This is a genomic window from Mycolicibacter heraklionensis, from assembly GCF_001021505.1.
GTDB classification, from domain to species: domain Bacteria; phylum Actinomycetota; class Actinomycetes; order Mycobacteriales; family Mycobacteriaceae; genus Mycobacterium; species Mycobacterium heraklionense.
On record NZ_LDPO01000023.1, the window covers coordinates 1 to 57,255 of the forward strand.

Annotated in this window: 48 protein-coding genes and 1 rRNA gene (1 of these 49 only partly in view); 20 read left to right on the forward strand and 29 right to left on the reverse strand. The window is 69.3% G+C overall.

Annotated elements, in window-relative coordinates; all coding sequences use genetic code 11:
• From ABW16_RS20120 to ABW16_RS20130, 3 genes are all read right to left on the reverse strand, one after another.
• Positions 1–74 (reverse strand): 16S ribosomal RNA (locus ABW16_RS20120); the annotation flags it as partial.
• Positions 75–476: 402 nt separating this feature from the next.
• Complete coding sequence (gene tyrS / locus ABW16_RS20125) at positions 477–1,745, reverse strand: tyrosine--tRNA ligase (RefSeq protein ID WP_047320969.1); 1,269 nt, start codon at positions 1,743–1,745, stop codon at positions 477–479.
• 17 nt (positions 1,746–1,762) lie between these two features.
• On the reverse strand, positions 1,763–2,374 hold the full coding sequence (locus ABW16_RS20130; RefSeq protein ID WP_047320970.1) for a DNA-3-methyladenine glycosylase: 612 nt from the start codon (positions 2,372–2,374) through the stop codon (positions 1,763–1,765).
• Positions 2,375–2,443: 69 nt separating this feature from the next.
• Here ABW16_RS20130 and ABW16_RS20135 point away from each other — a divergent pair, with 69 nt between their 5' ends.
• The 3 genes from ABW16_RS20135 to ABW16_RS20145 are packed head-to-tail and all read left to right on the forward strand — an operon-like array spanning position 2,444 to position 4,586.
• Positions 2,444–3,202, forward strand: a complete 759-nt coding sequence (locus ABW16_RS20135) for an ABC transporter ATP-binding protein (protein WP_047320971.1) — start codon at positions 2,444–2,446, stop codon at positions 3,200–3,202.
• Positions 3,136–3,966 carry an ABC transporter permease gene (locus tag ABW16_RS20140; protein ID WP_047320972.1) on the forward strand — a complete coding sequence of 277 codons (831 nt, stop codon included), beginning with the start codon at positions 3,136–3,138 and terminating at the stop codon, positions 3,964–3,966. The genes ABW16_RS20135 and ABW16_RS20140 overlap by 67 nt, the downstream gene beginning before the upstream one ends.
• Entirely contained in the window at positions 3,966–4,586 is a 621-nt protein-coding gene (locus ABW16_RS20145; protein ID WP_047320973.1) for a TetR/AcrR family transcriptional regulator, read from the forward strand. The genes ABW16_RS20140 and ABW16_RS20145 overlap by 1 nt, the downstream gene beginning before the upstream one ends.
• Here ABW16_RS20145 and ABW16_RS20150 read toward each other — a convergent pair.
• Complete coding sequence (locus ABW16_RS20150) at positions 4,552–4,776, reverse strand: Trm112 family protein (protein ID WP_047320974.1); 225 nt, start codon at positions 4,774–4,776, stop codon at positions 4,552–4,554. The genes ABW16_RS20145 and ABW16_RS20150 overlap by 35 nt on opposite strands.
• Positions 4,773–7,802 carry an acyl-CoA synthetase gene (locus ABW16_RS20155; protein WP_109519693.1) on the reverse strand — a complete coding sequence of 1,010 codons (3,030 nt, stop codon included), beginning with the start codon at positions 7,800–7,802 and terminating at the stop codon, positions 4,773–4,775. The genes ABW16_RS20150 and ABW16_RS20155 overlap by 4 nt, the downstream gene beginning before the upstream one ends.
• Positions 7,803–7,872: 70 nt before the next feature.
• Between ABW16_RS20155 and ABW16_RS20160 the strand changes: the two genes are divergently transcribed.
• Positions 7,873–9,654 carry an ABC-F family ATP-binding cassette domain-containing protein gene (locus ABW16_RS20160; RefSeq protein ID WP_047320976.1) on the forward strand — a complete coding sequence of 594 codons (1,782 nt, stop codon included), beginning with the start codon at positions 7,873–7,875 and terminating at the stop codon, positions 9,652–9,654.
• A gap of 3 nt (positions 9,655–9,657) precedes the next feature.
• Here the strand turns inward: ABW16_RS20160 and ABW16_RS20165 are convergent, their stop codons facing one another.
• Positions 9,658–10,311, reverse strand: a complete 654-nt coding sequence (locus tag ABW16_RS20165; protein ID WP_052957021.1) for a M15 family metallopeptidase — start codon at positions 10,309–10,311, stop codon at positions 9,658–9,660.
• Between the two features lie 126 nt (positions 10,312–10,437).
• Here ABW16_RS20165 and ABW16_RS20170 point away from each other — a divergent pair, with 126 nt between their 5' ends.
• From ABW16_RS20170 to ABW16_RS20180, 3 genes are read left to right on the forward strand one after another with little or no spacing between them, the layout of a single operon-like run.
• Positions 10,438–11,205 carry a siderophore-interacting protein gene (locus ABW16_RS20170; RefSeq protein ID WP_047320978.1) on the forward strand — a complete coding sequence of 256 codons (768 nt, stop codon included), beginning with the start codon at positions 10,438–10,440 and terminating at the stop codon, positions 11,203–11,205.
• A gap of 10 nt (positions 11,206–11,215) precedes the next feature.
• Entirely contained in the window at positions 11,216–12,721 is a 1,506-nt protein-coding gene (locus ABW16_RS20175; RefSeq protein ID WP_047320979.1) for a PPE domain-containing protein, read from the forward strand.
• A complete protein-coding gene (locus ABW16_RS20180; RefSeq protein ID WP_047320980.1) occupies positions 12,699–13,361 on the forward strand; it encodes a biliverdin-producing heme oxygenase in 663 nt (220 codons plus the stop codon). Before ABW16_RS20175 ends, ABW16_RS20180 begins: the two co-directional genes overlap by 23 nt.
• 61 nt (positions 13,362–13,422) lie before the next feature.
• Here ABW16_RS20180 and ABW16_RS27895 read toward each other — a convergent pair whose 3' ends face one another.
• Entirely contained in the window at positions 13,423–16,029 is a 2,607-nt protein-coding gene (locus ABW16_RS27895; RefSeq protein WP_052957022.1) for a PGRS repeat-containing protein, read from the reverse strand.
• Between the two features lie 148 nt (positions 16,030–16,177).
• Here ABW16_RS27895 and ABW16_RS24000 point away from each other — a divergent pair, with 148 nt between their 5' ends.
• Entirely contained in the window at positions 16,178–16,861 is a 684-nt protein-coding gene (locus ABW16_RS24000) for a helix-turn-helix domain-containing protein (RefSeq protein WP_268768050.1), read from the forward strand.
• Here ABW16_RS24000 and argH read toward each other — a convergent pair.
• The 13 genes from argH to ABW16_RS20255 form a co-directional block, all read right to left on the reverse strand.
• Entirely contained in the window at positions 16,858–18,270 is a 1,413-nt protein-coding gene (gene argH, locus ABW16_RS20195; protein ID WP_047320981.1) for an argininosuccinate lyase, read from the reverse strand. The genes ABW16_RS24000 and argH overlap by 4 nt on opposite strands.
• Positions 18,271–18,355: 85 nt before the next feature.
• Entirely contained in the window at positions 18,356–19,552 is a 1,197-nt protein-coding gene (locus tag ABW16_RS20200; protein ID WP_047320982.1) for an argininosuccinate synthase, read from the reverse strand.
• A gap of 33 nt (positions 19,553–19,585) precedes the next feature.
• Entirely contained in the window at positions 19,586–20,074 is a 489-nt protein-coding gene (locus tag ABW16_RS20205) for an arginine repressor (RefSeq protein WP_047320983.1), read from the reverse strand.
• Entirely contained in the window at positions 20,071–20,997 is a 927-nt protein-coding gene (gene argF, locus ABW16_RS20210; protein ID WP_047320984.1) for an ornithine carbamoyltransferase, read from the reverse strand. Before argF ends, ABW16_RS20205 begins: the two co-directional genes overlap by 4 nt.
• On the reverse strand, positions 20,994–22,169 hold the full coding sequence (locus ABW16_RS20215) for an acetylornithine transaminase (RefSeq protein WP_047320985.1): 1,176 nt from the start codon (positions 22,167–22,169) through the stop codon (positions 20,994–20,996). The genes argF and ABW16_RS20215 overlap by 4 nt, the downstream gene beginning before the upstream one ends.
• Positions 22,166–23,044 (reverse strand): acetylglutamate kinase, encoded by an 879-nt coding sequence (gene argB, locus ABW16_RS20220; protein WP_047320986.1) that lies wholly within the window; start codon positions 23,042–23,044, stop codon positions 22,166–22,168. The genes ABW16_RS20215 and argB overlap by 4 nt, the downstream gene beginning before the upstream one ends.
• Positions 23,041–24,243: a bifunctional glutamate N-acetyltransferase/amino-acid acetyltransferase ArgJ gene (gene argJ, locus ABW16_RS20225; RefSeq protein WP_047320987.1), complete on the reverse strand. Its 1,203-nt coding sequence runs from the start codon at positions 24,241–24,243 to the stop codon at positions 23,041–23,043. Before argJ ends, argB begins: the two co-directional genes overlap by 4 nt.
• Positions 24,240–25,298 carry an N-acetyl-gamma-glutamyl-phosphate reductase gene (argC, locus tag ABW16_RS20230; protein ID WP_047320988.1) on the reverse strand — a complete coding sequence of 353 codons (1,059 nt, stop codon included), beginning with the start codon at positions 25,296–25,298 and terminating at the stop codon, positions 24,240–24,242. The genes argJ and argC overlap by 4 nt, the downstream gene beginning before the upstream one ends.
• A gap of 125 nt (positions 25,299–25,423) precedes the next feature.
• Positions 25,424–26,866 carry a dihydrolipoyl dehydrogenase family protein gene (locus ABW16_RS20235; protein WP_047320989.1) on the reverse strand — a complete coding sequence of 481 codons (1,443 nt, stop codon included), beginning with the start codon at positions 26,864–26,866 and terminating at the stop codon, positions 25,424–25,426.
• A 136-nt stretch (positions 26,867–27,002) separates the two neighbouring features.
• On the reverse strand, positions 27,003–29,486 hold the full coding sequence (gene pheT, locus ABW16_RS20240) for a phenylalanine--tRNA ligase subunit beta (protein ID WP_047320990.1): 2,484 nt from the start codon (positions 29,484–29,486) through the stop codon (positions 27,003–27,005).
• Positions 29,486–30,538: a phenylalanine--tRNA ligase subunit alpha gene (gene pheS / locus ABW16_RS20245; RefSeq protein WP_047320991.1), complete on the reverse strand. Its 1,053-nt coding sequence runs from the start codon at positions 30,536–30,538 to the stop codon at positions 29,486–29,488. Before pheS ends, pheT begins: the two co-directional genes overlap by 1 nt.
• A gap of 118 nt (positions 30,539–30,656) precedes the next feature.
• Entirely contained in the window at positions 30,657–34,772 is a 4,116-nt protein-coding gene (locus ABW16_RS26945) for a PGRS repeat-containing protein (RefSeq protein ID WP_052957024.1), read from the reverse strand.
• Positions 34,773–34,914: 142 nt separating this feature from the next.
• Positions 34,915–35,820 carry an adenylate/guanylate cyclase domain-containing protein gene (locus ABW16_RS20255; protein ID WP_082134232.1) on the reverse strand — a complete coding sequence of 302 codons (906 nt, stop codon included), beginning with the start codon at positions 35,818–35,820 and terminating at the stop codon, positions 34,915–34,917.
• A gap of 155 nt (positions 35,821–35,975) precedes the next feature.
• Here ABW16_RS20255 and ABW16_RS20260 point away from each other — a divergent pair, with 155 nt between their 5' ends.
• Positions 35,976–37,094 carry an oxygenase MpaB family protein gene (locus ABW16_RS20260; RefSeq protein WP_082134233.1) on the forward strand — a complete coding sequence of 373 codons (1,119 nt, stop codon included), beginning with the start codon at positions 35,976–35,978 and terminating at the stop codon, positions 37,092–37,094.
• Here ABW16_RS20260 and ABW16_RS20265 read toward each other — a convergent pair.
• Genes ABW16_RS20265 through infC form a run of 4 tightly spaced genes read right to left on the reverse strand, consistent with a single transcriptional unit; the run spans position 37,091 to position 39,203 of the window.
• Positions 37,091–37,873, reverse strand: coding sequence for a TrmH family RNA methyltransferase (locus tag ABW16_RS20265; protein WP_047320992.1), 783 nt, complete (start codon positions 37,871–37,873; stop codon positions 37,091–37,093). The two genes, ABW16_RS20260 and ABW16_RS20265, sit on opposite strands and share 4 nt — an antisense overlap.
• A gap of 14 nt (positions 37,874–37,887) precedes the next feature.
• Positions 37,888–38,277 carry a 50S ribosomal protein L20 gene (gene rplT, locus ABW16_RS20270; protein ID WP_024442881.1) on the reverse strand — a complete coding sequence of 130 codons (390 nt, stop codon included), beginning with the start codon at positions 38,275–38,277 and terminating at the stop codon, positions 37,888–37,890.
• Positions 38,278–38,331: 54 nt separating this feature from the next.
• Complete coding sequence (rpmI, locus tag ABW16_RS20275) at positions 38,332–38,526, reverse strand: 50S ribosomal protein L35 (RefSeq protein ID WP_047320993.1); 195 nt, start codon at positions 38,524–38,526, stop codon at positions 38,332–38,334.
• 26 nt (positions 38,527–38,552) lie between these two features.
• Positions 38,553–39,203, reverse strand: a complete 651-nt coding sequence (gene infC, locus ABW16_RS20280; protein ID WP_109519695.1) for a translation initiation factor IF-3 — start codon at positions 39,201–39,203, stop codon at positions 38,553–38,555.
• 335 nt (positions 39,204–39,538) lie between these two features.
• Between infC and lysX the strand changes: the two genes are divergently transcribed.
• Genes lysX through ABW16_RS20315 form a run of 7 tightly spaced genes read left to right on the forward strand, consistent with a single transcriptional unit; the run spans position 39,539 to position 46,815 of the window.
• Positions 39,539–42,883 (forward strand): bifunctional lysylphosphatidylglycerol synthetase/lysine--tRNA ligase LysX, encoded by a 3,345-nt coding sequence (gene lysX / locus ABW16_RS20285; protein ID WP_047320994.1) that lies wholly within the window; start codon positions 39,539–39,541, stop codon positions 42,881–42,883.
• 59 nt (positions 42,884–42,942) lie between these two features.
• The gene (locus ABW16_RS20290; protein ID WP_047321017.1) at positions 42,943–44,265 is read left to right on the forward strand and encodes an alpha/beta hydrolase; all 1,323 of its coding nucleotides are present in this window, start codon (positions 42,943–42,945) and stop codon (positions 44,263–44,265) included.
• An 8-nt stretch (positions 44,266–44,273) separates the two neighbouring features.
• Positions 44,274–44,690: a DUF6653 family protein gene (locus ABW16_RS20295; RefSeq protein ID WP_233424823.1), complete on the forward strand. Its 417-nt coding sequence runs from the start codon at positions 44,274–44,276 to the stop codon at positions 44,688–44,690.
• 10 nt (positions 44,691–44,700) lie between these two features.
• A complete protein-coding gene (locus tag ABW16_RS20300) occupies positions 44,701–44,940 on the forward strand; it encodes a hypothetical protein (protein ID WP_047321019.1) in 240 nt (79 codons plus the stop codon).
• Positions 44,941–44,943: 3 nt separating this feature from the next.
• Positions 44,944–46,116 carry a winged helix DNA-binding domain-containing protein gene (locus tag ABW16_RS20305; RefSeq protein ID WP_047320995.1) on the forward strand — a complete coding sequence of 391 codons (1,173 nt, stop codon included), beginning with the start codon at positions 44,944–44,946 and terminating at the stop codon, positions 46,114–46,116.
• Positions 46,117–46,141: 25 nt separating this feature from the next.
• A complete protein-coding gene (locus ABW16_RS20310; protein ID WP_047320996.1) occupies positions 46,142–46,384 on the forward strand; it encodes a ribbon-helix-helix protein, CopG family in 243 nt (80 codons plus the stop codon).
• The gene (locus ABW16_RS20315) at positions 46,381–46,815 is read left to right on the forward strand and encodes a type II toxin-antitoxin system VapC family toxin (protein WP_047320997.1); all 435 of its coding nucleotides are present in this window, start codon (positions 46,381–46,383) and stop codon (positions 46,813–46,815) included. The genes ABW16_RS20310 and ABW16_RS20315 overlap by 4 nt, the downstream gene beginning before the upstream one ends.
• On the opposite strand, the gene uvrA is transcribed toward ABW16_RS20315, so the two are convergent.
• Positions 46,812–49,718, reverse strand: coding sequence for an excinuclease ABC subunit UvrA (gene uvrA, locus ABW16_RS20320; RefSeq protein ID WP_047320998.1), 2,907 nt, complete (start codon positions 49,716–49,718; stop codon positions 46,812–46,814). The genes ABW16_RS20315 and uvrA overlap by 4 nt on opposite strands.
• A 57-nt stretch (positions 49,719–49,775) precedes the next feature.
• Here uvrA and ABW16_RS20325 point away from each other — a divergent pair, with 57 nt between their 5' ends.
• Complete coding sequence (locus ABW16_RS20325; protein ID WP_047320999.1) at positions 49,776–50,462, forward strand: MBL fold metallo-hydrolase; 687 nt, start codon at positions 49,776–49,778, stop codon at positions 50,460–50,462.
• A 10-nt stretch (positions 50,463–50,472) separates the two neighbouring features.
• On the opposite strand, the gene ABW16_RS20330 is transcribed toward ABW16_RS20325, so the two are convergent.
• Positions 50,473–50,919: a universal stress protein gene (locus ABW16_RS20330; protein WP_047321000.1), complete on the reverse strand. Its 447-nt coding sequence runs from the start codon at positions 50,917–50,919 to the stop codon at positions 50,473–50,475.
• 346 nt (positions 50,920–51,265) lie between these two features.
• Between ABW16_RS20330 and ABW16_RS20335 the strand changes: the two genes are divergently transcribed.
• Positions 51,266–52,714 (forward strand): glycosyltransferase family 39 protein, encoded by a 1,449-nt coding sequence (locus ABW16_RS20335; RefSeq protein ID WP_233424824.1) that lies wholly within the window; start codon positions 51,266–51,268, stop codon positions 52,712–52,714.
• Positions 52,715–52,717: 3 nt separating this feature from the next.
• On the opposite strand, the gene ABW16_RS20340 is transcribed toward ABW16_RS20335, so the two are convergent.
• Positions 52,718–53,077 carry an Rv2640c family ArsR-like transcriptional regulator gene (locus ABW16_RS20340; RefSeq protein WP_047321001.1) on the reverse strand — a complete coding sequence of 120 codons (360 nt, stop codon included), beginning with the start codon at positions 53,075–53,077 and terminating at the stop codon, positions 52,718–52,720.
• Positions 53,078–53,179: 102 nt separating this feature from the next.
• Here ABW16_RS20340 and ABW16_RS20345 point away from each other — a divergent pair, with 102 nt between their 5' ends.
• Together ABW16_RS20345 and arsB are read left to right on the forward strand one after the other, a co-directional pair.
• Positions 53,180–53,575 carry an ArsI/CadI family heavy metal resistance metalloenzyme gene (locus tag ABW16_RS20345; RefSeq protein ID WP_047321021.1) on the forward strand — a complete coding sequence of 132 codons (396 nt, stop codon included), beginning with the start codon at positions 53,180–53,182 and terminating at the stop codon, positions 53,573–53,575.
• The gene (gene arsB, locus ABW16_RS20350) at positions 53,575–55,095 is read left to right on the forward strand and encodes an ACR3 family arsenite efflux transporter (RefSeq protein ID WP_200900696.1); all 1,521 of its coding nucleotides are present in this window, start codon (positions 53,575–53,577) and stop codon (positions 55,093–55,095) included. The genes ABW16_RS20345 and arsB overlap by 1 nt, the downstream gene beginning before the upstream one ends.
• Here the strand turns inward: arsB and ABW16_RS20355 are convergent.
• Together ABW16_RS20355 and uvrB are read right to left on the reverse strand one after the other, a co-directional pair.
• Entirely contained in the window at positions 55,047–56,486 is a 1,440-nt protein-coding gene (locus tag ABW16_RS20355; protein WP_082134234.1) for an MFS transporter, read from the reverse strand. The genes arsB and ABW16_RS20355 overlap by 49 nt on opposite strands.
• A gap of 59 nt (positions 56,487–56,545) precedes the next feature.
• Positions 56,546–57,255: the 3' portion of an excinuclease ABC subunit UvrB gene (gene uvrB, locus ABW16_RS20360; RefSeq protein WP_047321002.1), read on the reverse strand. Its footprint extends 1,471 nt past the window's final position; only the last 710 of its 2,181 coding nucleotides appear in the window; the start codon falls outside the window, past its right edge; the stop codon is at positions 56,546–56,548.

Sequence of the window (57,255 nt, forward strand, 5' to 3'; positions counted from 1 at the left end):
CCTTTCCGTTCGACTTGCATGTGTTAAGCACGCCGCCAGCGTTCGTCCTGAGCCAGGATCAAACTCTCCAAACAAAAACCAATTTGGAAACAATCCCAAAACATCAGTTCCGAAAAACCGACAAAAACAACACCACACCCCCAACACGGGGCGCCAGAGGCATGGCAAAAACAACAACAAACAAAAACCACCAAACACACTATTGAGTTCTCAAACAACACGCCCATCTGAACGCGCAGACAACCCGCGGCTAAAAGCCGCGTATTGGCAGTGCGGGCAGATGAAAACCCCCGGAATCGCATCTGAATCTCTGTCGATTCCGCGGGCTTGTCGCGCTCCCCCGGCTTGGCCGTGTCGCGGCGACGTCGATAAAGTTACGCGAGGTGAAACTGGGAGTCAAATCCGCTGCTAGCAGGCCCTTTTCAAGCGATTCAAGATCAACTCGCACAGCCCACCGGCCTGCCTCCCGGCCTGGTCTAGACCCGTTCGACCCCCGCCACGTTGCGCTTGCCGCGGCGCAGCACCAGCCACCGGCCGTGCAGGAAATGCTCCGGCTGCGGCGTCCATTCCTCGCTGTCGACGCGGACGTTGTTCACTGAGACGCCGCCCTCACCGATAGTGCGCCGGGCCGCGCCCCGACTCGCCGACAGACCGGTCGCGACCAACAGGTCGACAATTCCGTCGGCAGCTCCGGGCTCCAACTGCGCCACCGAGGTCTCCCGTAGTGCCGCGGTCAGGGTGGACTCGTCCAAGCGGGTCAGCTCACCGCGGCCGAACAGCGCCTGGCTGGCCAACTCGACCGCCTCGGTGGCTGCTTCCCCATGCACCAGCGTGGTGAACTCCCGGGCCAACGTGCGCTGGGCGGCACGCTCGTGCGGGCGCTCCGCCGTCGCCTCCTCCAGCGCGGCCAGCTCCTCGGCCGACAGGAAGGTGAACCAGCGCAGGTAGCGGATCACGTCGGCGTCGGCGGTGTTGAAGAAGTACTGGTACCAGGCGTACGGGCTGGTCATCTCCGGATCCAGCCACAGGCTGCCGCCTCCGGTGGACTTGCCGAACTTGGTGCCGTCGGCGGCGGTGACCAGGGGCACGGTCAACGCGTGCACGGTCGCGCCCAGTTTCTGGCGAACCAGCCGGACCCCGGCGATGATGTTGCCCCACTGATCCGAGCCGCCGATCTGCAGCGAACAGCCGTACCGCTGATACAGCTGCACGTAGTCGTTCGCCTGCAACAGCATGTAGCTGAACTCGGTGTAGGAGATGCCCTCCTCGAGTCGGCGCCGGATGGTGTCGCGGTCCAGCATCACGTTGACCGAGAAGTGTTTGCCCACGTCACGCAGGAATTCCACCGCCGACAGCGGCGCGGTCCAGTCCAGGTTGTTCACCACCACCGCGCCGGTCGGGCCGTCGTCGAAGTCGACGAACCGCTCCAGCTGACCGCGGATCCGCTCGGACCACTCGGCCACGGTGTCGGCGGTGTTCAGGGTGCGTTCGCCGCTGTCCCGGGGGTCGCCGATGAGCCCGGTGGCGCCGCCGGCCAGCACGATGGGCCGGTGTCCGGCCCGCTGGAATCGGCGCAACGCCAGCAGCGGCACCAGGTTTCCGGCGTGCAGGCTGGGCGCGGTCGGGTCGAATCCGGCGTACACCGTGATCGGCCCGTTCGTCACGTCGGCGGTCAGGGCGTCCAGGTCAGTCGACTGGGCGATCAGCCCGCGCCAGGTCAGCTCGTCGAGAATCGTCGTCGGCATGGGTCGATTTTCCCGGATCAGTCCGAGGCGCCCGGCGCCGGTGCCCGCGGGCTGCGTCGGTAGACCGAAACCTCGGGCGTCCCGGGCGCCCACAGCCGCCATGGCCGGTCGGCGGCCTGGCTGACGCCCACCCGCGGTCCGGTCAGCGCCGTGAGCGGCCCGCCGAGCCGCAGCCGCACCGGACTGCACGGGTCGAACAAGTCGATCCCGTTGTCTTCCATAGTGATTCCCAACGCGGAACACAGATTCCCCGGACCGCGAGCCAAGGCCACGCCCGGCACGGCGTCGCCGCGGCGAACCCGCGCCAGCGACTCCCCCTCGTCCACCACCGCGGCCCGCAGCAGCACCGCGGCGGCCGTCCCGTCCGGGCCGCAGACCACATTGGCGCAGATGTGCATGCCGTAGCTGCGGTAGGTGTAAAGATGCCCGGGCGGGCCGAACATCACCGTGTTGCGCGCGGTGGGACCGCGGTAGGAATGCGCCGCCGGGTCGGGCCACGGCCCGTCGGGCACACCGCCGTAGGCCTCCACTTCGACGATGGTGGCATTGACGCCGCGACAGGTGAGGGTGGCGCCGAGCAACCGCCGGGCAGCCGCGAGCGGGTCGACGGCAAGCCCGGCAGCACTCACGCTGGAGATTCTGCCGTGAGTCCCCGACCGCCCTTGACAGGGCGTCGTACCGGGCAGAGTATTCATCACATGATGATTTCATCGCGTGATGAATTCTCGGGTTCGGGTCCGGCCGTCGCGATCGATCATCTGCGGGTGGTGCGGGGCAAAAGGCCGGTACTGCACGATCTCTCCGTGCAGATCGCCCCGGGCACCATCACCGGCCTGCTCGGGCCATCTGGCTGCGGAAAGACCACGCTGATGCGCTGCATCGTGGGCACTCAACTCATCACCGCCGGCCGGGTCGAGGTGCTGGGCAGCCCGGCCGGCTCCCCCGTGCTGCGCCATCGGGTCGGCTACATGCCGCAGCGGGCCACGATCTACGACGACCTGCGGGTGATCGACAACGTGCGGTACTTCGCCGCACTCGCCGGGGTCGACGCCCGCGACGCGGACGACGCGATCGAATCGGTGGACCTGCAGAAGCACCGCGGCGACTACTGCGCCAACCTGTCCGGTGGGCAGCGCGCCCGCGTCTCGCTGGCCTGCGCATTGGTCGGCCGGCCGGACCTGCTGGTGCTCGACGAGCCGACGATCGGCCTGGACCCGGTGCTGCGCGCCGAGCTCTGGCAGCAGTTCGCGGCGCTGGCCCGGCGCGGCGCCACGTTGCTGGTGTCCAGTCATGTGATGGACGAGGCCGAGCACTGCGGCGATCTGCTGCTGATGCGCGAGGGCTGGCTGCTGGCGCGCACCACCCCGAGGCGACTGCGAGAGGAGACCGGATGTCGAGCGATGGAGGAAGCGTTCCTGTCCATCATCCGGCGCACCACCGCGCCCCGAGCCGGCTGACCGGATTACTGCAGTTGCGGCCCTTCGTGGCCACGACACTGCGAATCCTGCGCCAGCTCGCCGGTGACCGGCGCAGTGTCGCGATGATCCTGCTGGTGCCCAGCCTGGTCATCACGCTGATGTACTTCATGTTCGCCCAAGCCGCGCACCCGCCGGGAACGCCGTCGCCATTCAATGCGGCGTGCCTGGTCATGCTGGGCCTGTTTCCGCTGTTCTTGATGTTCGTCATCACCGCAATCACCATGCAGCGCGAACGCGCCTCGGGAACCCTGGAGCGCATCTTGACCACCCCGCTGCGCCGGGGCGACCTGCTCGCCGCCTACGGAACGGCGTTCTCGGTCGCCGCGGCCGCCCAGGCCAGTCTGGCGTGTGTTGTCGCGTTCTGGCTGCTCGGTTTCCACACCGTGGGCAGCCCGGCCTGGGTGTTCGCGATCGCGATCATCAACGCGGTGCTCGGTGTCGGGCTGGGCCTGCTGTGCAGTGCGTTCGCCCGCACCGAATTTCAGGCCGTGCAGTTCATTCCGCTGGTGATGGTGCCGCAACTGTTGCTGGCCGGGATCATCGTGCCGCGCGCGGCGATGCCCGGGTGGCTGCAGTGGTTGAGCAACGCGATGCCGGCCAGCTATGCACTCGAAGCACTGCAGCAGGTGGGCGCCCACCCGGAACTGACCGGTGTCGCGGTGCGCGACATCGTCATCGTGCTGGCGTTCGCAGTCGCGGCACTGGGACTGGCCGCGGTCACGCTACGGCGACGGACGCCGTGATGGCCGCGGCGCCGCACAGCCGTAAACCGGGTCGCCCGTCGGGTGCCTCCGACACCCGCGACAGGATCCTGGCTGCGGCCCGAGAGCTATTCGCCCGCAACGGTTTCGCGAACACCTCCATCCGGGCGGTGGCCGCTCAAGCGGGCGTCGACGCGGCGCTGGTGCACCACTACCACGGCACCAAGCAACAGCTGTTCGCCGCCGCGGTCGCGCTGCCGATCGATCCGATGGTGGTGCTGGGGCCGCTGCGGGAGACACCGGTCGAGCAACTCGGGCGCACCCTGCCCGAACTGCTGCTGCCACTGTGGGATTCGCAGGCCGGCACCGGTCTGATCGCGGCAATGCGGTCGATGCTCACCGGGACCGAGGTGCCGCTGGCCCGATCGTTCTTTCGCGACATCGTGATCGCCGAACTCTCCCCGCGCATCGACGAACCGGCCGGAACCGGAGTACTGCGGGCCGAGTTCGCCGCAAGCCAGTTGATGGGCGTCGTGGTAGCCCGCTACATCGTCGGGCTGGAGCCGATCGCCTCGTTACCGGCGCAGGAGGTCGTGGCGATGATCGCCCCCACCCTGCAGCGTTATCTCACCGGGGATCTGCCGGGCCCGCTTGGGCAATGAGCAGGGCGTGCTCGTCGTCGCCGACGTCCTCGGCCTCGTCGACCAGCAGCACCGGAATGCCGTCGTCGATGCGGTAGGCCCGGTGCAGGCGCGGGTTGTAGAGCACCTGGGCGCCGGAACGCTCCACCGCCATCAGCGGGCCGCGGTCGGCCGGGCAGACCAGGATGTCCAACAGGTCGTGGGCGATCATCGCCGGCCACCGGCCAGTTCGGCACGCACCGCGGCCGTCAGCCGCTTGAACTGTCGACTGGTGGCATCGAAGTACCAGGCGTTGCGTCCGGCCTTGGGCATTCCGGCCTCGCGCAGCGCGCCCACGACCGGGCGGTACACCGTGCTCAGCTGCAGGTCCGGCACCACGTGGATGACGTCAGGACCGACGCCGGAGGGAAGAGCTGCCACCGCCTCGCTGAGGTCGGCGGCGGTGATGGTGGCGCCCGGCTGCACCGTCACCGCCGACACCACAAGGTCCGCCCCCTCGGTCGGCACCCGATAGGTCACCGCCAGGTCGACGCCGGTGACGGCACCGAGCGCATCGGTGATGACCACCGGGAACGCGATGCCCCGGTCGGTACGGACGCTGGACGCGCGGCCGCCGACCAGCCAATAGTCACCGTCGGCGTCGCGCCGGAACAAGAACTCCGTGGAGATCCAGGTGTCGGCCGGCGCGAACACCCCCCGCTTGACCGAGGCCGACGGGTCGATCGGTCCGCGGGGTTTGGCCAGCAGCACACCGACTTCGTCGGTCTCGGCGACCCGCACGAAACCCCGGTCGTCCTCGAGGATCAGGTCGTGGTCGCAGTCGTAGGCGGCCAGCTCCACATCCACCGCACCGGGCAGCGGGCGTCCCTTGCTGCCGACCTTGGCGCCGGACACGTTGGCCAGCACGGCCTGACCGTCCTTGGTGGCGAAGAACTCGACGACGTGGGCCGGCGCGAACGCCTCGGTGACCCGGTTCCACAGGCCGACGGGCATACCGGAACCGATGAACAGCCGGACCGGGTGGTTGCCCTGCAAGACGAAGTTCGGGTCGTCGATGACCTCGCCCAGCATCGCCCAGGTGTAGGACACCACGCTGACGCCGTACTGGCGAATTTCGGCGACGAACCGGTCCGGGTTCAGGCCACGTGACAGCGCGATGCGGGCGCCGCCGACCACCGCACCGCCGAGACTGACCAGCAGCCCGGATTCGTGGTGCAGCGGCGTGAGGCAGTACACCGTGTCGCCTGCGCCCAGGGCCGCCGTCGACGCGGTGCCGAACGCCGAGAGCGCCCAGCGGAAGTTGGTGATCTGCTTGGCCACCAGCTCGCCGGCCGCGTTGCCGAAAGCCACGAATGCCAGGTCGCGGGCGAAGCCCGGGTTCGGCCGGTACCAGCCGGGCAGTTCGACGGCATCCGGGTCGATCTGCTCCATGTCGACGACGTCGATGTCGGTGGGCAGGTCCAGGTCGCGGGCTTCACCACCGCCGAGCACCAGCACCTGGCAGTCCAGTTCGCGGGCGGCCGCGCCGGCCAGCTCGAGAGTGTCCGGGTCGACGATGATGTCGGAGATGCCGCCCAGACGAGCCGCGGGCAGCAGGTCCCCGTCGGTGGGCATCAGCACGGCCACCGCGCCCAGCCGGGACAACGCCGCGATCGCGACCAGGGCGCTGGGCCGGGTGGCCATCAGCACGCCGACGTGGACGCCTTGGCGCACCCCGACGTCGATCAGGCCGCGGACGACGTTGTCGATGCGCTTGTTGACCGCCTCGTAGGTGTGTACCCGACCGTCGAACAACAGGAATTCGCCGTTGGGTGAGTCGGCGGCCTGCTCATCGATGATGCGGCCCAGCGAGATTCGGGTGTGGTCGTTGATCTGTCCCAGCCGGGCCAGCCGGGGCAGCGTGCGGGCGGTCTCAACCGCCATGGTGCGCACCGATTTCTGCGCCGCCACCATGGCGTCCGCGGCGCCGCGCGCCAGTGTCAGCGCGACCTCGGAGGCCTCCCCCAGCCCGTGCGCGATCCGTGACGTCATCGCGACGCCGCGCTTGGCGCCCTCGGATGGCTGCGCGGACATCAGTGCCACTCCTGGTGGCTGCGGGCCCATCCCGGACTGCCACAGCACCCAGCGCGCCACGGTCGGCCAGGTCAGCTCGGCGGCCTTGGAGCCCACCACCAGACCGAAGTGGCCCGCCCGCAGCAGATATTCGAAGACCTTGGCATCCGGCGCGGCGCGGCGGATCCCGCGGACGGCCGCCGGCTGGCCGATGTCATCGACCTCGCCGACGAATGCCAGCACCGGGCAGGTGATGTCGGCGAGCGTGACCAGTTGACCGTTGATGGCGAAACCACCGGTCATCATCCGGTTGTGGGCGATGAACTGCTTGAGCAGCTCGGAGATCGCCGGACCCGACCAGGCGATCCAGCCCTCGGACTCCAGGAACCGCCGCTGCGCCTCGCGGGGCAGCAGGGCCTCCCGGTCGTGCAGCTGACGCAGGAAGTCCATCCGCGCCTTCGCCGTCTTGAGCGGGTCCATCATCTGAAAGCCGACACGCGCCTGCCATCCCGAGATGTCCAGCCGGTTGAAGACGTGGTCGGCCATGAAACCGGCGACACCGGAAGCCAGGTTGGGCGGCAGGCCCATCGGCAGCGCGGCCAGGGTGTCCACCGGCGAACCGAACGCGATGATGCTGGCGATGTTCTTCGAATGCCGGTATGCCCCGGTCTGATAGGCGAACATGCCGCCCTGGGAGTAGCCGGCCAGGTGCACGTCGCGCCCGGTGGTCTCGGCGACGGTGTCGATGGCCTGGCTCAGGCCGACGATGTGGTCGGCCAGATTGCGGCGCATGCCGCCTTCGATCTGGTCCGGTGAACCGAAGTCGATCACCCACGGGTCCACCCCGGCGTCGTGCAGAATGCCGACCGCGCCCTCATCGTGTGTGACGTCCCACATGTTTGCCGACATCATCATCGGGTGCACCAGCAGCACCGGCGGTCCGGGCTGCGGTTGCCCCGGCCGGTTGTCCGGCGGGAAGTACCGCCGCAGCTTGTACATCGGGGTGCTCTCGACGATCTGGAACGGTGACGGCACCGTTCCGGTCTCCAGGCCGCCCCAGCGCAGCACCTCCAGGCCGTTCTGTGCGGTGGCCATCAGCCACTCGACCGGCCGGGTAATGGCCGACAAGTTCAGATCCACCGCAGCTCCCCTACTTCGCGCTCGATCCTGGAATGACGTGCACATTCTGGCACATCAGCACCGTAGGTCCGGCTGGTTCACCATTCGGCGAGGGGCAGGCAGTACCGTTCCTGCAGTGGCACACCTGCTCGGAGCCGAGGCCCTTCACCTGCGGTACGCCACCGGTGTGGTGTTGGACTCAGTCACCCTCGGGGTGAACGATGGCGCCCGGATCGGGATCGTCGGCCGCAACGGGGACGGAAAATCGTCGCTGCTGCGCCTGCTGGCCGGCGCCGCGACCCCGGATTCGGGCCGCGTCACCCGGCGCAGCGGTCTGCGAGTCGGGTTGCTGGACCAGGCCGACACCCTCGACCCGGACAGCACGTTGGAGGCGTCTTTGGTCGGTGAGCAAGCCGACCACGAATGGGCGTCCGACCCACGGATCCGTGACGTGGTCGAGGGCTTGGTCTCCGACATCTCGTGGGACGCAACCATCTCCGAGCTGTCCGGCGGACAGCGCCGACGAGTGCAGTTGGCGGCGTTGCTGATCGGCGAGTGGGATGTGATCTGCCTCGACGAGCCGACCAACCACCTCGACGTGGAGGGGATCACCTGGCTGGCCCGGCATCTTCAGCAGCGCTGGGCCCGCAACAGCGGCGGTCTGCTGGTGGTCACCCACGACCGGTGGTTTCTCGACGAAGTGGCCACCACCACCTGGGAGGTGCACGACGGAGCCGTCGCACCCTTTGAAGGCGGCTACGCGGCTTACGTCCTGCAGCGGGTGGAGCGCGATCGGATGGCCGCGGCCAGTGAGGCCAGGCGGCAGAACCTGTTACGCAAAGAGTTGGCCTGGCTGCGACGTGGGGCACCGGCCCGCACGTCCAAGCCGAAGTTCCGCATCGAGGCGGCCAACGCACTGATCGCCGACGTCCCGCCGCTGCGCAACGACGTCGAGCTGATGAAGCTGGCGACCGCGCGGCTGGGCAAGGACGTCATCGACCTGCTCGATGTGTCGGTGACTTTCGACGGCAAATCGGTGCTGCGCGACGTCGAATGGCGGATCGGCCCCGGTGAGCGCACCGGGATCGTCGGCGCCAACGGTGCTGGGAAATCCACCCTGCTCGGTCTGATCGCCGGCACGGTGGTGCCGGACAGCGGCCGGGTCAAGCGCGGCAAAACGGTGCGACTGGGCATGTTGGACCAGCAGTCGGCGGAGTTGGCGACGCTCGCGCAAGACCGGGTGGCCGACGTGCTGGGCCGGCTGCGCAACGACTATCAGGTCGACGGCAAGGAGATGACGCCCGCGCAGCTGTTGGAGCGGCTCGGGTTCGGCAGCGCTCAGCTGTCGGCGCGGGTGGGCGAGCTCTCCGGCGGGCAGCAGCGGCGGCTGCAGTTGATGCTCACCTTGCTCGCCGAGCCGAACGTGCTGGTGCTCGACGAGCCCACCAACGACGTCGACACCGACATGCTGACCGCGACCGAGGACCTATTGGACTCCTGGCCGGGCACCTTGATCGTGGTCTCCCATGACCGGTATCTGCTGGAGCGGGTGACCGACAACCAATACGCGATCCTGGACGGGCAACTGCGCCACCTGCCGGGCGGTGTCGACGAATACCTACAGCTGGCCGCCGACGCCCGTCGCGCACCGGTGTCGCGGCCCGTGGCCGCGGCCGCCGATGCCCCCGGGCCGCTGTCCGGAGCGGAACTGCGTGCGGCACAGAAGGATCTGGCCGCCGTCGATCGCCGGCTGGCCCGGCTGGCCGAGCAGATCGAGGCCAAACATCACCAGCTGGCCGACTACGACCAGTCCGATCATGTGGGCCTGGCGGAGCTCACCCGGGAGCTGCGGGCACTCGAGGCCGAGGTGGCCGAGCAGGAGGGCCGTTGGTTGGAGCTCTCGGAGCTCGTGGAATAGGCGTCAGCGCCGCTCAAAATGCTGGTAGTCCACCGGCGACTTCCAGTTGCCGCCCCAACGCCACCCGGCGTCGGTGAAGACGCGGACTGCGGCGTCACCGGCATGCAGCAGGCCCGGCTCGATCCGACGGCGGTCCAGGTACACCTTCGCGTTGCGCGGCTCGAATTTTCCGTGGTCGACCGACGGATTCAGCAGCGGGTTGACGTCGATGGCACGGCCATAGGCGTGTAGCGCCCAGTTGCCGGAGCCCGGGATGCGCCGGCAGTTGAACGCCGAGGTGTTGTTGTCCTCCATCGACAGCTCGTCGTCGCCGCCCCGGTAGTGGGCCACCGGTTGCATCCGCTCGATCGGGAACTCCAGCCGGTAGAGCCGCTCGAATACAGCGATGACCTGCCCGACCAGCTCCTGGTGCACGATCAGTTCGCCGCGGTGCGGCCGGTCGTCGAAGCCGAGGTGGGTCAGCGTGACGCGCCGCAGCTGCGCGGGGGTAACCGGGCAGTCGGGGTGCCAGGTCGGGCCGAGTTCGGCGGCGGTGACGCCGGTGACGGTGGCGGGTTCGGGAGCGACATTCCGCGGCGAGGGTGCTGCCGATGTGGGTGCCGGCGGTGCGCCACCGGTGCACTGCGGCAGCAGCCCGCAGAGCGCGATCGCCGCCATCAGGCGCCACGCGGTCGAGATCGTTCGGCTGCCGTTGATCCATTCACGCTAGCGCAGCGCCAGATCTGCTACTGTCGCCGCTTAGGTAAGGCATACCTAATCTTATTCGACTTACGGGAGACCGCCGTGGCACCGCTCCTCGACTCGTTACCGCTCGTCAGCACCCTGCGCGACGCCCTGTTTCTGTCCGCAACCGTCGGGGAGATCGAACAGCTGACGCCGACGATGCGCCGCATCCGTTTCACCGGTCCGCGCCTGCGGGGCCTGACCTGGACACCGGGCCAGCATGTCCGTCTGCAGGTCGCCGGTCTGCTCGATTCCGTGCTGCGGCTGCATCCCCACGACGCACTGCGCAGCTATTCCATCTACGACGCCGATCCCGATGCCGGAACGCTCGACATCGTGATGTGCCAACACGGCTACGACCAAGACTCCGTAACGCCTGCCCGGCGATGGGCGGCGGCAGTGGCCCTCGGGGACCACGTCGATTTCACCCGGCCGCAGGGCAACTTCGTCGTCCGCCGCGACGCTGCCTACCACGTGTTCGCCGGGGAGGAGACGGCGTCGGTCGCGTTCGCCGCGATGCTGCGGTCGCTGCGGCCCGACGCGAAGGTCTACGGCGTCATCGAGGCGGCCACCGAGGCCGACCACCTTCCCCTCACCCGGCCGGTGACCCACGTCGAGCGCGGTGACGCCTCGGCCGCGAACTCCGCCGTCCTCGCTGACGCCCTGCGCGCCCTCGACCTGCCCGACCATCCCGGCGTCGCTTACCTCGCCGGTGAGGCCCGCACCATCCAGACTCTCCGAAAAATCCTGATCACCGAACGTGGCTGGGATCGACGCCGCATCCGTACCAAACCTTTCTGGACGCCCGGCCGTACCGGCATGGAGTGAGCCCGCGATCATGACCACACCCATTTGGATGGCGTTGCCCCCTGAGGTGCACTCCACCCTGCTCAGCAGCGGGCTGGGTGCCGGGTCACTGCTGGCAGCTGCCGATGCCTGGACCGCACTGAGCAGCGAATACACCACGGCTGCAGCCGAACTCACGACAATCCTGGGCGCGGTGCAGGCCGGGACGTGGGAGGGCCAGGGCGCGGCACGCTACCTTGCCGCACACGCGCCCTACCTGACCTGGCTGATGCAGGCCGGTGCGAACAGCGCCAGCGCGGCCGCCCAGCTCCAGACTGCGGCCGGCTCCTACACCGCGGCTCTGGCAGCCATGCCGACCGTGGCCGAGCTGGCCGCCAACCGCGCGACGTTGGGCGTCTTGGTGGCGACGAATTTCTTCGGTGTCAACGCGATCCCGATCGCGGTCACCGAGGCGGACTACATCCGGATGTGGCTGCAGGCCGCGACGACCATGAGCGTGTATCAGGCCGTCTCCGCGGCGACCGTGGCATCAACACCGCAGACGGCGCCGGCACCGTCTGTCCTCGAGCCGGGTGTCGGTGAGGCGGGGTCCGCCGCCTTCACCGACCCCATCGAGGAATGGCTGTCGTGGTCCGAGCACTTCAGCAGCATGTACCGCATGCTCAAACAGGTACTTGCCGATCCGCTCGGCACCCTGATTCAGGTCATCATGGATTTTGCGGCCGACCCGGCGGCGGCCGTCGCCACCTGGATGCCGTTGTTCTACCTCTTCGCCTACGCGGCAACCTTCGGCGTGATGGGAACGCCGATCTACGCCGCCATCATGGCGCCGGCAGCAGGATCGTCGGCGATCCCGATCGCATTGGGATTGTCCGGGCTCGCCTACCTGGCCCAGGTACCCCCCTTGGAGCTACCGCCCGTGGTCACGCCCCAGAACCTGCCGGCTGCGGTCATGGTTCCGACTCCCCCGGCGTCTGCGCTGTCCACTCCTCCCGCGCCGGCTCCGGCGCCCGCAAGCATGGCCACCGCACCGGCACCGCCGGTGCCGAATCCGCCTCCGGCTACCGGCGCCCCACCGCTGTACTACGCGGTTGCCGGCGGCGGCCCCGGCGTGGGCTTCGGCCCACCGATGCAGCAGCGGGCCGCGGAGGCCTCACGCCGTTCGAGGAGCGCGAGTGAAGCCGTAGACGCAGCGGCAGTGGCTGGGTCCGGCAGAAAATCCAGGACTCGCAGACGCCGCGGCGCCGAGGTCAAAGCCCGTGGCTATCGCTACGAGTTCATCACGATGGACGACGAGACGCCCGCTGCGCCTGTCCCGGTGCACCAGGCGCGGGTCAGTGCCTCGGGCGGCGGCACGATCGGATCGACCGGGGCTACGGCGAAGTCTGGACTGGCGGACCCGGCCGGACTCACTACGCTGGCGGAAGATGCATTCGGCAACGGGGCCACCACCCCGATGATGCCGGGAAGCTGGACCAGCCAACGCACCCGCGAAGAAGGGAACGGATCACAGCATGCCGCTGAAGGCCCCGGTTGAACCCGATGCCGTCCGATCACTGTCCACCGCAATGCGGGAAGGATCGCAAGCGGCACACGACGCTGCCGAGGCCTCGCCGTTTGTGTCAGAACTGATGAGCGGCAAGGTCAACGAACAGGGCTACGTCGACTACCTGTTGCGGTTGCGGAGGGTCTACGCCGCACTGGAGGCCGCGGTGCGGGCGCGACGTGACGACGCACTCGTCGCGTCGGTGTACGACCCTGCGCTGGAACGGCTGTCGGCGATCGAAGCCGACCTGCAGTTCTGGGCCGGGGGCCCCGTCGCGGATGTCGATTCACCCGCCGCGCAGGCCTATTGCGACCGGATTGCGGTCGCCTCGAACAGCGACTTGCTGGCCCACCACTACACGCGCTACCTCGGGGATCTCTCCGGCGGCCAGGCGATCGGACGCGTGCTGGACCGCACGTTCGAGCTCGGCGGCGCCGGCCTGTCGTTCTACGAGTTCCCGGTGCGGGCGAAACCGTACAAGGACGCCTACCGTGCCCGTCTCGACGGGCTCGGCCTGGCGCCCGACGAAATCGCTCGCGTGGTCGATGAGGTCAGGCTCGCGTTCGGCCTGAACCAGGACTTGTTCGACGAGCTGGCCGCGAACCTGGCGTCCTATTACCGCGAATCCTGAGTCCATCGGGGGGCCGGCGGTCTACGTCACCGGCCCCACCGGCACGGAGTAGCCCACCGAGTCAGGGGCTGTTGGTGCCCACTGTGCCGGGACTACCGGGGGTGCCGTCGGCGCCGCCGTCACCGCCGTCACCCCCGTTGCCGCCGACGCCCGGCACGTTGCTCACGCCACCGGAGCCGCCGTTACCGCCGGCCCCGCCGACACCGGAGCCGTGGACGCCGGGCGTCCCTCCGTCTCCGCCATCGCCGCCGTTACCGCCGGCGGAGACTCCGTTGGTGAGCACGGTGCCGGTGACGGCTCTCACCGTGCCGCTGCCGCCGCTCCCACCGTCACCACCGACGGCACCGCCGGGGCCGTAGCCACCGGAGTCGCCGCCGGCACCGCCGGTCGCGGCGCCATTGAGGACCTGTGATCCCGGATTGTTGGTGCTCAGCTCGGCCGCACCGCCGTACCCGCCGAAAGCGCCGTCGGTGCCCACGCCACCGTCACCCGCGGTGGCAATGCCGGTCACTAATCCGTCGCCGAGCGCGGACGACACCTGCAGCTTGGCGGTGCCTCCATCGCCGCCGACGCCACCGGCGGTGCCCAGCCCGCCGTCGCCCCCGAGGGCGGTGCCGGCTGCGTAGCCGGCGCTGACGCTGGCGGAGTTGATCTGGCCCAAGGCGCCGTTACCGCCCACGCTGCCGACGCCGATTCCGGCGCCGCCGTTGCCACCGACAGCGGTGCCGTCGGCGTAGTTCTGTTGTCCCCTGGAGGTGATGTTGCCGTCTCCGCCGGTTCCGCCCCGGCCACCACCACTGCCGGCGCCGCCGTCGCCTCCGGTGGCCGAGCCGAAGGTCTTGGCGTCCGGTCTCTCCGCGTGGATCTCAGCCGCGCCGCCGTTACCGCCGCCGCTGCCGGCGCCGACGCCGGCGCCGCCGTCACCGCCGGCCGCGGTGGCGTATGCCGAGCCCTCCACGCCGTCGATCAGACCGCCGCCTCCGTTACCGCCCGTGCCGCCTGCGTTGCCCGCACCACCGTCCCCGCCGGTCGCGATGCCGCCGGAAGTGCCGCCGAGCTCTGCCTGGATGACTGCGCTGCCGCCGTTGCCGCCGGCACCGTTGCCGAAGGCAGCGCCTCCCGCCCCGCCGGTCGCGATGGTGTCGGCATCGCCGGCGAGGCTGCCCGTACCGTCGGCAGCGATCATCGCGTCGCCCCCGGTACCGCCGTCACCGCCGGCCGCGCTAGCCGACCCGTTACCGCCGTTGCCACCGGCACCGCCGACCGCCGTGCCGGCAGCCGTCCCGCCACCGGTGCCGTAGACGGCGGCACCACCGAGACCGCCGGTCGCCGTACTCCCCGTGACAGCGAGGTAGCCGGCACCGGCACCACCGTCGCCGCCCGTCCCACCATTGCCGCCGACGCCACCCGTCAAGGTGCTCAACCCGCCGGTGCCACCGGTACCGCCCGTGCCGCCGGACTGGCCGTGCTGTATGCCGAGCAGATCGGTGATCAGGCCGGAACCGTTCGCGCCGTTGCCACCGTTTCCGGCGTTTCCGGCGACCAGGCCGTTGCCGCCGTCGCCACCGTCGCCACCGTTGCCCGCACTGGCGTTGGTGCCCCCGCCACCGACCCCGTTGCCGCCATTGCCGCCGTCGCCGCCGTTGCTCACGGCGCCGTTACTGCCGTGGCTGCCGTGGTGGCCGAACGCGCTACCGGTACCGCCGGTGCCGCCGGTGCCGACCGTGGTTCCCCCGTTGCCGCCGTTACCGCCGTCACCACCGTCGTATCGCGCGAGGGCGGCGTTCCCGTCGGCGCCGGCGCCGCCGCGACCACCGTTCCCGCTGTTTCCGCCGGGACCGCCGTTGCCGCCGCTGGCAAGGATGCCCGCGGCATTACCGCCAGCACCGCCCGTACCACCGGCGCCGCCGACACCCCCATTGCCGCCGGCACCGTTGTTGACAGCCCAATCCCCCGCAGCGCCGGCTGCGCCGACCCCGCCGGCACCACCGAGACCGCCGTCGCCGGCGATGCCGAATAGCCAGCCGGGGGCATCACCACCGACACCACCCGCACCGCCCGCACCGCCGGCGATCCCCTCACCGCCCGCACCGCCGACGCCGCCATAGCCGGCTATCGTGCCGCCGAAACCACCCGCGCCACCGACTGCGCCGATGCCGCCATCACCTCCGGCACCACCATTGCCGATCCAGCCCAGCGCATTCCCACCATTACCACCGGCCATGCCGTCAGCAGCGCCGCTGAAACCGGCCCCGCCGTCACCGAACCACAATCCACTATCGCCACCATCGGGATGCTCCAGCGTTCCCGCAACCCCATCACCGATCAGGAACTGCCCGAACACCTGATTGACGAAACCGTCGGCCTGCTCCCCGAAGGAACTATTGATCCACAGCTCCAAACCCGTGTGCAACGGCTGGTAAATCAGCTGATCGAACAGCGAAGTCATGTCCCAGATGCCGTAATCGACCGCAGCTCCAGGATCGGCTACCGCTGACAGGGCCAGCGGATCGAACAGGTCGGCAACCCAGTCCAGCTCATCGGCCTGGGCCACGGGCGCAGGCAACGGCGCCAGCCCGAACGCCAGGAAGGCGCTTGCCGTACTCGCAGCGCCGATGGCACGCCGTCCCACTTTGATCGGCTTGCGGCCGCCGTACCCAGCTCCCATTTGGGAACACCTCCCCCATGCCGATTCAGCTGACACTGAATAGACTGAGATAATCCTGAAGGTTGGAACAAGACGTCGTTCCACTGATCGGAACAGCCCCGCCGCCGATAGGCCCCATCACTGGGTCGAGCGGACTATATTTTCTTTCGTGTCGGCGCCAGACACCAGGCCATCACGGGTCAGTACCGACCCGTCGAGACGTGGTGTCTTGGAAGCTGGGTTCCAACTGATCGACGCGGTAGCCGGGGTTTCTGAGGGACTCTGTATCACGGAGCTGGCCCGTGCGACGGACCTACCGAAGACAACCGCGCACCGGCTGGCTCGACAGTTGGTCGAGGTCGGCGCGCTGGAGCGGATCGGCGACCGTTACATCGTCGGAGACAGCGTGTTGCGGTGGGGCAAAGTCCGGCCCAGCGCCGGCCGACTGTATACGGCCGCGTATTTGCCGGTGCGGCGGCTGGGGCAGCTCAGCGGCGCATTGACCGGCGTGATCGAGGATTCGCCCGACGGCCCGAACGTGGTGGTGCACTACTCGCGTGATGGAGTCCCCTTCACCGTCGATCCGTCGTCGACGCAATGGCACCACACCGCCGTCGCTCGGCTTTTCGCCCTCGGCATCGGCAAAAGCGGCATGGTGGCCTACGATCGCGGCGACGTGATGCCGGGGCTGAGTTGCGTAGCAGTGAGTCTGCGCCTGAAGGACCACATTCCCGCAGCTGTGGCGGCGCTGTACTTCCGGCCGGACCTGCCGCCCGCAGCCGCGTCCATGGCTATCGCCACGGCACGAACCATCCAGCGCAACTGGGCGCTGCCCCAGCCGGCCAGCGCCTAGCTGTTCGCCCAGTGACGTTGGAGCGCCACGCGTTCGGCAAGGCCGGCAAGCTGATCGGCAACCCGGTCCGGCGCGGTCCCGCCACGGGCGTCGCGGGATGCCACCGAGCCTTCGACGGTGAGCACCTCCCGCACTTGCGGTGTGAGGTCCGGGCTGATGGCGGCCAGTTCGTCGTCGGTGAGCTCATCCAGACCGACACCACGCTGCTCGGCGACTTTGACCGCCGCACCGGCCGCCTCGTGTGCGATGCGGAACGGAACACCTTGGCGCACCAGCCATTCGGCGATGTCAGTGGCCAGGGTGTAGCCGGCCGGTGCCAGCGCGGCCATCCGCTCGGTGTCGAAGCGCAAGGTGCCGACCAGCCCGGCCATCGCCGGCAGCAGCAGCTCGAGTTGCGCCGCCGAGTCGAACACCGGCTCCTTGTCCTCCTGCAGGTCCCGGTTGTAGGCCAGCGGCTGGGCTTTGAGCGTTGCCAGCAGGCCGGTCAGGTTGCCGATCAGCCGGCCGGACTTGCCGCGGGCCAGCTCGGCGATGTCGGGGTTCTTCTTCTGCGGCATGATCGAGCTGCCGGTCGACCAGGAGTCGTGCAGGACGGCGTAGCCGAATTCCGTTGAGCTCCACAAGATGATGTCTTCGGCCAGCCGCGACAGGTCGACCCCGATCATGGCGAACACGAACGCGGCCTCGGCCGCGAAGTCGCGCGCGGCAGTGGCGTCGATCGAATTATCGGCAGCCGCGGCAAAGCCGAGTTCGGCGGCAATAGCGTCCGGGTTGAGGCCCAGTGACGACCCGGCCAGCGCGCCGGACCCGTACGGCGAGACCGCGGCGCGGGCGTCGAAGTCGATGATCCGGTCCACGTCGCGCAGCAGCGGGTGGGCGTGGGCCAGCAGGTGATGGGCCAGCAGCACCGGTTGCGCGGACTGCAGGTGCGTCTTGCCCGGCATGATCGCGCTCGGGTGGGCGGCGGCCTGCTGTGCCAGCGCGCCGACCACGTCGAGCACCCCGGCGGCGACGCGACGGACCGCGTCGCGCAGCCACATCCGAAACAGCGTGGCCACCTGGTCGTTTCGCGATCGCCCGGCGCGCAGCCGGCCGCCCAGATCCGCGCCGACTCGGTCGATCAGGCCGCGCTCCAGCGCGCCGTGGACGTCTTCGTCGGTGACCAGCGGTCCGAAGCTGCCGTCGGCGACGTCTTCGCCGAGGCTGTCCAGGCCGGCCAGCAGCCCGTCACGCTGCTCGTCGGTGAGCAGCCCGGCGCTGTGCAGCACCTTCGCGTGCGCCTTGGACGCGGCCACGTCGTAAGGAGCCAGCACCCAGTCGAAGTGGGTGGATTTGCTCAGCGCCGCCAACGCGTCGGACGGACCTTCGGCGAACCGTCCGCCCCACAGGGATCCCTCGTTGGTGCTCATGGCATCCCTCCGAGCGCGAGCGTGCGTAAACCCGGCGACACGCTCGGCGAGTCGCCCGGGGACACGCACGCTCGCGGGAAAGGCGTCACCCCAGGTCCCGGCGGGCGGAGATCTTGGAGCTCAACCCGTGGATCTGAACGAAGCCGCGAGCCGCGGTCTGGTCGAAGGTGTCGCCCTCGTCGTAGGTGGCCAGGTTGAAGTCATACAGCGACTCCGCGCTGCGCCGGCCGTTGATGATGATGCTGCCGCCGTGCAGCACCAGCCGGATATCCCCCGACACGTGCTGCTGGGTGTCCTCGACGAACACCTCCAGCGACCGCTTGAGCGGGCTGAACCACAGTCCGTCATAGGTGAGCTCGCCCCACTTGCGGTCCACACCGCGCTTGTAGCGGCCCAGCTCGCGCTCCAGGGTGACGTGCTCCAGCTCGGTGTGCGCGGTGATCAGCACCATCGCGCCGGGCGCCTCGTAGATCTCGCGGCTCTTGATGCCCACCAGCCGGTCCTCGACCACATCCAGGCGTCCCACACCCTGCGCGCCGGCGCGGGCGTTGAGCTCCTGGATGATCTGCAGCACGCTGAGCGGACGGCCGTCGATGGCCACCGGGCGGCCCTTGTCGAAGCTGATGATCAGCTCGTCGGGGGCGTTGAAGTTGACCGTCGGGTCCTCGGTGTAGTCGTAGACGTCCTTGGTCGGGGCGTTCCACAGGTCCTCCAGGAACCCGGTCTCCACCGCGCGGCCCCACACGTTCTGGTCGACGGAGAACGGCGAGCGCTTGGTGACGTTGATCGGGATGTCGTTCTGCTCGGCGAACGCGATGGCCTTCTCCCGGGTCCAGGCGTAGTCGCGGACCGGGGCGATGACGTTCAGTTCGGGGGCCAAGGAGGCGAAGCCGACCTCGAAGCGGACCTGGTCGTTGCCCTTGCCGGTGCAGCCGTGCGCGACGATGGTGCCGCCGTGGCTGCGCGCGGCCTCCACCAGATGCTTGACGATCAGCGGCCGGCTGATGGCCGAGACCAGCGGGTAGCGGTCCATGTAGAGCGCGTTGGCCTTGATGGTCGGCAGGCAGTACTCGTCGGCGAACTCGTTGCGGGCGTCGACCACGACGGCTTCCACCGCACCGCAGTCCAGGGCGCGCTGGCGCACCACCTCCATGTCCTCGCCGCCCTGGCCGAGGTCGATGGCGACGGCGACGACTTCGCGGCCGGTCTCCTTGCCGATCCAGCTGATCGCCACCGAAGTGTCCAGGCCGCCGGAATACGCCAGGATGACGCGTTCGGACATCGAGTTCTCCTTGCTTTGTGTTGCTTTTGGGTTTTATTGCAGGTCGTTGAGGGTGGCGGCGAGTTCGGCGCCGGTCATCGGCTCCCGGGCCGCCACGAAGATGGTGTCATCCCCGGCGATGGTGCCGACGACGTACGGTAGCGCGGCCCGATCAATGGCACTGGCCAGGTAGTCCGCCGCCCCGGGTGGGGTGCGCAGCACCGCGAGGTTTCCGGTGGCATCGGTGGACACCAGCAGCTCCCCCAGCAACCGGCACAACCGATCGGTGCCGCCGGACACTGCGCGCACCGGGCTGCCGTCCTCGGGCACCACGTACACCCCGGCACCCCCGTCGACGCCGCGCAGCTTCACCGCGCCCAGCTCTTCGAGGTCCCGCGACAGGGTGGCCTGGGTGACCTCGATGCCGTCCGCGGCCAGGATCGAGGCCAGCTCCGTCTGGCTGCGCACCGATGCCGAGGACAGCACCTCGACGATGCGGGCCTGGCGGCCCACTCGCGTGACGGTGCTCTCGGCTCGGCTCATCGTGACCGTTCCAACAACCACACCAACAGCGCCTTCTGCGCGTGCAGACGGTTCTCGGCTTCGTCCCAGACCGCGCTGCGCGGCCCGTCGATCACCGAGTCGGTGATCTCGTCGCCGCGGTGCGCCGGAAGACAGTGCAGCACCGTGACTTCCGGGTCGGCCAGCGCGACGAGTTCGTCGTTGATCTGGAACGGCCGAAACGGCGCCACCCGGTCCAGGCCGTCGTCCTCCTGGCCCATCGAGGTCCAGGTGTCGGTGACCAGTACATCGGCGCCCGCGGCGGCCTTGGCCGGGTCCACGGTGAGCGTGACCGAGGCCCCGGTGTCCGCGGCGCGCTGCTGCGCGGCGGCGACGACGGCGGGATCGGGCGTGAAGCCCTCCGGGGCGGCGACGGTGACGTGCACTCCGGCGGTGACGCCGCCGAGCATCAGCGAGTGCGCCATGTTGTTGGCGCCGTCACCGAGATACGTCAGCCGCAGACCCCTGAGGGCCCCCTTGCGCTCGGCGAGGGTCTGCAGGTCGGCCAGCACCTGACAGGGGTGGAACTCATCGGAGAGCGCGTTGACGATCGGCACCGTGGCGGTCGAGGCCATCGCGGTCAGCCGGTCCTGGGCGAACGTGCGCCACACGATGGCGTCGACGTAGCGCGACAGCACCCGTCCGGTGTCTTCCAAGGTTTCGTCGCGGCCCAGCTGGGTGGACCGGCCGTCGACGACCACGGCGTGCCCGCCGAGTTGGGCGATGCCGATCTCGAAGGAGAACCGGGTGCGGGTGGAGTTCTTGTCGAAGATCACCGCGACCCCGCGAGGGCCTTCCAGTGGCCGGTGGCTGAACGGCTGCGCTTTCAGTTCCGCTGCCAGGGAAAGGATCTCGGCCTGCTCGGCCGGGGTGACGTCGTCGTCGCGCAGGAAATGGCGGATCATTGTGCAGCCTCCTTCGCGGTGTCGAGGATGCCCGGCAGGGCGGTGATGAAGCTGCCGATCTGCTCTTCGGTGACGATCAACGGCGGCGCCAACCGGACCACGCCCGCCGCGGCGGCGTTGACCAGGAAGCCGGCCTCCCGAGCGGCCAGTTCGACGGCTTTGGCCTTCGGCGCGGTCAGCACCACGCCCTGCAGCAGACCCTTGCCGCGGACGTGGTCGACCAGCGGATGGCCCAGTTCCTCAATGCCGTGGCTCAGCGTCTTGCCGAGCGTGCCAGCCCGGGTGATCAGGTCGTCGTCGGCCAGCGTCCGCAGCACCGCCAGCGCGGCCGCGGTGCACACCGGGTTGCCGCCGAAAGTGCTGCCGTGCAGGCCCGGAGTCAACAGGTCGCCGGCCGCGCCGACCGCCAGGCAGGCGCCGATCGGCAGCCCACCGCCCAAGCCCTTGGCCAGCGTGATGACGTCCGGGGTGATGCCGTCGTGCTGGTGGGCGTAGAAGGCGCCGGTGCGCCCGATCCCGGTCTGGACCTCGTCGAGCACCAGCAGTGCGCCGTGGGCTGCGGTGATACCGCGGGCTTCGGCCAGGTAGCCGGCGGGCGGGGTGACGACACCGCCCTCCCCCATGATCGGCTCCAAGAAGACGGCAGCGGTACCCGAATCGACCGCCGCGGCAAGTGCTTTGGTGTCGCCGTAGGGGACGTGGGTGACGTCGCCGGGCAGGGGCTCGAACGGCTTCTGCTTGTCGGGCTGTCCGGTCAGCGCCAGCGATCCCATGGTCCGGCCGTGGAAGGCGCCCTGGGCGGCAACGATCTTCGTCTTGCCGGTGAGCCGGGTCATCTTGAAGGCGACTTCGTTGGCCTCGGTCCCGGAGTTGCAGAAGAACACCCGCGCCGGCGCGCCGAGATGATCGACCAGGCCCTCGGCCAGCGCGATGCCCGGCTCGGTCGCGTACAGGTTGGAGGTGTGGCCCAACGTGTTCAGCTGGGTGGTGACGGCCTCGATCACCGCCGGGTGCCGGTGGCCGAGCACGTTGACCGCGATACCGCCGAGCAGATCGACGTAGCCCTTACCGGAATCGTCGGTCACCACTGCGCCCTCGCCGCTGACCAGTGCCAGCGGCGGGGTGCCGTAGTTGTTCATCATCACCGCTTGCCAGCGATCTTGGAGGGTCACGCTTTCACCACCTTGGTTCCGGTGCCGGCGTGGGTGAACAGCTCCACCAGCACGCAATGTTCGACGCGGCCGTCGATGATGTGGGCGCTGGGCACCCCGCCGCGAACCGCACGCAGGCAGGCTTCGACTTTAGGGATCATGCCGGACTCCAGGCTCGGCAACAGTTGCTCCAGCGTCGCGGTGTCGATCTCGCTGACCAGCGAATCGGTGTTGGGCCAGTCCGTGTAGAGGCCGTCGACGTCGGTGAGCATCAGCAGCTTCTCCGCCTGCAGCGCTTCGGCCAGGGCGGCCGCAGCGGTGTCGGCGTTGATGTTGTGCACCACGCCGTCGGGGTCGGGCGCCAGCGTCGAGACCACCGGAATCCGTCCCGCGGCAATCAGATCCAGCACCGCGGCGGTGTTGACCTGATCGACGTCGCCGACCAGCCCGATATCGGTGGCGACCCCGTCGACGGTGACGCTGCGCCGCACCGCGGTGAACAGCGCCGCGTCCTCTCCGGTGATGCCGACCGCATACGGGCCGTGGGCGTTGATCAGGCCGACGAGTTCGCGGCCGACCTGACCGAACAGCACCATGCGCGCCACGTCGAGCACTTCCGGTGTGGTGACCCGGAATCCGCCCTTGAAGTCACCTTCGATGCCGAGCTTCTTGAGCATGGCGCTGATCTGCGGGCCGCCGCCGTGCACCACCACCGGGTGGATGCCGCAGTTGCGCAGGAAAGCCATGTCGGCAGCGAACGCGTGCTTGAGGGTGTCGTCGGTCATGGCGTTGCCGCCGTATTTGACGACGACGATCTTGCCGTGCAGCTGCTTGAGCCACGGCAGGGCCTCGGCCAGCACCTGGGCCTTGACGTGCGTGCTGAGTTGTTCGGTCATGAGCTATACGCGGAGTTCTCTTCGACGTAGGCGTGTGACAGGTCGGTGGTGCGCACCATGGCCTGCCCACTGCCGAGGTTGAGTTCCACGGTCACGTGGATGTCCGCCCCGGACAGGTCGACTTCCCGGGCACCCGGCATGGGCATGCCATCGTGAAAGACCGGGGAGCCGTTGAACGACACCGTGATCCGGTCCGGGTCGATGGTGAACGGCACCATCCCCACGGCGGCCAGCACCCGTCCCCAGTTGGGGTCCGAGCCGAACAGCGCGGTCTTGACCAGGCTGTCGCGGGCCACGATCCGGGCGGCGATCAGGGCGTCGTCGTCGCTGCCCGCGCCGCTGACGGTGATACTCACCCGCTTGGTGACGCCCTCGGCGTCGGCCTGAAGTTGGGCGCACAGGTCATCGCAGACGGCCAACACCGCGGCATCGAGGTCGTCCTGGCTGGGCGTGATCTCGCTGGCGCCCGACGACAGCAGCAGCACCGTGTCGTTGGTGGAGCAGCTCCCGTCGATGTCGAGCCGGTCGAACGTCACCGCGGTGGCCCGGCGCAGGGCGGTGTCCAGCGCCTGGGCGTCGACCTTGGCGTCGGTGGTCAGCACCACCAGCATGGTGGCCAGTGACGGCGCCAGCATGCCGGCGCCCTTGGCCATGCCACCCACGGTCCAGTCGCCCTTGTGGTGCAGCGCAACCTGTTTGGGGACGGTGTCGGTGGTCATGATGGCGCGGGCGGCTTCGTCGCCGCCCACCAGGCCGCCGGCCATGGCCTGCACCACCTCGGTGACACCGGCCAGCAGCTTGTCCATCGGCAGCCGGTCACCGATCAGACCGGTGGAACAGACCGCCACCTCGGCCGCCCCGGTCTCGGTGCCCCAGTCCGACAGCGCCGCCGCGACCGCTTCGGCCGTGCTGTGGGTGTCTTGGAAGCCGCCCGGGCCGGTGCATGCGTTGGCGCCGCCGGAGTTCAGGATCACCGCCCGCAGCCGGCCGGCCTTGAGCACCTGCCGGCTCCACAGGACCGGCGCGGCCTTGACCTGGTTGCTGGTGAACACGCCGGCCGCGGCGTAGTCCGGCCCTTCGTTGAACACCAGCGCCAGGTCCGGATTTCCGGAAACCTTGATGCCGGCGGCGATTCCGGCGGCCCGGAAGCCTCCGGGTGCGGTGACGCCCTGCTCCCGCAGCAGTTTCTGGTCGGTCATGGCGCCACTCCCACGGTCGAAAGCCCTTCGGTCTCCGGCCAGCCCAACGCCAGGTTCATCGCCTGGACGGCGGCACCGCCGGTGCCCTTGACCAGGTTGTCGATCGCGGCGATCGCGATAAACGTCGAGGCGTCCTCGTCGACGGCGACCGCGAGGTGGGCGGCGTTGCTGCCGATCACCGATCCGGTCTTGGGCAGCTGCCCCTGGGGCAGCAGGTGCACGAACGGCTCGTCGTGGTAGGCCTTTTCGTAGACCGCCCGCAGTTCGGACAGCGGCGCCGTGGTTTTCGCGGTGCAGGTGGCCAGGATGCCCCGCGACGCCGGGATCAGCACCGGGACGAAGGCGACGGTGACGTCGCGGTGGGTGACCGCCCGCAGTCCCTGGCCGATCTCCGGGGTGTGCCGGTGGGCGCCGCCGATGTTGTAGGCCCGCGCCGATCCGATCACCTCCGAGCCCAGCAGGTCGACCTTGGCGGCCTTGCCGGCGCCGGAGGTGCCGCTGACCGCGACCACGGTGACGTCGGGTTCCACCAGTCCGGCGGCGACGGCCGGGAACAGCGCCAGCAACGCCGCGGTCGGATAGCAGCCCGGCACCGCGATCCGCCGGGCGTTGATGAGTTTGTCGCGGCCGCCGGGCAGCTCCGGCAACCCGTACGGCCAAGTGCCGGCATGCGCCGAGCCGTAGAAGCGTTCCCAATCGGTTGGGTCGCCCAGCCGGAAGTCCGCTCCGCAGTCGACCACCAGGGTGTCGTCGTCGAGCTGCTCGGCCAGCACCGCCGAATGTCCGTGCGGCAGGCCCAGAAACACCACGTCGTGTCCGGCGAGGGTGTCGACCTCGGTCGGTTCGAGGACACGGTCGGCCAGCGGCACCAGATGCGGGTGTTGTTCGCCCAGGGTGCTGCCGGCGTTGCCGGCGGCCGTCAGCGCGCCGATGCTCAGCCGGCCGTCGGCGTAGGCGGGGTGTCCGAGCAGCAGCCGCAGGATCTCCCCGCCGGCGTAGCCGCTGGCCCCAGCCACCGCCACTTTGATCGCTTTGGTCACCGGGCGATTCTGCATGATTATGCGTCTATACGCAAACTAATTACGTTCACTTCCGCGAGAGTGCGTGTTTGCACCGCAACCTGCGGCGTGTCGCGTACAACCACGCACCGTCGCCGCCGGTGACTGACGGTAGCCGACGGTCAGTTCGACCCGGCATCGCGGTAGGCCTCCAACAGGCGCAGCCACACTTCGCTGATCGTCGGGAAACACGGCACGGCGTGCCACAGCCGGCTGATCGGCACCCGGCCGGCGACGGCGATGGTGGCCGAATGCAGGAGCTCGGCCACACCCGGACCTACGAATGTGACCCCGAGCAGGACCAATTCGTCGGCGTCGACCACCATGTGCGCCCGCCCCCGGTAGCCGTCGGCGTGCAGCTTGGCGCCCGTCACCGCGTCACCGATCTCCACGTCCACCACCTGCACCCGGTGACCGGCCTGTCGTGCCTGCTCGGCGGTGAGCCCGACCGCGGACGCTTCGGGGTCGGTGAAGAAGACCTGCGGCACGGCGTGATGGTCCGCGGTGGCGGCGTGCACGCCCCACGGCGCGGTGTCCAGCGGTGTCCCGGCGGCTCGGGCTCCGATGGCGTCACCGGCGATGCGGGCTTGGTATTTGCCCTCGTGGGTCAGCAGTGCGCGGTGGTTGGCGTCGCCGCACGCATACAGCCAGCCGTCGTCGACGGCCCGCACCCGGCAGGTGTCGTCGACCTCCAGCCAGTCGCCGGGAGTCAGTCCGACGGTTTCCAGGCCGATGTCGCCGGTGGCCGGGGTGCGGCCGGTCGCGAACAGGATTTCGTCGACTTCTAGTTCGCTGCCGTCGGTCAGCTCCAAGCGCACCGGACCGTCGCCCACACGCTGCAGCCGGGCGACCGAAACTCCGGTGCGCACATCGACACCCGAGTCGGCCAGCCCGCGGGCGACGTATTCGCCGACGAACGGCTCCATTCGCGGCAACAACCCTGATCCGCGCACCAGCAGGGTCACCGCCGAGCCCAATCCCTGCCAGGCGGTGGCCATTTCAACGCCCACCCCGCCGGCGCCGACCACGGCGAGGCGGCCAGGCACCGACGTGGCCTCGGTGGCCTCGCGATTGGTCCACGGACGGGCTTCGGCCATACCGGGCAGGTCCGGGAGGGCCGCGCGGGTGCCGGTGCAGACGACGACGGCGTGCCGGGCGGTCAGCGTCACGTCACCATCGGCCTTCGTCACGACCACCCGTCGCGGCCCGTCCAGGCGGCCGTGGCCGCGCACCAGCGTCCCGCCGATCCCGTCGATCCAGTCCGCCTGCCCGGAGTCGTCCCAGTCCCCCACATAGTGGTTGCGGCGCTTGAAGACCGCGGCGGCGTCGATCGGGGAACTGACGGCTTCGCGGGCGCCGGCCACCCGGCGGGCGTCGTCGAGAGCGAGCACCGGCCGCAGCAGGGCCTTGCTGGGCACGCATGCCCAGTAGGAACACTCGCCGCCGGCGAGTTCGCGTTCCACGATCGCCACGGTCAGCCCGGCAGCCCGGGCGCGGTCGGCGACGTTCTCCCCGACCGGTCCGGCGCCGAGGACGACGAGGTCATAACTGGCGGATCGGGTCATGTGTCCGAGTCCTCTCGGCCGGGGTTTCCCCCAGCATGCCGGAGCATAGGGGTTCGCGATACCCCGCGAGCGTGCGCAGTTGTACACCTGGCCGCGGCGTGTCGTGTGCAAACACGCACCCCCGCGCCAGGAGGAGCTACCCCCGCAAGGCGGCGCCGACGGCCTCGGCGGCACGGGCCACGGCGGCGTCGCGGGCGGCGCTGGCCTCGTCCTCGGTGAGCGTGCGATCGGCGGCCCGGAAGCGCAGCGCGAACGCGAGCGACTTGCGGCCCTCACCGACCTGCGGGCCGGTGTAGACGTCGAACAGCGCGATGTCCTCCAGCAGCTCACCGGCGCCCTCACGCACCGCATCGGCCACCGATTGGGCCGTCACCTTCTCATCGACCACCAGGGCCAGATCCTGGAACACCGCCGGGAACGGCGACACCCGGGGCGCCGGCAGCGCGGCGGTCACCGGGATGGCGTCCAGGTTCAGCTCAACAGCGCAGGTGCCCTTGGGCAGGCCGGCGCGTTCGACGACGGCCGGGTGCAGCTGTCCGGCATGGCCGATCAGGGTCCCTCCCACCAGCACCTCGGCGCAGCGGCCCGGGTGCCACGGCAGATACGCCGCGGAGCGCAGCGTGACCTCGACACCGCTGGCACGGGCGATCACCCGTGCCGCCTCGATGGCGTCGGCGGCTTCCACCGGCCGGCCCGGGCCCCACGGCCCGCGGGGTTCGGCCAGGCCGGTCAGCGCGACCGCGATGTGCTGCGGCTGGCGCGGCAGGGCCGCGTCGATGCCGGCGATCTCGGCGTCGGTGGGGCGCCGGACCGGGGTGACGGCCGGGAACTCGGCCGGGCCCGCCGACTGCACCACCTGGGCGATCGCGAACAGTGCGACGTCGCTCATCCCCCGGGACACATTGCGGCCCAACGCTTCCAGCAGGCCCGGCAGCAGGGTGCTGGCCAGCTGGGGCCGGTCGGCCTCCAGCGGGTTGAGCACCGACACGGTGTTACGGCGCGGGTCGTCGTCGGCCAGGCCCCAGGTGTCGAAGACTCCGGCGGGCAAGAACGGTGTGGTGAGCACCTCGACGTAGCCGGCCAGGGCCAGCGACTTGCCGATCGCGCGGCGTCGGCGCTGGGTGGCACTCAGCCCACGCCCGGCCGGCGCGGTCGGCAGGACCGACGGGATGGACTCCAGCCCCTCCAGCCGCAACACCTCCTCGACCAGGTCGGCGGGCTGACGCAGGTCCGGACGCCAGCTCGGTGGGGTGACCGTGAGTACGTCACCGGCGGCCGCCACGTGGCAGCCGATCTGGGTGAGCCGCCGCACGGTGGTGCCATCGGGGTAGCTCACCCCCGCGGTGCGGTCCGGCAGGTCGGCGGCGATCTCGACGGGAGCCTGACTCCAATTCTGGACCGGCGGGTCGCCGCGCCAGTCGGTCAGCCCCGCCCCGATGACTCCGCCGGCGATCTCGGCCAGCAGCGCCGCGCAGCGGTCCAGCACGGCCACCGAGATAGCCGGGTCGACGGAGCGCTCGTAGCGCCGCGCCGCCTCGCTAGGCAGGTGTAGGCGCCGCGCGGTCCGCGACACCGCCGCGGGATCCCAGATCGCGGCCTCCAGCAGCACATCGGTTGAGTCGTCGCGCATTTCGGTGCTGCCCGAGCCCATCACGCCGCCGATCGCGGCGGTCGCGACGTCGTCGACGATGAGCACGTCGACCGGCTCCAGCTTGCGTTCGATGTCATCCAACGTGGTGACGGTCTCGCCATCCCGAGCAAACCGGATGTCGAATCCGCCGGTGATGCGGGCCCGGTCGTGGGCGTGCATCGGGTGGCCGAGTTCGACCATGACGTAGTTGGTGGCGTCGACGGCCGGCGAGATCGCCCGGATGCCGCACAGTGCCAGGCGGCGCTGCAGCCACCACGGCGATACCGCCGCCGGGTCGATACCGGTGACACTGCGCAGCGCGAAGCGGCGCACCCCGGTGCCCGGCTGCACGCTCAGCGGCCAGGCCTCCCCCTCCGCGGGCAGCGCCGGTACCGCAGTCGGGTCGGCGAAGTCCAAGTCCAAGGCGCAGGCGATGTCACGCGCCAGCCCGCGCACCGACATGCAGTAGCCGCGGTCGGGGGTGATCGCTAGCTCATAGACCACATCGTCCAGACCCAGCACCTCATGAGCGTCGGCGCCGGGTTCGGCCGTGCCCGCCGGCAGCACCAGGATGCCGGAATGGTCGGTGCTCAGCCGGATTTCGGAAGCCGAGCAGATCATGCCGTCGGAGGTGCGGCCGTAGGTCTTGCGGGTGGCAATCGCGAAGTCACCAGGCAGCACCGCTCCCGGCAACGCCACCGCCACCAGATCGCCGACGGCGAAATTGCTGGCACCGCAGACGATGTCACGCGGCTCCGCTTCTCCGACGTCGACGCGGCAGGCCCGGATCAGCTTCTTGAATTCGGTGAGTTCCTCGATCTCGACGACGCGGCCGACCTTGAACGGACCGGTGACCGGACCCAGGGTGTGCACGCCCTCGACCTCGTGGCCGATTCGCAGCAGCGCCTGCTCAAGTTCCTCGGCGGTAATGTCGAAGCCCGGCGCGCCGGCGATCAGCGTCTCACGCAACCAGCTGTAGGGGATGCGCATCAGGCACCCACCCCGAACGGCAGGGAGAACCGGACGTCGCCCTCGACCATGTCGCGCATGTCGGGAATTCCGTTGCGGAACTGCAGGGTTCGCTCCAATCCCATGCCGAACGCGAAGCCGGAGTATTCGGCCGGGTCGATGCCCACCGCACGCAGCACGTTGGGGTGCACCATTCCGCAGCCGCCCCATTCCACCCAGCCGGGTCCGCCCTTCTTGCCCTCGAACCAGATGTCGACCTCGGCCGACGGCTCGGTGAACGGGAAGAAGTGCGGCCGGATACGGGTCTTGGCGGCCGGCCCGAACTCCGACTGAGCGAAGGCGTCCAGGGTGCCGCGCAGGTGCGCCATGGTCAGTCCACGGTCGACCGCCAGGCCTTCGACCTGGTGGAACACCGGGGTGTGGGTGGCGTCGAGTTCGTCGGTGCGGAAGGTGCGCCCGATCGAGACGACGTAGACGGGCAGTTCGCGGGCCAGCAGGGCGCGGATCTGCACCGGGGAGGTGTGGGTGCGCAGCAGTTGCCGCGATCCGGGCGGGGCGATGTGGAAGGTGTCCTGGTCGCTGCGCGCGGGGTGGTCGACCGGGAAGTTCAGTGCGTCGAAGTTGAAGTGTTCGGCTTCGACCTCGGGGCCCTCGGCCAGTTCCCAGCCCATCGCGACGAAGGTGTCGGCGACGTGTTCGGCCAGCATGGTGATGGGGTGCCGCGCGCCGACGGGCTTCCGGGCCGAGGGCAGGGTGACGTCGATGCTCTCGGCGGCCAGCACGGCAGCGTCGCGCTCGGCGCGCAGGGCCGCCAGGCGCTCGTCGTAGGCGCGCTGGGCGTCGGTGCGGGCGGCGTTGACACGCTTCCCCGCGTCGGCGCGCGCGGTCTTGTCCAGTTTGGCCAGCGCCTGGCGTGCCAGTGCCAGCGGCGCCTTGTCACCGAGGTGCTCGGTTTTGGCGTGGGCCAACGCATCCAGGTCGGCGGCCGCGGCAAAGGCGGCCTGCGCTGCCTGCAGCGCCGAGGTCAGGGTCGCGTCGGAGACGACGGACGGGTCGACTGGTTGTTCGCCCACGCGAGGAAACTCCCCCTACTGGCTGTGATTTTGGCTGAGACGCAAGCGTCGATCTTATCGACATCACGACGAAAGCCCCGCACGCGGTGGCCGGTGTGCGGGGCTTTCGTCGGATGGGTTAAGGCGCCTTGGGCTCGGCTCCAGCGCCGCCGGCGCCACCTTCGACACCGTTGGTGTCGGTAGGTGCGGCGGGCTTGGTGCCGGCCGCACCTGCCACGCTGCCCGCCTTACCGCCGGTGCCGCCGGTGCCGCCGGCACCGCCCTTGGTGGTGCCGACGCCGTTGCCGCCGTTGCCACCCTTGCCGCCGTCGCCACCGTGGCCGGTAGTGGCGGAATCGGTGCTGCTGCCGCCGTTACCGCCCGCACCGCCGGCGCCGACTGTGACCGCCTGGCCGTTGGTCGGTGCGGTAGCACTGCCGTTGAGGCTGCCGCCGTTACCACCGGCGCCGCCCTTACCGCCGTCACCGCTGGTGCTGTTGCCGCCCGCGCCACCGGCGCCGCCGGCCTGTGCCCGCCAACTGCCGTTGCCGCTGTCGCCGCCCTTGCCGCCGTCGCCGCCATCTCCGGTGGTGCCGGTTCCGCCCGCTCCGCCGGCCCCGCCGGTGCCGCCGGAGCCGTACTTGCTTCCGCCGGTAATGCCGGCGGCGGCCGTACCGCCGTCACCGCCGTTGCCGCCGGTCTCACCGTTGCCACCGGCGCCGCCGGTGCCCCCGCTGCCGCCGAAGCCGAGGATCTGGCCCTTGCCGGCCAGGTTGCCGTTGGCGTCATTCCAGCCAGTGCTCTCGCTGCCGGTGCCACCGTTGCCGCCCTTGCCGCCGACACCGTCGGTGCTGGCCCCACCGGCCCCACCACTGCCACCGCTGCCGCCGGTGATGGTGCCCTGCCCACCAGCGCCACCGTTGCCGCCATTGCCGCCGTTGCCGCTGTCGGGGGCCGGAGCGTCATCCGTGCCGGCACTGACGGTTGCAGCGCCCCCGGCGCCGCCGGCGCCACCCGCACCACCCCAGATGACCACCGTGCCGTCGTCGGGAGCTTTCGCGATCGCACCGCCGATGCCACCATTGCCGCCGGTGCCACCGGTACCGGTGGTTGCCGCACCACCAGCACCGCCGGCGCCACCAGCGCCGGAGACGCCGAGGATGGTGCCGGCCGCGAACTTGTTAGTGAATCCGTCGATGCCCCAGGTGCCGTCGGACGACCAGCCGGTAGCGACTGCGCCGGCACCACCGTCGCCGCCCTTACCGCCTCCGGTAGTTCCGGCACCGCCGGCACCACCCGCGCCACCGGTGCCGCCGTACTGAGTGCCGGAGCCGGCGGTGCCGCCCTTGCCCCCGTCGCCGCCGACGCCGTTGGTCGCGGCTCCGCCCTTTCCGCCCGCACCGCCGTTGCCGCCCTTGGTGGCGGTGGTGGTGTTGGTGAAGTCGGATTTAGTGCTGGACCCGTTGCCGCCGTTACCGCCGTCACCACCATCACCGGCGACCGTGCCGCCCGCACCGCCCTTGCCACCAACACCGCCATTGCCGCCGGTGGTTGCGGTGCCGGTGGTGGCGTAGGCGTTTCCGCCCAAACCACCGGTGCCGCCATCGCCGTTGGTCCCGCCGGTGCCACCGTCACCACCGGTGCCACCGTTCAGGTGCAGAGAGTCGCCGGCCGCGCCGTTGCCGCCACTGCCGCCATGGACATTGTTGGGGTCGTAGATCCCTTGGCCGTCCGCACCGGCGGTACCGGCTTCGCCGCCCGTGCCGCCAGTACCTGCGTCGCCCGCCGCGCCGGCCTTACCCACCGAGCCCACGCTGCCGACGTTGCCGCCGGTGCCACCGGACCCGTAGCCATACTGGCCCTTGGAATCCCACTCCCCGTTGGCCCCGTCACCACCGTTGCCCCCCGCACCCGCCTGGCCACCGTCACCGCCGTTGCCGCCGTTGCCGTTGGTGCCGGAGTCGGACCCGCCGCCGGCACCGCCGGCGCCGCCGTTACCACCGTTGTAGCCGGCGCCGCCGTTACCGCCATTTCCGTTGCCGCTGGCGAAGTCGCCGTCAGCACCCGTCAGGCCGGTTCCGCCGTTACCCCCATCGCCACCATTGCCGCCCTGACCGCCAGCGCCGGTACCGGCGGCCTTGCCGCCATTGCCACCTGTGCCGCCGTGACCGCCGTTGCTCGGGATTGAGCCGTTGCCGTCGGCGCCGTTGCCGCCGGTGCCACCGTCGCCACCGGCACCATTGCTCCCTGCGTAGGCGTTGCCGCCGTTGCCGCCGCTGCCGCCATCGCCGCCGTATTTACCGTCGCCACCGTTGCCGCCCTTGCCGCCGTCGTTGTGCAGCGCGGTACCGGCGGCGCCGTTGCCGCCGTTACCACCCGAGCTGGCCTGGGAGGGGAAGATGCTGCCGTCTTCACCCTGAGCGCCGGTGGCGCCTGCATCGTCGCCTTCGCCGCCGCCGGCGCCGCCGGCTCCGCCGTTGCCGACCTCTTCGCCGTTTTGACCTGCCTGACCGCCATTGCCGCCGCTACCGTCGCCGCCGTTGTCCCAGGTGCCGTTCGCGCCGTTGCCGCCGTTTCCGCCCGCACCGACGGCCCCGCCGGCACCGCCCTGGCCACCAGCACCGTTAGCTCCGTCGGAGCCGGTGTCGCTCTGGGCCGCACCGGCTAGACCGCCCTTGCCGCCCACACCGCCGTCGAAGCCGTTGCCGCCTTGGCCACCATTGCCGCCGTTGTCGCCCGCAACGGTGGCGTCTTGACCGTTCGTGCCCTTAATGCCGTCGTGCCCGGCTCCACCGGCACCACCGACACCGCCATTGCCGCCGTTGCCCGCTTCGGTACCGCCCTTGCCGCCGTTGCCGCCGACACCGCCCGTCCCGCCGACAGCCGCGCTGCCGCCGTTCATGTCGTTACCGGCCGTACCGCTGATCCCGCCGGCACCGCCGGTACCACCCGAGCCGCCGTTGCCGATCTTGCCGCCGTCACCACCGGTCCCACCGTTGCCACCGGTACCAGCATCGTGCGTGGCATCACCGGCACCACCTGCGCCACCGGTACCACCAGCGCCGCCGTTACCGGTGTCGCCGCCGACGCCACCGTTACCGCCGAGACCACCATTGCCGGCGGCATTGCCGCCCTCGGCGTCGGCGCCGGCGCCACCGGTGCCGCCCCTACCGCCGTTGCCGTTGATCGTGCTGGCCGCGCCGTCCGCGCCCTTGACACCGAGCGTGCCGCCGGCACCGCCGGTGCCGCCCACACCACCGACGCCACCATTACCGCCGTTGCCGCCGGTACCGCCGTTGAGCCCACCGGGGTTGTCCTCGCCCGCTGCGCCGGTGCCGCCCTGGCCGCCTTCGCCGCCGGCGCCGCCCTTGCCGCCGGCACCGCCGGTGCCGAACAGGGAGCCGCTCGCAGCACCGCCGTTGCCGCCCTTGCCGCCCGCGGCGCCATCGTTACCGGTACCACCAATGCCGGTGCCGCTATCGGCCCACGTGCCAATGATGCCGGTCGCGCCGGTCGCGCCCACACCACCGTCGCCACCCGCGCCGCCGATCCCGAAGAGCCAGCCCATCGCGGCGCCACCGTCACCCCCGTCACCCCCGTCACCGCCGGCGCCACCCGCGCCGCCGATGCCCATGATCGAGCCGCCGAGGCCGCCCGCGCCGCCGTCGCCGCCCACAGCACCCGCGCCACCGGCGCCGCCGTTGCCGAACCAGCCGGCGTTACCACCCATGCCGCCGCCGATCGAAGCGTCGGCGTCCTCGTCAGCGCCCGCGGAGTAACCGGCCCCGCCGTCACCGAACCACAGCCCGCCGTTGCCGCCGTCAGGGTTCTCCGCCGTGCCGTCAGCGCCATCGCCCAGATAAATCTGGCCTTCGGGCGCCCAGCTGTTGACCATGTTGACGATCCAGGCGTTGGCCGAGTTGTCGATCCACGACTCCATGGCCGAGTGGAACGGCTGGTAGAACAGCGTGTTGAACAGCGCCGAGACGTCGAACGCACTGGTGTCGGCGGCGCTGCCCGGGTCCGAGCTGAACCACGAACTGATGTCCCAGGCGTTGCTGTCCCAGCCGCTCGACGAGTCTGAGACGGGGGTGAACAGGTTGTCCAACCAGTCGAAGTCCCAGTCGGCGCGCGCCGTGGGAGCCGCTGCCAACGGGGCCATGCCGAACGTCAGGAACGCCGCCGCCGTGCCACCGGCGCCCACCAGCCGATTCGTCTTACGGCCGTTGTTCCGACGCTGCTGCCGACCTGACATGATTCCCCGCTTCTGCGTTAAGACGACCTGTGTAAACCGGTCAAATAGTTACGTTGCTCACCGCAGGGTATTCCAAGGAACGGGCTTCATCCACTCGTGCGCAGCAATCTGACCGGCCCACAAGCCAGTTAACGACGCGCAATCAGTCGGTGTCCGAAGGGCTCTGGCGAACTACCTTCAGGCGGTACATCGTCAGATCCGCCGGGACGCCGCTGGTCTTGGCGGCGAGCACCTGACGGCGCGCCCGCTTGGCTACCACGCCCAGCTCATCAAGGGCGGCCGGATCGATACGTTCCAATGTCGGCCCGGAAACCACGATCCCGCCCTTGGCGGCGCGTTCCATGACCCGGGCGGCGATGTTGACGTCCACGCCCAGCCAGTCGTCGGCCAACCGCTGCGGCCGGCCGGTGTGGATGCCGACCCGCATCCGCGGCGTGTGCCCGTTGACCTCTACTTCGCGGATGGCCTCTTGTGCCTCCAGGACCGCGGCGACGGCGACCAGCGGATCCCGGAACACGGCCATCAGCCCGTCGCCCATCCGTTTGACGATGCGTCCACCCGCATCCAGCAGCGGCGGCTCGATCGCCCGCGACACCCGCCGCAGCAGCGTGAGAGTGGCGTCGTCGCCGGACTGCAGCGACCACGTTGAGAAACCGACCAGGTCGGTGAAGACCAGCGTCGCCTCAGCATTGCCCGGCACCCGCGACATCCGTTGGGTCAGGGCCTGCCAGACCTGCAACGCGCCCAGGCTGACCTCGCGGGAGGCTGCCGAGCGATCTCCCATCAGGCGATCGGCCGCCCGCGCGGCGGCCTGCGGTCCCCCGTCTCCGGCGGTGGACAGCGGATCACCGAATTCCGGGTCCCCGGGCAACACCCGTCGCACCCGCCGGACCAGGTCGACGATCCGGACGTCGTTGGTGGTGCGGTTCAGCCAGGCCGCGGCCTCATCCAGGGAGAACGTTGGGCGGCGGTTGGGGCTGGGCTGGTCGGGCATCTCCACCGCCTCCCCGAGCCCATCAGCCTGCCGAGGGGCCGGCTCGAGGTCCATGTGACTCAGGGTAGGTGGCGCTCGCGGAGACCGGCAACGACCCCGACAGTGGCACACGCCACGATCGGCGGTTTTGACGCGACGCGCCACAACGAATGTAGACAACGGCCGTTGTCACAATTATCGTAGTTTCAGGTTTCAAGACAGGAGACGTGATGACCGTTACGCCGACCGCGTCCGTTGAGCAGGCTTCCCCGCCCGCCGACGAAGGTGCCCAGAGCGTTGCCAAAACCGCTCCCAAACCCGCTCCCGCGGTGGAGCCGTTGAACTCCGATTCGCTGACCTGGAAGTACTTCGGCGACCTGCGCACCGGCATCATGGGCGTCTGGATCGGCGCCATCGAGAACATGTACCCCGGCCTGGGCGCCGGCGTGACCGAGCACTCCAGCATCTTGAGTGAGCCGATGCAGCGGGTGACGCGGTCGGTGTACCCGATCATGGGCGTGGTCTATGACGGCATCCGGGCACAGCACACCGGCGCATCGATCCGCGACTACCACCGCGACATCAAGGGGGTCGATGAGAAGGGCCGGCGCTATCACGCGCTGGACCCCGACACCTTCTACTGGGCGCACGCCACGTTCTTCATGTTGATCATCAAACTCGCTGAGTACTTCGACGGCGGGCTCACCTTGGCCGAGAAGCGCCAGCTCTTCGACGAGCACGTGCAGTGGTACCAGATGTACGGCATGAGCATGCGCCCCGTCCCGAAGTCCTGGGAAGAGTTCTGCGAGTACTGGAACCGGGTCTGCGAGGACGAGCTGGAGCTGACACCGGCTGCCATCGACATCTTGAACATCCGCATCCCGAAGCCCTGGTTCGTCCCGATGCCCGACGCGGTGTGGCACCAGATGTTCAAACCGGCGCTGGCGGCCCAACGCTGGGTGGCGGCAGGGTTGTTCGAGCCGGTGGTGCGGGAAAAGGCCGGTCTGCGCTGGTCAGAGAGCGACGAGGTGCTGCTGCGGCTGCTGGGCAAGGTCAGCCACGTGGCATTCAGCTTCGTGCCCGACGAGATCCGGCTGCACCCGCGCGCGCTGGCCGGATACCGACGCGAGCAGGGCAAGATCCCCAGCGACACACCGCCCATCGAAGCCCCGTGGTTCAGCGGACCACCAAAAGACCGGCGCCGCAGCGGGATGCACTACGTCCCGCCGGTCAGCCGGGGCATGAAACTGGTGGAGCGCGCCGGGGCGCTGATGCACAGCACCTTCTCGCTGGCCGCCGGCAGCGGCCTGACCCCGCGACCGCCACGCCGCAAGCCCAAGGCCGCCTAGCCCCGGCGCTGGGCTCGCGCGCTTTGGTAGAGGCAGATCGCTGCTGCCGCAGCAACATTGAGGCTCTCAGCGCCGCCTGCCATCGGAATGCGTACCCGGTGGTCGGCGGCGGCTGCGGCCTCGGCCGGCAGACCCTGGGCTTCCGGGCCGAATAGCCACGCAGTCGGCGCGGTCAGCACCGGATCCGCGTCGTCGAGGCTCAGCTCCCCGTCCAGTGCCGTCGCGAGCACCTGTAAACCCGCCTCCCCCAACGCGGCGAGCACGGCGTCGGTGTCAGCGGCCACGACCACCGGGACGTGGAAGATGCTGCCCGCAGAGGAGCGCAGACACTTGCCGTTGTAGGGATCAACGCTGTTGCCGGTCAGCACCACCAGATCGGCGCCGGTGGCGTCGGCGATACGGATCAGAGTCCCGGCGTTACCGGGCTCGCCGATGCCCACCGCCACGGCCACCAGCTGCGGATGCTCGGCCAGTGATGCGCGCAGATCCGCTTCGGCGTGCGCGCACACCGCGACCAATCCGGCCGGAGTGACGGTGTCCGACAATGCTTTAGCCGCGCGGTCGGTGACCAGCTGGACCGGTACCTGCGAGCAAGCCAGCAGGTCGTGGTGACGCTGCGCCGCCGACTCGGTGGCGAAGACCTCGAGGACCAGGCCGCGAGCGATGGCGGCCTCGATCAGATTGGGCCCCTCGGCCAGGAAGCGCTGTTCGCGCTTCCTGGCCACGTGCCGATGCAGCTTGACCGCCGCGACCACCCGGGCCGAACGTTCGGTCAGCATCGGCTCGGTTCGGGTCAGGCAGCCTCGCCGGAGGGCGCGTTGACATCCTCGGGCAGCGCGGCCCGGGCGACCTCGACCAGCGCGGTGAAGGCAGCCGCGTCGCTGACGGCGATCTCGGCCAGGTTCTTGCGGTCCACCTCGACACCGGCGGCCTTGAGGCCCTGGATCAGCCGGTTGTAGGTGATGTCGTTGGCGCGGGCCGCGGCGTTGATGCGCGAGATCCACAGCTTGCGGAACTCACCCTTGCGGGCGCGACGGTCGCGGTAGGCGTAGGTCATTGAGTGGAGCTGCTGCTCCTTGGCCTTGCGGTACAGCCGCGACCGCTGGCCACGGTAACCCTTCGAAGCCTTCAGGACTGTACGGCGCTTCTTCTGGGCGTTGACTGCGCGCTTCACGCGTGCCATGGGGTGTTCCTACTCTCGTTGGGGCGTAAGGGGGTTGCGTTGCAAAAGCGGCAATTAGCCGTTCAGCATCGCGTTGACGCGCTTGGTGTCGTTGGCAGACACCGCGGTGCGGCCGGCCAGCCGACGGGTGCGGGTGCTCGGCTTGTGCTCGAGCAGGTGGCGGGCGTTGGCCTTCTGCCGGACGATCTTGCCGGTTCCGGTGCGACGGAATCGCTTCGAAGCGCCGCTGTGGGTTTTCGCCTTGGGCATGTTTCCTCAGTTCTGCTGTCGGGTTTTCAGTTCTCGGGCTGCTGCTCGGCCGCGTCCGCCGCGGGGGCGGGGGCGGGGGGCTTGGCGCCCGCGCCGGCGTCTTCTGCTGCCTTGGCACGGGTTTTCGCGCCGCGGTGCGGTGCCAGCACCATCGTCATGTTGCGTCCGTCTTGCTTGGCGGAGGTCTCGACGAAGCCGTACTCGGCCACGTCGGCGCCCAGCCGCTGCAGCAGGCGGTAGCCGAGTTCGGGCCGGGACTGCTCACGGCCGCGGAACATGATCGTCACCTTGACCTTCGCCCCGGCTTCGAGGAAGCGGACCACGTGGCCCTTCTTCGTCGCATAGTCGTGGTCGTCGATCTTGGGACGCAGCTTCTGTTCCTTGACGACGGTCTGCTGCTGGTTCTTGCGAGACTCGCGCTCCTTCTGAGCCGCCTCGTACTTGTACTTGCCGTAGTCCATGATCTTGCAGACCGGCGGTTTGGCGGTCGGTGCGACTTCGACAAGATCGAGATCGGCATCCGCGGCGACGCGAAGCGCATCTTCGATGCGCACAATGCCTACCTGCTCCCCGCCCGGGCCGATCAAACGAACCTCAGGTACACGAATGCGCTCGTTGACGCGGATCTCAGTGCTGATGGGACCTCCTTGGGTAGTCTTCGGTCGCGGCCGCCGCAGTGCTCGTCCGGACGCAGCGGCGCTGACCCCACCCACCAGCAAAAAAGCCCTGCACGAAGCAGGGCCCATACCGACCGATCACGGCCTGAACAACATCAAGCCGCCTGCGCACCGCGCAGAGCAGGCGGTTTACACCGCCTGCGACCGGACCACTGAGCCCAAGGATTGCTCCTCGGCTAGTGGTGGGAGGGAACTCCACTTGCTGTCCTGGCGTACGCCGGGACGGTCGCGAAAGCGAGTCTAGCAGCAGTTCAGCGCTGCTTCCTCCCGGCGATCGCGACCACCGGCGATTCCTCACATATTTTTCGCGGCTTTTCTGCTTATTCTCGCGGGCTATGACGTTGACTGTGCCGTCCGCGCCGCGCTCACGCAGCCGCTCGACGACCCGGTTCCACTGGGTGCCCGCGGCAGCCGCCTGGGCCGTCGGTATCGCCGCCACGTTGTCGCTGCTGGCGAGCATGTCACCGGTGATCCGCTGGGTGATCCGGGTGCCGCGTGAGTTCATCGACAAATATCTGTTCAACTTTCCCGACACCAGCCTGGCCTGGGCATTCGTGCTGGCCTTGCTGGCCGCCGCACTCAATGCGCACAAACGCATCGCCTGGTGGTTGCTGATCGCCAACCTGGTGGTCGCCGGCGGGTGGAACGTCAGCCGGCTGGTGTCGGACACCTCCGACCGGTTCCAAGTCGTCAGCGGCGTCGCCGGCCTGGTGCTGCACGTGGTCGCCATCGTGGTGCTGGTGCTGGCCCGCGATGAGTTCTGGGCCAAAGTACGGCGCGGTGCGCTGCTCAAGTCCGCCGCGGCACTGGTCGCCGGCTGGGCGGTGGCGATCCTGCTGTGCTGGGGGCTCATCGAGCTGTTCCCCGGCACGGTGACGCGTCCGTTGCGGCTGCCCTATGTGGTGAACCGGGTGGTCGGCTTCGGGCTGCTCGAACCGGACTTCTTCCCCGGAAAACCGGATTTCGGGCTCAAGGCCCTGTGCGGGCTGCTCGGGGCGCTGGCCCTGATCATCGCGGCCATCGTGTTGTTCCTGTCCCAGCGGGCCGACAACGCCCTGACCGGCCAGGACGAGTCGGCGATCCGCGGGCTGCTCGAGCAGTACGGCCAGAACGACTCGCTGGGCTACTTCGCCACCCGCCGCGACAAGTCGGTGGTGTTCGCCCCCAACGGGCGCGCCGCCATCACCTACCGGGTCGAGGTGGGTGTCTGCCTGGCCAGCGGCGACCCGGTGGGCGACCCGAAGGCATGGCCGCAGGCCATCAACACCTGGTTGCGGGTCTGCAAGGACTACGGCTGGGCGCCCGGGGTGATGGGTGCCAGCTTCGCCGGTGCGCAGGCCTTCCGCGACGCCGGCCTGAGCGCCCTGGAACTGGGCGACGAGGCGATCCTGCGACCCTCGGAGTTCAAACTGTCCGGGCCGGACATGCGCGGGGTCCGCCAGGCGGTAACCCGGGCCCGTCGCTCGGGCCTGACCGTGCGGATGCGCCGGCACGGCGAGATCGGCGCCGACGAAATGGCGCGGGTCATCGAACACGCCGACGCCTGGCGCGACACCGAATCCGAGCGCGGGTTCTCCATGGCGCTGGGCCGCCTCGGCGACCCGGCCGACGCCGACTGCCTGCTGGTCGAGGCGGTACGCGGCGATCCGCAAACCGGCGAAGTGGTGGCGATGCTGTCGCTGGTGCCGTGGGGCCACAGCGGAGTGTCGCTGGATCTGATGCGCCGCTCACCGCAATCCCCCAACGGCACCATCGAACTGATGGTCAGTGAACTGGCGCTGCAGGCCGCCACCATCGGCGTCAGCCGGATCTCGTTGAACTTCGCGATGTTCCGGGCTGCCTTCGAACAGGGCGCGCAGCTGGGCGCGGGTCCGGTGCTGCGACTGTGGCGCCGGCTGCTGATGTTCTTCTCCCGCTGGTGGCAGCTGGAGACGCTGTACCGCTCGAACATGAAATACCGGCCGGAGTGGGTGCCGCGCTACGCCTGCTACGAGGACGCCCGGTTGATCCCCCGCGTCGGCGTGGCCTCGGTGATCGCCGAAGGTTTTCTGGTGCTGCCCTTCTCACGGCGCAACGAGCAGCACACCGGACACCACTCGGCCGTACCGGCCACGGTGGCCGCCACCGGACGGCTGCACAACGACGGGACCGCACCCGACGACGTGCACGGCAGTGCTGCCGGCGAGTTCGGCGAGCCCGTCGAGGCGCTCCCCCGGCTGCCCGAACAGGTCCGGGTCCGGATGGCCAAGTTGAAGTCCTTGCAGGACAGCGGCGTCGACGCCTACCCGGTGGGGGCCCCGCCCAGCCACAGCGTTGCCCAAGCTCTGGCGAGCAGTGGCGACGAGACCGTGTCGGTGGCCGGCCGGGTGCTGCGGATGCGCGACTACGGCGGCGTGCTCTTCGCCCAGCTGCGTGACTGGTCGGGTGAGGTGCAGTTGCTGCTCGACAATTCGGTTTTGGCCGAGGTCAGCCATGCACGGGCCGCGGACTTCAGCGCGGGTGTCGATCTCGGCGACCTGGTCCAGGCGACCGGCCGAATGGGCCACAGCCGCAACGGAACACCGTCGCTGCTGGTGCAGCACTGGCGGCTGGTCGGCAAATGCCTGCGCCCGCTGCCCGACAAGTGGAAAGGGCTGACCGACCCCGAGGCCCGGTTGCGGACCCGCTACGTGGACCTGGCGATCAACACGCAGGCGCGCGAGCTGATCGCAGCCCGCAGCAATGTGCTGCGTTCCATCCGGGACACCTTGTTCGCCAAGGGATTTCTGGAGGTCGAGACCCCGATCCTGCAGCAGCTGCACGGTGGGGCGAACGCGCGCCCGTTCGTCACCCACATCAACGCCTACGACCTCGACCTGTATCTGCGGATCGCCCCGGAGCTCTACCTCAAGCGGTTGTGCGTGGGCGGGGTGGAGCGGGTGTTCGAGCTGGGCCGAGCATTTCGCAACGAGGGCGTCGACTACAGCCACAACCCGGAGTTCACCCTGCTCGAGGCCTACCAGGCCCACGGCGACTACCTGGCCTGGATCGACGGAGCACGCGAGCTGATCCAGAACGCCGCGGTGGCGGCCAACGGTGCGCCGGTGGTGCTGCGCCCGGGCGCCGACGACAAGCTGGAGCCGGTCGACATCTCCGGGCAGTGGCCGGTGCGCAGCGTGCACGACGCGGTGTCCGACGCGCTCGGCGAGCAGATCGACGCCGGCACCGACCTGGCCACGCTGCGCCGATTGTGCGACCGCGCCGGTGTCCACTACCTGCGGCAGTGGGATGCCGGAGCGGTGGTGCTCGAACTCTACGAGCACCTGGTCGAGGCCCGCACCGAGAAGCCGACGTTCTACACCGACTTCCCCACTTCGGTGTCGCCGCTGACCCGGCCGCACCGCAGCAAGCCGGGCGTGGCCGAGCGGTGGGACCTGGTGGCGTGGGGTGTGGAGCTGGGCACCGCCTACAGCGAACTCACCGATCCGGTGGAGCAGCGCCGCCGGCTGCACCAGCAGTCGCTGCTGGCCGCCGGCGGCGACCCCGAGGCGATGGAACTCGACGAGGACTTCCTGGCGGCCATGGAGTACGCGATGCCGCCGACCGGCGGGCTGGGCATGGGCGTGGACCGCGTCGTCATGCTCATCACCGGCCACAGCATCCGGGACACACTGCCGTTTCCGCTGGCCAAGCCCCGCTGACCGGCGTTCCGGTCCATCATGGAGGGGTGATCCTGGCGAGTGGCGCACACACCTCGCTGATGCATGGCTGGATCCCGGTCACGGTGCAGGCGGCGGCGGTGTTGTCGCTGGTTGTGGCCGTGGGCTGGCGGTCGCGGCGCTGGCTGGGGCGGCTTCCGCTGATCGGCGGCGTGGGGCTCGCGGCGGCGGCGTGCGCGTATTGGTTTGTCGCCGACGACGGTCTGTCCGGGCAGCCGCCGCCGCTAACCCTGTGGCTGTGGATCGCGCTGACCGGCGCCGCCGCGGCGCTGCTGGTCCTGGGCTGGGCAGGTGCGGCCTGGTGGCGCCGCGGCATAGCCCTGCTGGCGGTGCCGCTGTGTCTGATCAGCGCGGGATTGACGCTCAACGCCTGGGTCGGCTACTTCCCGACCGTGCAGAGCGCCTGGGATCAGCTGACGTCCGGCCCACTGCCGGATCAGAGCGACATGGCCACGGTGAACGCGCTGGCCGGCTCTGGCACACTGCCCGGGCGCGGCCATGTGCTGCAGGTGACGATTCCCGCGGACGCCTCGCATTTCAAGCATCGCGGTGAGCTGGTGTACCTGCCGCCGGTGTGGTTCGCCCAGAGTCCGCCGCCGGCGCTGCCGTCCGTGATGATGATCGGCGGCGAGTTCAACACGCCCGCCGACTGGCTGCGCTCCGGGGGCGCGATCAAGGCCGTCGACGACTTCGCGGCCGCACACCACGGCAACGCACCGGTGCTGGTGTTCGTCGACTCGGGCGGCTCCTTCAACAACGACACCGAATGCGTCAACGGCCCACGCGGCAACGCCGCCGACCATCTGACCGAAGACGTGGTGCCGTACGTGATCTCGCACTTCGGCGTCAGCCCCGAACCGTCGCACTGGGGAGTGGTCGGCTGGTCCATGGGCGGCACCTGCGCGGTCGACCTGACCACGATGCATCCCGACAAGTTCAGCGCCTTTGTCGACATCGCCGGCGACCTCAGCCCCAACGCGGGAACCCGCTCCCAGACCATCAACCGGCTGTTCGGCGGCAGCGTCGATGCCTGGGCGGCGTTCGACCCGTCGACCGTGATCGCCAAGCACGGCCGATATTCCGGGGTTTCGGGGTGGTTCGCGGTCAACGGCAGCGCCACCACGTCCGACACCGGCGGCCAGCTCGCCGCCGCGAAGTCGCTGTGCACGCTGGGCCAGTCCAACGGCATCGACTGCGCTGTGATCACCGAACCGGGCCAGCATGACTGGCCGTTCGCCGGGCGGGTGTTCACCCACGCGCTGCCGTGGCTGGCCGCCCGGCTGAGCACCCCGGGCGTGCAACCGGTTCCGTTCCCGGACGCGTCGCGTGACGCGGCTCGCCACCTTACCCAGACAGGCCGGTGATCCGCCCGATGCCGACCATCACCCGCATCCGCCGCGCGATGTTCGCCCGGCACGCCAACCCGTGGAGCGCCTGGACCCGCTGGGCGACGACGCCGCTGATCCTGGTCCCGGTGTGGCGACGGTCATGGCGGGATGCGGCGTGGGTGTCGGTGTGGTTCGCGCTGAACCCGGCGATCTTCCCGGCGCCGGCCGATCAAGCGGCGTGGTCGACCCGCGCGATGCTCGGCGAGGAACGGTGGATCATCGCCCGGCCGCGAGACACCGCACTGCTGGTGAATCTGGCCGGCGGCGCGGCGACCGCGGCGGCGCTGCTCTACGCCCGACGGCGACGGCTCGGGCCGACGGTGATCGCGACGGTGGTCGCGATGGCACTGACCATGGGCTACTGGGCATTGATGGTCCGCTACTTCGATCGCCGGCGGTAACGTGACGACCATGGGTGACGATCCGAGCGACCCGCAGCCCGACACTGGATACGACGACTCCGGCGTGCCGACCTTCGAATCGGTGCGCGACAAGATCGAGCGCCGCTTTGAGACCTCGATCGGCGCTCAGGAGCTGGATGCCGAGACCCCGGAAGGCCGCACCGTCGAGAAGCAGTTCGAGGACCGCCAGCGCGCGGCCGCCGACCGGTTGGAGCAGATCCGCAAGTCCATGCGCGAGGGTGAGCACTGACCGGTGCGGACTTTTACCGTCGCCGAGCGGCGAAACCGTTTGGCGCGCCGGCATTTTCTGGCATCCGACACCGCCGCTGAGTCGATAGCCACGATCGCGGCAACACTGGTCGGGCTGCACGCCACCGATCCCGCTACCCCGTACCTGTCGCTGTGGGCGCGGCATTCCCCATTCGCCGTGACCGACCTGGACGACGCCTTCTATGAAAAGCGTTCGCTGGTCAAGCATCTGGCGATGCGCCGCACACTGTGGGTGTTCGATCCCGCCGACCTGCCCGCCGTGCAGGCCGCGGCCAGCGACCGGGTGGCCGACACCGAACGACGCCGGCTGATCGCCGATGTGGCCAAAGCGGGTGTGGCCGATGACGGCGAAGAATGGCTGGCTCGAGCCGCTGCCGCGGTGCTACGGCACCTCGATGAGCATGGCCCGGCGAGCAGCATCGCGCTGCGCGCGGCCCTGCCCGAACTGGCCGGTACCTACGATCCGGCGCCCGGTAAGTCCTACGGCGGCCAGACCCATCTGGCGCCGCGCGCACTGACCGTGCTGGGCGCGCAGGGCCACATCGTGCGGGGGCCCAACGACGGAGGCTGGACCTCGTCGCGACCACAGTGGGCGACCGCGGCGAGCTGGCTCGGTGATCCCGCTGCCCCGATGACCGCCGAGCCGGCGCAGACCCAGCTGATCCGAACCTGGCTGCGAGCGTTCGGCCCGGCCACCGCCGACGACATCAAGTGGTGGTTCGGTACCACCAAGACCGTGGTCCGCAGGGCGTTGAGCGAGATCGGCGCGGTGGACGTCGACCTGCACGGCACGCCGGGGTATGCGCTGGCCGACGACCTGGAGCCCGAACCCGAGCCTGAGCCGTGGGGTGCACTGCTGCCGGGGCTCGACGTCACCACGATGGGCTGGTATCACCGCGACTGGTACCTCGGCGAGCACCGCGGCCAGCTCTTCGACAACAACGGCAACGCCGGCCCCACGGTGTGGTGGAACGGGCGGATCGTCGGCGGCTGGTATCAGAATGCGGCCGCCGAGGTGCAACTGCAGCTGCTCGAGGACCCGGGCAGCGCGGCCCGCTCTGCGCTGGAGAAGCGGGCGCAGGAGCTCACCGCGTGGCTGGACGGGGTGCGGGTGCCGCCGCGATTCCCGTCGCCGCTGGTGAAGGCGGCGCGGTGATATATGGTACTGGTACCATAACCATATGGCACTGAAAAAGACGACGGTGATGGTCGACGAGGACGACTTGGCGGTGATCAAAGAGGCTGCCGCGAGGAACGGGCGACCCGAGTCCGAGTACTTTCGCGAAGCCTTCCACCTCGCCGCCCTAAGGGCCCGTCGCTGGTCTGAAGACTGGGACATTCCCGTGCTGAGCTTCGGGCATCCGGTGACAGCTGACGAGATCCATCAGGTGGTCGCGGAAGCTTCCGCAGACAGCGCGGGATGATCGTCGTCGCTGACACATCCGGATTGGTGGCCGCGTTCAACTCCGCCGACCCGGAGCATCTGGCCGCGCGGAAGGCGCTGGTCGACGCGGCACTCACCGTCGTCTCCCCGCTCGTCCTGCTGGAGATCGAACACGTCACCACCCGAAATGTCGGCAGGCAGGCGGCCCTGGCAATCAACGATTGGCTACTCGCGCAGGAGCGTACCGGCCGCGTCGCCATCGCCACCGTTACGGCCTCCACATTGCGGACCGCTCGTACCGTGCAAAACCGTTACGCGGCACTGCGACTCGACCTCACCGATGCGATCTCCGTCGTGATGGCCGAACAGTATGAAACGGACGCGGTGCTCACGCTCGACCGTCGCGACTTCCGTGCCATCACGCCCCTGAACAACGTTCCGGCATTCCGGTTGCTGCCCGATGACGGTTAAGCGCTGGCCTTGCGGCGGCGCTTGGCGGCTTTGACGGGTTTGGCCGGCGCGCCCAGTATTTCGGCGAGGAACTTGCCGGTGTAGCTCTCCGGCACCGCCACCACGTCCTCGGGTGTGCCGGTGGCCACCACCGTCCCACCGCCCGCGCCGCCTTCGGGCCCCATGTCGATGATCCAGTCCGCGGTCTTGATCACGTCCAGGTTGTGCTCGATGACGATCACGGTGTTGCCCTTGTCGACCAGGCCGTTGATGACGCCCAGCAGCTTGGCGATGTCCTCGAAATGCAGGCCGGTGGTGGGCTCGTCGAGGATGTAGACCGTCCGTCCGGTGGACCGCTTCTGCAGTTCGGAGGCCAGCTTCACCCGCTGTGCCTCTCCCCCGGACAGCGTCGGCGCCGGCTGGCCCAACCGCACATATCCGAGCCCGACGTCGACCAGGGTGCGCAGGTAGCGGTGGATACCGGTGATCGGCGCGAAGAACTCCGCCGCCTCCTCGATGGACATGTCCAACACCTCGGCGATGGTCTTGCCCTTGTAGTGCACCTCCAGGGTCTCCCGGTTGTAGCGGGCGCCGTGGCAGACCTCGCAGGGCACGTAGACGTCGGGCAGGAAGTTCATCTCGATCTTGATGGTGCCGTCACCGGTGCACGCCTCGCAGCGGCCGCCCTTGACGTTGAACGAGAACCGGCCGGGCTGATAACCGCGGACCTTGGCCTCGGTGGTGGCGGCGAACAGGGTGCGGATCTTGTCGAACACCCCGGTGTAGGTGGCCGGGTTGGAGCGCGGCGTGCGCCCGATCGGTGACTGGTCCACCCGCACCAGCTTGTCCAGGTGATCGAGTCCGGTGATCCGGGTGTGCCGGCCGGGCACCAGCCGGGCGCCGTTGAGTTTGTTGGCCAGCACCGTCGCCAGGATGTCGTTGACCAGGGTCGACTTGCCCGAGCCGGAGACCCCGGTGACCGCGGTGAGCACGCCGAGCGGAAACGCCACGTCGACACCGGACAGGTTGTGCTCGCGCGCCCCGACCACCCCGAGTTGGCGCTTGGCGTCCACCGGCCGGCGGATCTCGGGCACCGCAATGCTTTTCGCACCGGACAGGTAGGCGCCGGTGATCGAGTCGGCGTTGGCCAGCAGCTCGCTGTAGGGGCCGCTGTGCACGATCTTGCCGCCGTGCTCACCGGCCGCCGGGCCGATGTCGACGATCCAGTCGGCGTGCGCGATGGTGTCCAGGTCATGCTCGACGACGATCAGGGTGTTGCCCAGATCGCGCAGCCGCACCAGCGTTTCGATCAGCCGCCGGTTGTCGCGCTGGTGCAGCCCGATCGACGGCTCGTCGAGCACGTAGAGCACTCCGACCAGGCCCGAACCGATCTGAGTGGCCAGCCGAATGCGTTGCGCCTCACCGCCGGACAGGGTTCCGGCGGCGCGGGACAGCGTCAGGTACTCCAACCCGACGTCGAGCAGGAAGCTCAGCCGGGACTGGATCTCCTTGAGCACCTGCCCGGCGATGGCCTGCTCACGGGGGCCCAGGGTCAGCGCGTTGAGGAAGTCCGAGCAGTCCGCGATCGACAGCTCACTCACCTGCGCAATGGATTTGCTGCCGTAGTCGCCCGCGGCGAGCGTCACCGCCAGGATCTCCGGCTTGAGCCGGGTGCCGGCGCATTCCGGACAGGGCACGTCTCGCATGAACCCGGCGTAGCGTTCCTTCATCTGCTCGGATTCGGTCTGCTCCATCTTGCGCTGCAGGAACGCCATCACACCTTCGAAATCGGTGTAGTAGGAGCGGGTGCGGCCGTAGCGGTTGCGGTAGCGCACGTGCACCTGCTCGTCGGAGCCCTCCAGGATCGCCTTGCGGGCCTTGGCCGGCAGTTTGCGCCACGGGGTGTCGACGTCGAAGCCCATCGCCTCACCGAGGCTGGCCATCATCCGGGTGAAGTACTCACTGGTGGGGCCCATCGACCAGGGCACCACCGCGCCCTCGGCCAGGGTGCGGTCCGGGTCGGGCACCACCAGGTCGGCGTCGACCTCCTTGCGGATGCCCAGGCCCGCGCACTCCGGGCAGGCCCCGTAGGGCGAGTTGAACGAGAACGACCGCGGCTCCAGGTCGTCGACCGACAGCGCGTGCCCGTTGGGGCAGGCCAACTTCTCGGAGAACCGCTGCTCACGATGCGGGTGGTCATCCTCCCGGTCGACGAACTCCAGCACCACGATGCCGTCGGCGAGGCCCAGCGCGGTCTCCACCGAGTCGGTGAGGCGCTGCTTGGCCGACTCCTTGACGGTGAGGCGGTCCACGACCACCTCGATGTCGTGCTTCTCCTGCTTCTTGAGCTTGGGTGGATCGGTCAGCGAATGCACCACGCCGTCCACCCGCACCCGGCTGTAGCCCTGGGAGTTCAGCTTCTCGAAGAGGTCGGCGAACTCCCCCTTGCGGGTGCGCACCACCGGCGCCAGCACCTGGAACCGCAGACCCTCGTCCATGGCCAGCACCTGGTCGACGATCTGCTGCGGGGTCTGGCGGGCGATCCGCTCGCCACAGACCGGGCAGTGCGGGGTCCCGGCCCGCGCGTAGAGCAGCCGCAGGTAGTCATAGACCTCGGTGATGGTGCCGACCGTCGAGCGCGGGTTGCGGTTGGTGGACTTCTGGTCGATGGACACCGCCGGCGACAGGCCCTCGATGAAGTCGACATCGGGCTTGTCCATCTGGCCCAGGAACTGGCGGGCGTAGGCCGACAGGGATTCGACGTAGCGGCGCTGGCCCTCGGCGAAGATGGTGTCGAAGGCCAGCGAGGATTTACCCGAACCGGACAACCCGGTGAACACGATCAGCGCGTCGCGCGGCAGATCCAGGTCCACACTGCGCAGGTTGTGTTCACGCGCACCCTTGACGATCAGCCGGTCAGCCACGGGTCCATGCTAGGTGGCGCTACCGACAACCAGCTCAGGGCCAGTACCGTGGCGGACATGACCTCCAAGATCGCGGTTGACGACAACTACACCGGACACGTCGAACCCGGTACCGCGGCGAGGCGCACCCTGCCCGGGGCCACGATCATCAAGGCCTCGGTGGGCCCGATGGACAACAACGCCTACCTGGTGACCTGCACCAACACCGGCCAGACGCTGCTGATCGACGCGGCCAACGACGCCGAGACCCTGGTGGCGCTGGTGCGCGAGTACGCCCCGGACGTGGCGCTGATCGTCACCAGCCACCAGCACTTCGACCACTGGCAGGCGCTGACCGCGCTGGCCGAGGCCACCGGGGCTCCGACGGCCGCGCACGCCCTGGACGCCGAACCTCTGCCGGTGAAACCGGACCGCATCCTGGCCGACGGCGACACCGTGACGGTGGGCGATCTGAGCTTCGACGTGATCCATCTGCAGGGCCACACCGAGGGGTCGGTGGCGCTGGCGCTGGACGGCCCGGCCACCGGCGGTGTGACCCAACTGTTTACTGGCGACTGCCTCTTTCCGGGCGGAGTCGGGAAGACTTGGCAGCCCGGGGATTTCGAGCGCCTGCTGGGTGATGTGAGCCGCAAGGTGTTCGACCGGTTCGGCGACGACACCGTCGTCTACCCCGGGCACGGAGATGACACCGTCCTGGGGGTTGAGCGCCCGCACCTGGCCGAATGGCGCGAACGGGGCTGGTGATATCCGGGGATTACCCGGTGGTGTGAACGATCAGCACGTCGATCTTGGAGCGCCGCGACACGTTGGCCGGCACCGAACCGAGCAGCCGCCCGGCGATGGTGCTCAGGCCGACATTGCCGACCACCAGCAGGTCGGCCTTGACCGACTCGGCCAGCTCCACCAGCGCGTCGACCGGGGCACCGACGATGGCCCGCTCCTCCACCTCGTAGGCGCCGGCAGCGATAGCCCGCTCCTTGGCCTCCTTGAGGATGGCGTAGATCGGGGCGTTGCCCGAGGCCTTGTAGCCCTCGTCCTTGAGAGCGTCGGCGGCGCGGGGGTCGTCGGCGTGCGGCAGGTAGGCAGTGGCGATGACGACCTTGGAGCCCTCAGCCGATGCCAGGTGAGCCGCACGGTCGACGGCGCGCAGCGACGAGTCCGAGCCGTCCGTACCGACCACCACGGTCTTGTAGCCGCTCATTCGTAACCCTCCCGGTGCATTGGTCGCCTGTTCGCAAATTGAGCCATGGCGACATTAACGCGTCGACGGCCTCGATGGGGGCGATTGACGTCACATGTCGTTTGCGCCGCGGCGCGCGCAGCCGTCTGACCGGCCAGAAAGGCCGGTTTGACGGGCCTCGTGACGTAGCTGACATGTCGTGTCGACCGGTAGCGTGGAGTGTTATCACCGTCACCGCTACCGACAGCACACGCCGTTGAGCCAGGTATTGAGCCCGGCCCCGGTGCGTACGGATGCGGGCCCGCCACCCCGCCCGCCGCGCTCACCGGACGCGGCCGTAATCGCCGTAGCGGCAACGTTGATCAGCGTGATCGGTGCGAGCCGGCCGTCTCTGTGGTTCGACGAGGCAGCCACCATTTCGGCGTCGACGCACCGCTCACTTCCGGAACTGTGGCGATTGCTCACCCACATCGACGCGGTGCACGGGCTGTATTACCTGTTCATGCACGGCTGGTTTGCCGTCTTCCCCGCGACCGAATTCTGGTCGCGGGTGCCGAGCAGTCTGGCAGTCGGGCTAGGGGCCGCCGGTGTGGTGGTGCTGGCACGCGGGTTCACCGGCCGACAGGTATCGGTCTGCGCCGGTGCGCTTTACGCGATATTGCCGAGGATGACATGGGCCGGCGTCGAGGCGCGCCCCTATGCGTTCTCGGCGATGGCCGCGGTCTGGCTCACCGTGCTGTGGGTGACCGCGGCGCGGCGCAACACCGTGCGACTGTGGACGGGCTACGGCTTGGCGCTTGTGGCGGCGACGCTGCTGAACACCTTCACCGTGCTGATGGTGGCGGTACACGCGGTGGCGCTGCGTGCGGTGGGGGGCGAGGGCTCCGCGAAGCGGAGATGGGCCACGGCGGCCGGTATCGCGTTGGCCGGGCTGGCCCCATTCCTCTGGTTCAGCCAGGGACAGATCCGGCAGGTCGCCTGGATTCAGTCGCTGAACCCGCACACCGTCATCGAGATCGTCGAGCAGCAGTACTTCGACAACAGTGTGCCGTTCGCAATCCTGGCCTGGCTGGTGCTCGCCGCCGCCGTCGTGTCCGTTCGGACCGGCACCCGCCGGGCCCCTGACGACGACGCACGACGGCTGGTGGTGCTGTGCGTGGCCTGGATGCTCATTCCCACCGTGGCCACGCTGGCCTATTCGGTGCTGGTGAAACCCGTTTACTACCCGCGGTATTTGATCAGCACCGCTCCGGCGATGGCGATCGCACTGGCGATCGCGGTCACCACAATCGCCGGTTCGCGCCGCGCCGTCATCGGCGTCGTTGCCCTGCTGGCGATCGCGGCGGTGCCCAATTACGTTGCCAATCAACGCGATCGCTACACCAAGGAGAAGGGCTGGGACTACAGCGCGGTGGCCGACGTGATCGTCGCGCACGCCCAGCCCGGGGACTGCCTGCTGATCGACAACACCACCAGGTGGCTACCCGGCCCGATCCGGGCGCTGACCGCGGCGCGCCCCGAGGCGTTCGCGAAGCTGACCGACCCCGGCCTCGGCCCGCACCGCCAAACTTTGGGGCGACTGTGGGACGGACACCTGTCGGTGTCGGCACTGAAGGACCAGTTCGACCGCTGCCCGACGATCTGGGCGATCACCGATCACGACCGCAGCCTGCCGGCCCATCAGGCGGCAGCGGCGCTGCCGGTGGGCACCCGGTTCGCCCGCACACCCGACGGTCAGGTGCTGCACGCGCTGCGCTTCTACGCCGTGGAACGCTGGCAGTTCACCTTCGCCCAGGTGATCAAAGCCAGCCGGTAACCACTAGATACAGCAGTTGGGGTCCAGGGCCGCGCACAAAGCCTGCAAGGCATCCGGCCGCACCCGGTGGAACATGTTCATCCCCCGCCGGTCCGACACCACAAAACCGGCCTTACGCAGCTGCGTCAGGTGGTGGCTGACCGTGGATTCACTCAAGCCCAGGACCGTGGCCAGGTCGCCGGACTTCTCCTCTCCGGCGGTCGAGCTGAACAGATACGACACGATCTTGACCCGAACCGGATCCGCTAACGCCTTGAGCCGCAAAGCGATCTGCAATGCATCGGTGTCAGTCATGGGCCCTGCGGCGACCGGGGCGCAACACACCGGCGCGGTCATGTCGATCACCGGCAACGCTTTGGGCATGCATCCATCATGACACATCTCGTTGACATATATCGAAAAGGTTGGCATGCTGACCCCGGCATCGCTAGTTCGACATATGTCTTATAACCGGAGGTGGTTGCCGTGTCCCGCGTACAACTCGCACTCAACGTCGATGACCTCTATGCGGCAATCGCGTTCTACTCCCGGCTGTTCGGTGCCGAGCCGGCCAAGGTCAAGCCCGGCTACGCCAATTTCGCGATCGCCGACCCGCCGCTGAAGCTGGTGCTGCTGGAAAACCCGGGTCACGGCGGGACGCTGAACCACCTCGGCGTCGAGGTGGCCTCGAGCGAGATCGTCCACGAGGAGATCACCCGCCTGAGCGAAGCGGGCCTGCTGACCGAGGAGGAGATGGGCACCACCTGCTGTTACGCCACTCAGGACAAGGTCTGGGTCAGCGGCCCGGACCGAGAACGCTGGGAGGTCTACACCAAGATCGCCGATACCGACTCTGCCGCAGCCCCGGCCTCGTGCTGCTGATGGTCGACGACGCCACGGCAATGCACTCGGCCGCGACCACTCGGCTGTCCACCCTGAACCGATTGCTGCCGTTCTGGATCGGACTGGCCATGGCCGCCGGCCTGATCTTGGGACGGATGATCCCGGGCCTGGGTGACGACCTCAGCGCGGTGCAGATCGACAGGATCTCACTGCCGATCGCGGTCGGGCTGCTGATCATGATGTATCCCGTGCTGGCCAACGTCCGCTACGACCGGCTCGACACCGTCACCTCCGACCGGCGACTGCTGGTCAGCTCGCTACTGCTCAACTGGGTTGTCGGTCCAGCGGTGATGTTCGCCCTGGCATGGCTGCTGCTGGCCGATCTGCCCGAATACCGCACCGGGCTCATCGTGGTCGGGTTGGCCCGCTGTATCGCGATGGTCATCATCTGGAACGACCTGGCCCGCGGGGACCGCGAAGCCGCCGCCGTCCTCGTCGCGCTCAACTCGATCTTCCAAGTCGTGATGTTCGCCGTGCTGGGCTGGTTCTACCTCTCCGTGCTGCCCGGCTGGGTGGGACTGCCCCAGACAAGCATCGCGGTCTCTCCGTGGCAGATCGCCAAGTCCGTGGCCATCTTCCTCGGCATACCGCTGGCCGCCGGCTTCTTGACTCGCCGCTGGGCCGAACGCACCAAGGGCCGCGAATGGTATGAAAGCCGGCTGTTGCCGCGGATCGGACCCTGGGCGCTGTACGGCCTGCTCGGCACGATCGTCATCCTTTTCGCGTTACAAGGCGATCAGATCACCCGCCACCCCCTCGACGTGATCCGTATCGCGATCCCGCTGCTGGCCTATTTCGCGGTCATGTGGGGTGGCGGCTACCTCGTCGGGGCCGCTCTCGGCCTGGGCTATGCGCGCACCACCACCTTGGCGTTCACCGCCGCGGGCAACAATTTCGAACTCGCCATCGCGGTGGCGATCGCTACGTGGGGCGCCGCCAGTGGACAGGCACTCGCCGGGGTGGTCGGGCCCCTGATCGAGGTGCCCGTCCTGGTCGGTCTGGTCTACGCGTCGCTGGCCCTGCGGTCCCGTTTCACCCCAGCCACCAGACCCAGCGTGTTGTTCGTCTGCGTGCACAACGCCGGTCGGTCACAAATGGCCGCGGCACTGCTGCGCCATCTCGCCGGAGACCGCATCGAGGTTCGTTCCGCCGGTACCGAACCCACCGACCAGCTCAACCCCGGCGCCGTTGCTGCCATGGCCGAAATCGGAATCGACCTCACCACCAGCACACCCAAGGTCCTCACCGCCGACGCCGTCGAGTCCAGCGACGTCGTCATCACCATGGGCTGCGGTGACACCTGTCCCTACTTCCCGGGCGTGACCTACCGCGACTGGAAACTCGATGATCCGGCCGGTCAGCCCCTCGACACTGTCCGCGCCATCCGCGACGACATCGCCAACTACGTCAACGCGCTCATCGCCGAACTCTTGCCAGGTGTGGCACCGCGTCAGGCGGTGCCGCCGACGAGTTCACCGGCACCCCGGCTGGCCCGATAGGCGACCACGAATCCCAGGGCGGCGAGCACGGCGAAGATCGCGAACAGCCAGCGGGCCGCGGGCTGGCCGGCGCTCATCGCGGTGTTGACCACCAGGCCGGCGATGCCGGCGCCGAACGCCCCGCCGATCAACGTGACGGTGTTGACCGCAGCGGCGGCGGTACCGCCCTCGGCGGGATCGTCGACGCAGCTCATCGCCCACGCCGACAGGTGCGGCCAGCCGGCGCCGACGCCGATACCCACGACCAGCAGGGCCAGCGCCCAGATCGCGGCGACCGCGGTCGGGTTGTAGTGGCTCATCCGGGCGAACGCGACCACCGCCAGACCCGCCGACATCACCAGCGGCGCGCTGATCACCAGGCCGATGACCACTCGCACCTTGCTCACCGACGCGCTGGCGATCTCGCTAAACGTCCAGCCGGTCGACAGCGCGGCGCCCAGGAAGCCGGCCATCACCGGCGGCAGGTGAGCCAGCCGCTGCCCGAGCAGCGGGATGTACAGGTTGGCCTTCGTGGTGGCCATCAGCAGGCCCAGCGTCAGGTAGATCCACTTCTCCCGACCCGGGTGGAACGCGCTGGACGGCAGCACCGCCGACGACGAGCGCCGGTCCACGACCAGGAACAGCCCCAGCAGGACCCCGCCCGCGACCAGCAGACCTGCCGCACCGATGAGACTGCGCGGCAACTGCGCGACACTGACCGCCAGCGCGGCGCCGCCCAGCAGCAGCAGCGACCGCACCGGGATCTTCATCGGCTCGCCGCGGTGCCCGCTGGTCCCGGCCGGCAGCACCACGCTCACTGCCACGCCCATCGCCACGGTCAGCATCGCCATGACACCGAACGCCCACCGCCAGATACCGAACTGCGCAAACAGGCCGCCGGCCGCCGGGCCAACCAGGGTGCCGATCCCCCACATGGCCGAGACCAGTCCCGACGCCCGGGTCCACAACCAGCTGGGTAGGACCGCGTTGATCAGCGCCCACCCCAGCCCGGCCAACAGGCCGCCGCCTATGCCCTGCAGGGTGCGACCTACCAGCAGAACTTCCATCTCGGGCGCCAGCGCACAGAGCACCGTGCCCAGGCCGAACGACAGCAGACCCATCAGGTAGGCCGCGCGGGACCCCACCCGGACCAGCACCGCGTTGGCCGCGGCTGCGGCGATCACGGATCCGACCAGGTACAGGGTGGTCACCCAGGCGTAAAACCGCTCACCGCCGATGTCCTTGATCGTGTTGGGCAGCAGGCTGATCGTCAGGAACTCATTGGTGGCGTACAGCGCCACACCGCCGGCCAGCACGGCCGCGGTGCCCAGATAGCGCTTACCGAGCAGCTCACGCCAGCTGCCAGTGCTAACAGCGGGCTCATGCACCACCGCTTCAGTCAGTTCCACCACCGCTTGCAGTCAATCACGGATCACCATCACACGCGAAAATGGATCGGCTGCCTGGCGCGTCACTTGATTCCGGCCGCGTCCATACCCCGCAGTTCCTTCTTGAGGTCGGCGATCTCGTCGCGAATCCGGGCCGCCAGCTCGAATTGCAGATCACGCGCCGCGTTCATCATCTGCTCGGTGAGGTCCTTGACCAGATCGGCGAGCTCGGCTCGCGGCATGTTGCTGGTGTCGCGGCCCTCGAAGACCCCGGCGCTCACGGATTGGCCTGCCCGGCCCGGTGCCCCCTGGGCGCGCCGCCCGCGTGAGGCGTTGCGGCCCGACCCGGCGACCTCGATGGTTTCGGTGTCCTCCACCTCCCGGTACACCTGGTCGAGGATGTCGGCGATCTTCTTGCGCAGCGGCTGCGGGTCGATGCCGTTCGCCTCGTTGTAGGCGACCTGCTTGGCCCGGCGGCGTTCGGTTTCGTCGATGGCCTCCCGCATCGAGTCGGTGATCTTGTCGGCGTACATGTGCACTTCGCCGGAGACGTTGCGGGCGGCCCGGCCGATGGTCTGGATCAGGCTGCGGGTGGAGCGCAGGAAGCCCTCCTTGTCGGCGTCCAGGATCGCCACCAGCGACACCTCGGGCAGGTCCAGGCCCTCCCGCAGCAGGTTGATGCCGATCAGCACGTCGTAGTCGCCGAGCCGCAGCTGCCGCAGCAGCTCCACCCGGCGCAGCGTGTCGACCTCGGAGTGCAGGTAGCGCACCCGAATCCCCATCTCCAGCAGGT

What these genes read in the sequence shown, in the direction of transcription:
- ABW16_RS20175 (WP_047320979.1), top strand. Translation starts at nt 11,216, where the DNA reads ATGACCACACCCATTTGGATGGCGTTGCCCCCTGAGGTGCACTCCACC.
- ABW16_RS20325 (WP_047320999.1), top strand. Translation starts at nt 49,776, where the DNA reads ATGACCTCCAAGATCGCGGTTGACGACAACTACACCGGACACGTCGAA.
- ABW16_RS20260 (WP_082134233.1), top strand. Translation starts at nt 35,976, where the DNA reads ATGACCGTTACGCCGACCGCGTCCGTTGAGCAGGCTTCCCCGCCCGCC.
- ABW16_RS20235 (WP_047320989.1), bottom strand. Translation starts at nt 26,866, where the DNA reads ATGACCCGATCCGCCAGTTATGACCTCGTCGTCCTCGGCGCCGGACCG.
- ABW16_RS26945 (WP_052957024.1), bottom strand. Translation starts at nt 34,772, where the DNA reads ATGTCAGGTCGGCAGCAGCGTCGGAACAACGGCCGTAAGACGAATCGG.
- ABW16_RS27895 (WP_052957022.1), bottom strand. Translation starts at nt 16,029, where the DNA reads ATGGGAGCTGGGTACGGCGGCCGCAAGCCGATCAAAGTGGGACGGCGT.
- argJ (WP_047320987.1), bottom strand. Translation starts at nt 24,243, where the DNA reads ATGACCGACCAGAAACTGCTGCGGGAGCAGGGCGTCACCGCACCCGGA.
- ABW16_RS20290 (WP_047321017.1), top strand. Translation starts at nt 42,943, where the DNA reads ATGCATGGCTGGATCCCGGTCACGGTGCAGGCGGCGGCGGTGTTGTCG.
- ABW16_RS20140 (WP_047320972.1), top strand. Translation starts at nt 3,136, where the DNA reads ATGTCGAGCGATGGAGGAAGCGTTCCTGTCCATCATCCGGCGCACCAC.
- argB (WP_047320986.1), bottom strand. Translation starts at nt 23,044, where the DNA reads ATGACCGAACAACTCAGCACGCACGTCAAGGCCCAGGTGCTGGCCGAG.
- ABW16_RS20145 (WP_047320973.1), top strand. Translation starts at nt 3,966, where the DNA reads ATGGCCGCGGCGCCGCACAGCCGTAAACCGGGTCGCCCGTCGGGTGCC.
- ABW16_RS20165 (WP_052957021.1), bottom strand. Translation starts at nt 10,311, where the DNA reads ATGGCGGCGATCGCGCTCTGCGGGCTGCTGCCGCAGTGCACCGGTGGC.
- argH (WP_047320981.1), bottom strand. Translation starts at nt 18,270, where the DNA reads ATGAGCACCAACGAGGGATCCCTGTGGGGCGGACGGTTCGCCGAAGGT.
- tyrS (WP_047320969.1), bottom strand. Translation starts at nt 1,745, where the DNA reads ATGCCGACGACGATTCTCGACGAGCTGACCTGGCGCGGGCTGATCGCC.
- ABW16_RS20340 (WP_047321001.1), bottom strand. Translation starts at nt 53,077, where the DNA reads ATGCCCAAAGCGTTGCCGGTGATCGACATGACCGCGCCGGTGTGTTGC.
- ABW16_RS20265 (WP_047320992.1), bottom strand. Translation starts at nt 37,873, where the DNA reads ATGCTGACCGAACGTTCGGCCCGGGTGGTCGCGGCGGTCAAGCTGCAT.
- ABW16_RS20200 (WP_047320982.1), bottom strand. Translation starts at nt 19,552, where the DNA reads ATGTCCGAACGCGTCATCCTGGCGTATTCCGGCGGCCTGGACACTTCG.
- argF (WP_047320984.1), bottom strand. Translation starts at nt 20,997, where the DNA reads ATGATCCGCCATTTCCTGCGCGACGACGACGTCACCCCGGCCGAGCAG.
- argC (WP_047320988.1), bottom strand. Translation starts at nt 25,298, where the DNA reads ATGCAGAATCGCCCGGTGACCAAAGCGATCAAAGTGGCGGTGGCTGGG.
- pheT (WP_047320990.1), bottom strand. Translation starts at nt 29,486, where the DNA reads ATGCGCATCCCCTACAGCTGGTTGCGTGAGACGCTGATCGCCGGCGCG.
- ABW16_RS20255 (WP_082134232.1), bottom strand. Translation starts at nt 35,820, where the DNA reads ATGGACCTCGAGCCGGCCCCTCGGCAGGCTGATGGGCTCGGGGAGGCG.
- ABW16_RS20135 (WP_047320971.1), top strand. Translation starts at nt 2,444, where the DNA reads ATGATGATTTCATCGCGTGATGAATTCTCGGGTTCGGGTCCGGCCGTC.
- ABW16_RS20300 (WP_047321019.1), top strand. Translation starts at nt 44,701, where the DNA reads ATGGGTGACGATCCGAGCGACCCGCAGCCCGACACTGGATACGACGAC.
- ABW16_RS20205 (WP_047320983.1), bottom strand. Translation starts at nt 20,074, where the DNA reads ATGAGCCGAGCCGAGAGCACCGTCACGCGAGTGGGCCGCCAGGCCCGC.
- ABW16_RS20150 (WP_047320974.1), bottom strand. Translation starts at nt 4,776, where the DNA reads ATGATCGCCCACGACCTGTTGGACATCCTGGTCTGCCCGGCCGACCGC.
- ABW16_RS20180 (WP_047320980.1), top strand. Translation starts at nt 12,699, where the DNA reads ATGCCGCTGAAGGCCCCGGTTGAACCCGATGCCGTCCGATCACTGTCC.
- ABW16_RS20310 (WP_047320996.1), top strand. Translation starts at nt 46,142, where the DNA reads ATGGCACTGAAAAAGACGACGGTGATGGTCGACGAGGACGACTTGGCG.
- rpmI (WP_047320993.1), bottom strand. Translation starts at nt 38,526, where the DNA reads ATGCCCAAGGCGAAAACCCACAGCGGCGCTTCGAAGCGATTCCGTCGC.
- ABW16_RS20295 (WP_233424823.1), top strand. Translation starts at nt 44,274, where the DNA reads ATGCCGACCATCACCCGCATCCGCCGCGCGATGTTCGCCCGGCACGCC.
- arsB (WP_200900696.1), top strand. Translation starts at nt 53,575, where the DNA reads ATGGTCGACGACGCCACGGCAATGCACTCGGCCGCGACCACTCGGCTG.
- ABW16_RS20330 (WP_047321000.1), bottom strand. Translation starts at nt 50,919, where the DNA reads ATGAGCGGCTACAAGACCGTGGTGGTCGGTACGGACGGCTCGGACTCG.
- rplT (WP_024442881.1), bottom strand. Translation starts at nt 38,277, where the DNA reads ATGGCACGCGTGAAGCGCGCAGTCAACGCCCAGAAGAAGCGCCGTACA.
- ABW16_RS20315 (WP_047320997.1), top strand. Translation starts at nt 46,381, where the DNA reads ATGATCGTCGTCGCTGACACATCCGGATTGGTGGCCGCGTTCAACTCC.
- ABW16_RS20155 (WP_109519693.1), bottom strand. Translation starts at nt 7,802, where the DNA reads ATGTGCACGTCATTCCAGGATCGAGCGCGAAGTAGGGGAGCTGCGGTG.
- lysX (WP_047320994.1), top strand. Translation starts at nt 39,539, where the DNA reads ATGACGTTGACTGTGCCGTCCGCGCCGCGCTCACGCAGCCGCTCGACG.